Origin of the sequence: Paraburkholderia sp. Ac-20336, from assembly GCF_017105025.1 — a bacterium.
Lineage (GTDB): Bacteria > Pseudomonadota > Gammaproteobacteria > Burkholderiales > Burkholderiaceae > Paraburkholderia.
Window position 1 is genome coordinate 1 of record NZ_JAAGPS010000015.1, and the last position, 57,671, is coordinate 57,671.

The window sequence follows — 57,671 nt, forward strand, 5'->3', positions numbered from 1 at the left end:
TGCCCGCACGCCGGCGCGCCACGCGACGCCTTGCACTCCGCCGTTCATGACCTCACCTCCTGCAATGCCTGACGGGTCGCGCGCAACATCCAGATGACGTCGGCGGCCAGCGCGATGAAGCGGAACCCCGCCTCGCGATACTGCCGCGCGCTCGCCACATCCATCGCGAAAATGCCCGCGATGATGCCGGCCTTGTCCGCGGCGCTGACGATGCGCGTCATCGCCGCCAGCACGTCGGCGTGCTTCGCGTCGCCTAGATGGCCGAGGCTCGCGGCCAGATCGGCCGGCCCAACGAACACGCAGTCGACGCCCGGCGTCGCCGCGATCTTCTCGACTTCCCGCAGGCCGCGCGCCGACTCGATCTGCACGATCGTCGCGATCTGCGCGTTGGCCGTTTGCACGTAGTCGCGCCGCATGCCGTAGCCGGCCGCGCGCACGACGCCCGCGACGCCGCGCTCGCCGTCCAGCGCCCCGGCGGTCGGATATTGGGTGAGCCGCACGGCGCGTGCCGCATCGTCGGCGGATTCGATATTCGGGAACATCAGCGTGCGCGCGCCAGCGTCGAGCACGCGCTTGACGAGCCACGGCTCGCTGGCAGGCACGCGCACCACGGGCTCGCTCGGCAGGTGCGCCGCAGCGATCGCGCGCAATTGCGACTCGACGCCGCCGCTATCGTTCGGCGCATGCTCCATGTCGATCAGCAGCCAGTCGAAGCCGGCATGAGCGAGCGCCTCGGCCGCTGCATCGCTGCCAAGCGACAGCCACAGCCCGAACAGCGACGCGGGTTCCTTCAGACGTTGCTTGAGGGGATTGGTGAAGGTGCTCATCGGCTGGCCTCGCGCAGTTTCGTGACCGGAAGAGTGTCCGGAAGCGGAGTCAGATATGAGGTCAGGCAGAAACCGGGGCGCTGACGGCCCCGATGCCTGCTGCAACGCAATGCGATGACCGGCATGTCTCGCTCCGTGTGCTTGCCGGAACGATCATACCGTGACAATAACGCGAGGGTTCGCTCGCGCGGCGGGGGGAATGAGCAGCGGGGCTAGTCGCGCGCCTGGCCGCGGACCACGTCGGCCCAGCAGTTCGGCGTCTCGTACAGACGCACCTTGTGCAGACGCAGATTCACGCCGTAGTGCGCGTCATAGACGTTAGCGAGTATCTCGAACGCGATCGCGGCGAGGTTCTCGACGGTCGGAATGCGATCGAGCACGACGGTCTTGTGCCCCGCCATGGTTTCGAGAAAGCCGCGCACCTGCGTGTCGCCGGCATAGACCAGAAACGCGTGGTCCCACTTGTCGACCAGATGCTCGTTGGCGAGCGACTTCACGTCGGCGAAGTCCATCACCATGCCGCGATCGGGCGCGCCTTCGGTATCGACCAGGTCGCCTTGCAGCGTGATTTCGAGCACGTAGCGATGGCCGTGCAGATTACGGCACTGGCTGCGGTGATCGGGGATGCGGTGGCCCGCGTCGAATTCGAGTTTTCGGGTAATCGTCAGCACGGCAAATCAGGGAATGTTCAGATACTTGTGGGTCTGCATCGACAGGCGCCACTGCGGATGGCGCTTGCACCAGTCGATCGCGAGCTTCGTGTTGATGTCGCGCGAGGGGCCGTCCATCGGCTGGACGAGGAAATACTCGAAGTCGAGCTTCGCGTAGTCGGCAAGGCGCTGGTTGTCCTGCGGGATCACGACCTTCAGCTCGTTGCCTTTGGTCACGACGAGCGGCGCGTCGGCCTTCGGGCTCACGCAGATCCAGTCGATCGTTTCGAGCACGGGCAGCGAGCCGTTGGTCTCGATCGCGATCTCGAAGCCGGCCGCATGCAGCGCGTCGACGAGCGGCTGGTCCAGTTGCAGCATCGGCTCGCCGCCGGTGCAGACCACGAAACGCTCGCCCTCGCCTTGCGGCCATTGCGACGCGATCATCGCGACCAGTTCTTCAGGCGTGCGGTACTTGCCGCCGTTCTCGCCGTCGGTGCCGACGAAATCGGTATCGCAGAAACGGCACACGGCTTCCGCGCGATCCTCTTCGCGGCCCGACCACAGATTGCAGCCCGCGAAGCGGCAGAACACGGCCGGACGCCCGGCATTCGCGCCCTCGCCCTGCAACGTGTAGAAGATTTCCTTGACCGCGTAAGTCATACTGCTATCTGCCCTGTATTCCTGAAGATAATGGCGCGTGATTTGCGCCGCTCGCTGCCCGATGGATGTACCGCCTTGTCGGCGCTCAGACCGGCTCGGTGACTTTTTCACCCGCGAGGTAGGCCTCGTAACCGCGCTTGCGCAGGCGGCATGCCGGGCATTCGCCGCAGCCGAAGCCCCACGCATGCAATTCCGAGCGTTCGCCGACATAGCAGGTGTGCGTCTCGACGCGCACCAGTTCGACCAGTTCGTCGCCGCCGAGCTCGTGCGCGAGGCGCCATGTGTCGGCCTTGTCGAGCCACATGAGCGGCGTTTCGAGCGCAAAGCGCGTGTCCATGCCGAGATTGAGCGCGACCTGCAGCGCCTTCATCGTATCGTCGCGGCAATCGGGATAGCCCGAGAAGTCCGTTTCGCACATGCCGCCGACCAGCACCTGCAAGCCACGCCGATAAGCAATGGCCGCCGCGATCGTCATGAACATCAGATTGCGGCCCGGCACGAACGTGTTCGGCAAACCGTTGGCCGTGGCCTCGATTTCGATCTCGCGCGTCATCGCGGTGTCGCTGATCGCGCCGAGCAGCGACAGATCGATCATGTGGTCGTCGCCGAGACGATCGGCCCATGCCGGAAACGCGCGCGTGACGGCCTGACGGAACCCCTCGCGACATTCGAGTTCGACGCGATGCCGCTGACCATAATCGAAACCGAGCGTTTCCACCGTGTCGTAACGATCGAGCGCCCACGCGAGACAGGTGGCGGAATCCTGGCCGCCGGAAAACAACACGAGCGCGCTACGCTTAGCGTCTTTGCGGATCACCGTGAAACTCCGTGAATGAGAGTGCCAAGTCGCGCTGCGCGAGGTGCGTCATGCAAGCGACGCGGCGCGACATGTACCGGCACCGCTGCCGGCCAAAGCAGTATAGGTCGCGCGTTGCACGTGAACGTGACTGGGCGCTTATACCGTTGATCGCGTCGATCGTCGGGCGACGGGTTCGCCGCAGGTCGCGCCCGCGGGTCGTGCATAACGCACGGCACTCACGTGTTGCACTGATTCAGCCGCTGCACTGATGCGCGAGTGAAGCAACACGTTCGCATGCAAGTCCTTGAACTGGCGCGATTTTATCACGCGACGTTGAACGCTGCCCTCGACCTGACTCGCGAGCCAGCCGCAGAAACGCAAAGAAACGGATACCACCTGAAACGGAAAAGCCCCAGGAATCTTGCGATTTCCTGGGGCTAAATCCTGGTGGCCTGGGGCGGAATCGAACCACCGACACGCGGATTTTCAATCCGCTGCTCTACCAACTGAGCTACCGGGCCAACGAAGAACGAAACTATATCAAGCGATCCGTAGTTCAGCAAGCCCTTTCATAAAAAATTTTGTCGACCGGCCTTTGCGTGCAATACGTGGCACTCATTCGCCCTTGTTCTTGCCGAGATCGACGCCGAGTTGCTTGAGCTTGCGATAAAGATGCGTGCGTTCGAGGCCGGTCTTCTCCGCGACACGCGTCATGCTGCCGTTCTCGCGCGCGAGGTGATATTCGAAGTAAGCGCGCTCGAAGGCATCGCGTGCATCGCGCAGCGGAATGTCGAACGAGATCGATGCCGTTTGCGCAGTGAGCGCGCCGCCGCCGATGCCGTCGGCCGAGAGTATCGGCAAGGCGGCCGCCGATGCGACCGCCGACGCGCTCACCGGCATCGCCGGCTTCGCGGCCGCGCCTCCCTGCGCCGGCGCATTGCCGCGCGCGAGACCTTGCTCGACCGCCTTCAGCAGCTTCTGCAACGCAATCGGTTTCTCGAGAAAATTGAGCGCGCCGATCTTCGTCGCTTCGACCGCAGTATCGATAGTCGCGTGGCCGGACATCATGATGACCGGCATGGTCAACTGACCTTGCGCGGCCCATTCCTTGAGCAACGTCACGCCGTCGGTGTCGGGCATCCAGATGTCGAGCAGCACGAGGTCCGGCGCCTGACGCAAGCGGAACTCGCGCGCCTCCTGCGCATTTTCAGCGGCCTCCACGACGTGTCCCTCGTCGCTCAGGATCTCCGAGAGCAATTCCCGGATGCCCATTTCATCATCTACCACCAGGATGGTTGCCATTTACGCTGCCCTTGTCTGCACTGTTGCTTTTGTCGTTCCCTGCGACGTACCGCCATGCACCGGATGCGCGCCTGCGCCATGCGCACCGGGTGCCGCCGTGTCGTCCGCCAGTTGAAGGAAGAGGATCGAAATCTGCGCGCCTTCGATCACGTCGCCGGCCTTCATGCGATTGCGAATGTCGATGCGCGCGCCATGTTCGTCGACGATCTTCTTGACCATCGCAAGACCCAGGCCCGTGCCCTTGGCCTTGGTGGTCACGTAAGGCTCGAACGCGCGCGTGAGAATACGCGCGGGAAAGCCCGGTCCGTTATCCGACACTGTCAGACGTACCGCGACGCGTACTTTGCCTTCCGCATCGGGGTCTCCGTATTCTACTGTCCTCGTCTCGAGCAAAACACGCGGATGCTCGACCTCGGCGACCGCATCCTGCGCGTTCTGCAACAGGTTGTGAATCACCTGGCGCAACTGCGTCGCGTCGCCGCGAATCGCGGGCAACGCGGCGAGCTCGACCTGGATCGCGCCCTTGCCTTCCTCGATACCGTACAGCGTGAGCACTTCGCTGACGAGATCATTCAGTTGCAGATGCGCGAGCACGGCCGGTGGCGTGCGCGCGTAGTCGCGGAAATTGTCGACCATCTGCTTCATCGCGGCGACCTGATTGACGATCGTGGTCGCGCCGCGCTTCAACACGTCCGCATCGGATGGCGCGAGCTTGTCGGCGAGCTTCATCTGCAAGCGCTCGGCGGAAAGCTGGATCGGCGTGAGCGGGTTCTTGATCTCGTGCGCGAGACGCCGCGCGACTTCGCCCCAGGCAATCGAACGCTGCGCGGAGATCACGTCGGAGATGTCGTCGAACACGATCACGTAGCCCGAGGTCTGCATGTCGTCTGTATCGCGCTCGGTGGCCGAGACGAGACGCGCGCCGCGCACGAGCAGCGTGAGCGGTTCGGTTTCGCCCGGCACCTGCACCGAGAACTGCTGCTGCCAGTGTCCGCCGTCGTCGCGGCCGTCGCCGCTCGCCGCTTCGCGGTCGGCAAAGGCCTTGCGCACCATCGCGCCGAATTCGCTGAGCACACCGATCTGATCGAGCGACGAACCGAGCACGGTCTGGAACGGCTGACGGAAAATCCGCTCGGCACCGCGATTCGCGGTGGTGATCCTGAACTGCCGGTCGAACACGAACACGCCCGCGGTCAGATTCGCGAGAATGCTTTCGAGATACGCCTTCGAATGCTCGAGCGCGATGCGGTTGTTCTCGACCGCCGCCCGCGCTTCGGACAACTGCCGCGTCATCGCATTGAACGACTGCGTGAGGAAGCCGAGTTCGTCGCGTGACTTGATCTCGCGCTTCGGCGTGTAGTCGCCCTCGGTAATTTCCTTGGTGCCCTGTGCGAGCAGGAACAACGGCCGCGCGAGCTGATTGCCGAGCGCGAGCGCGAGCATCATCGCGATGAAGGTCGCGAGAAACAGCGACAGCGTCAGCGTGCCGATATACATCTTGCGCAGGCCAGTACGGCCGAGCGCCTTCTCCTGATACTCGCGATAGGCGCGCTGCACCGAATCGGCATTGCGCGCGAGCGTGGTCGAGACCGGCTGCGTCAGTTGCAGGAAGCGTTCGGCTGGCTGCAGGAGCGACGCGTTCGAATCGGGAATGCGCTGCACGACGCGCAAACGCAGCGCGCCCTTGCCGCCGTGCGCATGCGGATCGCCGTCCACTTCGCCTTCGATCGCCGCATAGCCGCGACCGCGCGCCTGGTCGATCATCAACGGGGTCGGCAGATCGCTCGGCAGCAGCATCGCGTAGTTGCCGGACGCCTGCGCGACCACGTGCATGTCCGGCGTCGCGCCCGACATGCTGCGGGTCGGCTCGACGATCGTCGCGTCCTGCACGCCGAACTGATCGCGCAAACGCAGCAACGTCAGCGTGGTGCCGGCGGCATCGGCGCTGGCCAGTTGCTCGGACATCAGACGCGCCTTCGTCTGCAGATCGGACAGCGACGCGTCGAGCATGCCGCGCCCGAGATTGAGGCCGGCCGAGAGCGCGGTTTCGACGTTCACGTCGAACCACGATTCGATGCTGCGCGAGACGAACTGATACGACACGATGTAGATGATGCCGCCCGGCACGACGCCGACCAGCGCCATGAAGAACGCCAGCTTCGCGAGCAGCCGCGTGCCGAATTTGCCCGTTCGCAATCGCACGATGATGATGACGACGAGCGCCGCCACCACCAGCAGAAAGATCATCGCGACCGCGACGTTGGCCGCGTAGAGCCACTGGTAGTAGCGGTCGAAGAATTCGGTATTCGCGCTCGCGGCGGCCAGCAGCACGAGCAGCAGCACGGCCGTGACCGCGACCGTCGACACCAGCACGCGCACGACGATGCTGCTGACACTGGTAGGAGATGAGCGCACTTTATTTAGCACGTTCTGTCGCCGTGAAAGTGAAACGCTTCCAGTCGGAGGCGAGGTTCCAGTCGCGGTTGTTCACCGCGTCGATCTGGAACGGCTTGGGCATCAGTGCGATGTCGAGCTGCATGCGCACCGACGCGGTATAGGTTTCGTCGGCATGCACCTGGTTGCGGTCGATCACGTGCCACGACGTGATGTGCTTGATGACCGCGAGCGCATCCTTGAGCGAGGAAAAGCCGAGCTGCAACCCGCCCGACGATACACTCGACACGCGATACTCGCGCGTGAGCGGCTGGAACGACAGGCGCAGGCTCTGCGATACGCTCACTGGCTGCTCGTCGAACCAGTACCAGCGCGGCCGGCTCAGTTCGAAATCGGTCGTGAAATAAAGCGGAATGCCCTTGTTGACCGCGTCTTCGAGATTGCTGTTCAGCTCGAAGTCGAAGTGCGCGTCGAGACTCCAGCCGCCATTGTCGGCCTGCAGCGACGCCCGCTGCACCGCGATCGAATCAGCGTGCGCCGCGCCCGGCGCTGCCAGCCATACGGCCAGCGCGATCCAGAACACGGCAGCGAGCCGAAGCGGGAAGAAGCGTTTGATGGTCACCGTTTCTGAAAGCGCGCGTAGAAAAATCCGTCGTGGTCTGAGTTCGCGCCGGCGCTGTCTTCAGCAGGCTGTCCGGCATGAGAACCGGCCGATGAGTCGGCGGGCGCGCGGGCCACTGAGGGTAAAAGCTGCCCCGGCGCGTCCAATCGTACCGCATCCTGATGCTGGTTTCCAAACCACTGTGCCTGCAACTCGCCTTCTTCGGGGAAGATCGAACACGTAACGTAGAGCAACTCGCCGCCTGGTTTCACGAGCGGCCAGAGCGCGCCGAGAATGCGGCGCTGCTCGGCGGCGAGCGCGGCGATGTCGGATTCGCGACGCAGCCAGCGGATGTCCGGATGACGCCGCACGATGCCCGAGGCCGAGCACGGCACGTCGGCGAGGATGCGGTCGAACGGCTGGTCGAGGTCGTCGTGCCATTGCGCGGGGTTGCCCGCGTCGCCGATGCGCACTTCTGCTTCGAGCTTCAGCCGCCGCAGGTTTTCGCCGATGCGGCGCGCGCGCGACGCGTCGCTTTCGAGCGCAACGAGTTGCAGCCTGGCGAGTTCGAGCAGATGGCCGGTCTTGCCGCCGGGCGCCGCGCAGGCGTCGAGCACGCGCATACCGTCGCGCGCGCCGAGCAGTTGCGCGGCGAGTTGCGCGCCGGCATCCTGCACCGACACGGTACCTTCGCCGAAGCCGGGAATGCGCTCGACGGGCATCGGCGTGTCGAGCCGAACTGCATGCTCGCCCACCTTGCGCGCGGCGATGTGATCACGCTGCAGCACTTGCAGGTACGCGTCGACGGTCGAATGGCGCGCGTTCACGCGCAACGTGAGCGGACCGTGCGTATTGCCGGCCGCCAGCACGGACTGCCATGCGCCGGGCCACGCGCGCTTCACGGCGTCGATCCACCAGGCCGGATAGTTCCAGCGCGCCACTTCGTCGGCTTGGATGGCGGCGAGAAACGTCTCGCGTTCGCGCAGGAAACTGCGCAGCACCGCGTTGACGAGCCCCTTCGCGAAGACGAATTCGCGACGCGCGCCGATCGCGCTCACCGCCTGGTCGACCACCGTGAACGGCGTGTAGGCGGCGCTCGCTTCGTCGTCGACGAGCAGCGCGAAAGCGCAGGCGAGTATATGGGCGACATGCGGCGCCGGCGCTTTCTTGACGAGCTTCGCGATCAGCCACTCGGCGCTCGCGAGGCGCCGCATCGTGCGGTAGGCGATGTCCTGCACCGCGCCGCGTGCCGCCGCGGCGCTGCCTTCAGGCACGGACACGAGAACGGCTTGCAGCGCCGCGGGCAGGGCCGCGCCGAGACGCACGGCACCGACAGCCTGAGCCGCGCAGTCGAGCGCGAATCCGAGCGATTCGGGCGACAGATGCAGCGCCGACAAACGGGATTCGCGCGAACGCGCCAGCGAAGAAGCAGAACGCGAAGAAGGCTTTGATGTCATGAAGGGAGCAAAGGCGAGCCGCACGGTGCGCGCGGCGCAGTCAGCGCACATTGTAGCGTGGCGCCAGGCGGGGACCGCCGTGGGGGCGGACGATGGCGGCCGGGCAATCGCACAATGGCGGGGAAGGGAGCAAAAAAAGCGGGCCTCGCGGGCCCGCTTTGCGGTATTTCACGCTTCACGCTTACGCGCCGACCAATCCCCCTGCGACTCAGTCGAAGCGCCCCGTGCGCGCCATTTCGGTCAAACGCGCGATGCGCTCTTCGGTAGCCGGGTGCGTGGAGAACAGATTCGCGATGCCGCCGCCCGACAGCGGGTTCATGATCATCATCTGTGCCGTGGCCGGATGGGCTTCGGCAGTCGGAAACGGAATGCCGCTCGCGTAGCGGTGAATCTTGTCGAGCGCCGAAGCAAGCGCCTGCGGGTCGCCCGAAATCTGCGCGCCGCCACGGTCGGCTTCGAATTCACGGGCACGCGAAATCGCCATCTGGATCAGCGCGCCGGCAATCGGCGCAAGCAGCGCAACCGCGATGCCAGCGATCGGGTTCGCGGGACGGCCGTTTTCATCGCGACCGCCGAAGAACATCGCGAAATTCGCCAATGCGGAAATCGCACCGGCCATCGTTGCCGAGACCGTCGAGATCAGGATGTCGCGGTGCTTCACGTGCGCGAGTTCGTGCGCCATCACGCCGCGCATTTCACGCTCCGACAGCACGCGCAGAATGCCCGTAGTGGCCGCGACCGCCGCGTTCTCCGGATTGCGGCCGGTGGCAAACGCGTTCGGCGCGTCTTCGTTGATCAGATACACGCGCGGCATCGGCAGGTTCGCGCGCGTGGCAAGCTCGCGCACCATGCGATAAAACTGCGGCGCGCTGTTTTCGTCGACTTCCTGCGCGTTGTACATGCGCAGGACCATCTTGTCCGAAAACCAGTACGAGAAGAAATTCATCCCGAGGGCGATCACGAGCGCGAGCATCATGCCGCGCGAACCGCCGATCATTCCGCCGATCACGATGAAAAGGGCCGTGATGGCGGCCATCAGCATCGCGGTTTTAACCCAATTGAACATGTCTGCAACTCCTTGCCCTAAGCGTGGGCTTCGTCTCCAGACCGCGCGATTGCGGCGCCGGATTGTAAGCTGAATGTTAGATATGGGCGGCGCAGGAAAATTCAATCATCGTGAGGTGGTCGCGAGCTTGATGCCAAGGCCGACGAACGCGCTGCCGACCCCACGATCGAGCCAGCGCTTCACCGCCGGCTTGCCGGAGAAGCGCTGCGTCACGCTGCCGGCGATCCACGCGACAAAGCTGTTCCAGATCATGCTCATGACGACGAACACCGCGCCGAGCGCGAGGAACGCGAACGTCTTGTGCTCGCTGCCCGTCGCCACGAATTGCGGGAAAAACGACACGAAGAACAGCACGACCTTCGGATTCAGCACGTTGGTCCAGAAGCCTTGCAGGAACAATTGGCGCAGCGACTTCGGCGCGGACGGCGAGCGCGTGTCGTTGACAGGCGCATCCGGCGCCGGTTTCGCGAAAATCAGGCGCGCACCGAGATAAATCAGGTAGATGGCGCCGATGAATTTGACGACGGTGAACGCCGTGGCCGACGCGGCAAGCAACGCGGTCAAGCCAAACGCGCACGCCAGCGAATGAATGCAGCAGCCGGCCGAAATGCCGAGCGCCGACATCAGACCCGCGCCGCGGCCCTGCGCGACGCTGCGCCCGACGATATAAGCCGTATCCGGCCCCGGCGTGACATTCAGAAGAAAAACCGCGACGACGAAAAACTCGAAATGGACGATGCCGAACATAGGAAACCTCGAAATTTTGCCTGCTGCATGGAGGATTCTAACGCGCGGCAGGCTCGCGGCGGCGCCCCTGAACATCCGCCGAACGGACGATGTTCAGGTCATGCGAAGGCAGCTATTCTGCCTGTGGAAGTTGAAAGCGCTGTCCCGTAGCGAGTGCCGAACCGGCCAGGAATTCGCGCACCGGCAGGCGCTTGCCGCCGGGTTTCTGCAATTGCGTGAGACGCAGCACGCCTTCGCCGCACGCGACCACCACGCCCTCGGGCGAGACGTCGACGATAACGCCCGGCGCCTTGCCGTTTTTGCCGCCCTCGGCCTCGGCCGGCTCGGCAACCGCGGCCCAGATCTTGACGACGCTGCCGTCTTCGAGCGTACCCGCGCCGCCGGGAAAGGGATCGAACGCGCGTACCTGGCGCGCGAGCGCTTGAGCCGGGCGGCGCCAGTCGAGCGCCGCTTCATGCTTGGCGATTTTTTCGGCATAGGTTACGCCGTCCGCCGGTTGCGGCGTCGAGGCGAGCTTGCCGCCGCGCTCGAGTTCGATCAGCGCTTTGACGATCAGCTTCGCGCCATCTTCCGCGAGACGGTCGTGCAGGGTGGCCGTGGTGTCGTCGGCGGTAATGGCTGTGCGCGTTTCGGAGATCATCGCGCCGGTGTCGAGGCCGACGTCCATCTGCATCAGCGTGATGCCGGTCTGTGCGTCGCCCGCTTCGATCGCGCGGTGAATCGGCGCCGCGCCGCGCCAGCGCGGCAACAGCGACGCGTGAATGTTGATGCAGCCGAAGCGCGGAATCTCGAGCACTTCCTGCGGCAGGATCAGACCGTACGCGGCGACCACCATCACGTCGTGCGGCGTGGCGCGCAACTGGTCGATCGCGGCGGCGGCTTCCTGCAGATATTTGCCGGCGCGGCGCAGCGAGGTGGGCTGCGCCACGGCCAGCCCGTGCTCCTGCGCGTAGCGCTTGACCGGGCTCGCCTGCAATTTCATGCCGCGTCCGGCAGGCCGGTCGGGCTGCGTCAGCACGAGCGGCACCGGAAACCCGGCGCGATGGATCGCGGCCAGCGCGGCCGCGGCGAATTCCGGCGTACCGGCAAAGATGACGCGCAACGAATGACTCATGGATGGACGTGGGCGAAGTGAAAGCGCGTTACATCGCGTGGGCGAGCTTCTTCATCTTGCTCTTGATGCGCGTCTGCTTCAGCGACGACAGGTATTCGACGAACACGCGGCCCATCAGGTGATCCATTTCATGCTGGATGCAAACGGCCAGCAGCCCCTCGCAATCGAGCTCGAAGGTCTCGCCCTTCTCGTTCAGCGCGCGCACGCGCACTTTCTCGGCGCGCTCGACGTTGTCGTAAATGCCCGGCACGGACAGGCAGCCCTCTTCCGAGAGCTTCCGCTCATCGCTCGACCAGACGATTTCCGGGTTGATGAACGCGAGCAGTTCGTCGTGCGTTTCCGAGACGTCGATCACGATCACGCGTTCGTGCACGTCCACCTGGGTGGCGGCGAGCCCGACGCCGGGTGCGGCATACATGGTTTCGGCCATGTCCGCGACGAGACGGCGAATGCGCTCGTTGACTTCCGCGACCGGCTTCGCAACCTTGTGCAGCCGTTTGTCCGGGTAATTGAGGATGTTCAGTAAAGCCATGATTTCGAGTGTGATTTCAGACGCCGCCAACCATTGGGACGCCCGCATTGGCCATTCGGCCAGGTTGTGAGCCCGTCGCAATACGCAGAGGATGATGGTGTCGAACCGGCTCGATTCAACACGCCCCGTGCGCCGGACGACGAACCCGCGCGGGTGGGCGCGGCGCCGCGATTATTCGCGGTTTATTTCGGATGATGAAAATTTTAGCATGGCGCCCGCCTACCCGCAGGCCCAGCGAAAGGAACGCCCCTGCATGCACACTTTGTCCGCCAGCCGTATGGAACTTGCCGCGTGGCTGCGGCTATCGCTCGCGCCGGGGTTGAAGCCCGACGCTTTGCGCCTCATGCTGGGCGCTTTCGGGCTGCCTGAAGCGATTTTCGCCCAGTCGCCGGAAGCGCTCGCCGAAGTCGCCGGTGAAGCCGCGGCGCGTGCCGTGCTGGCGCCGCCGGCACCGGCCTTCGAGGCGCAACTCGACGCACTGCTCGCATGGCGTGAGTCGCCCGGCAATCAGATCGTGACACTCGACGACCCCGCCTATCCGCCCGCGCTGCTGACGATGCCCGATCCGCCGCCGCTGCTATATATAAAGGGCCGGCTCGATCTGCTGCATACGAGAGCGGTGGCGCTGGTGGGTAGCCGCAGCGCGACGCCGCAGGGTGTCGAAGATGCGCAGCGGTTCGCGCGCGAACTCTCGGCGGCGGGCGTGACCGTCGTGTCGGGACTCGCGCTCGGCATCGATGGCGCCGCGCATCGGGGCGGCCTCGAAGGCATCGGCGGAACGGTCGCGGTGATCGGCACCGGAGCGGACCTCGTGTATCCGGCCGCACACCATGCGCTCGCGCGCCAGATTGCGGTGCAGGGCGTGATCGTTTCGGAATGGCCGCTCGGCACGCCGGCGCGCGCCGCTAACTTTCCGCAACGCAATCGCCTGATCGCGGGGCTCGTCAGCGGGGTCGTGATCGTCGAGGCGGCGATGCGCTCCGGTTCGTTGATCACCGCGCGGCTCGCCAATGAAATGGGACGCGACATCTTCGCGTTGCCCGGATCGATTCACGCGCCGCTGTCGCGCGGCTGTCACCGGATCATCAAGCAGGGCGCGAGGCTGGTCGAAACGCCGGACGAAGTGCTGGAGGAACTGGGGTTTGTCCGGCGCCCGGAAGTGCGGGCTGGCCGGCCAGCGAGGCAAACCGTTTCGCTCGACCGCGATGCCGGTTCGTGCGTTTCATCAGCGCCGGAGTCTGCTTACGCAGGCGAACGCGATAGTCGGCGCGCGCTCGCAACGACGCAAGGCCATGCGGCGGCGACGATATCCGCTGAGACAGCCTCTGCCGTCAAACTCCCGCTGGAATCCGTAACGGCCAAACCGGCGGGCACGACCGCATCCGCCACGGTCGCCTTTGCGAACCCGCTTGCGCCCGCTCCCTCGCCGAAGCCGCTCGCCCCCGAAGCCCAACGCCTGCTCGCCGCGCTCGGCCATGCGCCGACCACGCTTGAAATTCTTGCCGCCCGCACCGAGATGGGGGACGCCGCCTTGCAAACCACCCTGCTGCAACTCGAACTCGCCGGCGAGGTAACGCTGCTGCCCGGCGGCCGCTTCATGCGTGCCCATCGTGGCTGACCCGCAACAGGCCTTGCGCCGAGCGGCGCGGCCCACCCTTTGGGAGCGGCCATGCTACATTCGCGCCAAAGCACCCGATCTAACGCCAAGGAAACCACCTCATGCCCGCGCTGAACCTCGACACCGACCAGGACCGGATTGCCGAGCGCGTCAACGAACCCGACACGCTGTTCGTTGCCTGCCTCTGCGCGGAGTGGTGCGGAACGTGTCGCGAGTACCGGGACGCTTTCAACCAGTTGGCCGAGCGGCACCCGGAAGTCTGTTTCGCCTGGATCGACATCGAAACCCATGCGGATCGCTTCGACGATCTGGACGTCGAAAATTTTCCGACCATTCTGATCGAAGACTCGGTTACGACGCGCTTCTTCGGTACGGTTTTGCCGCAGGTATCGATCGTCGAGCGGATGCTGTCGGACCTGACGGCGCTGCCCGGCGTGACCGGCGCCCCCAAGCTGCGGCCCGCGCTGGCAGTCGCCTGAGCAGTTTTGCGCCGCGCGACAGGGCGGCGCAAAGGCCGCCAAAACCGATGGCGCGGGCGTTGCGCCGCGCCGCCGACGCGCCGCAGCCGCAGTGAACACCCGGCGTTCGCCGCGGCTTGCCCAATCGCAAGGCGCGCAATTATGATGGCGCGCTTTCATGGCACTTGACACGCCGGGTTCGCGCCTTGTGCTATAAAGCGGTCGTTAATGGGTCGCAAAAGGGCACAGACGAGCGTCGCGCGCTAATTTGGCGCGCTCAAGGCCACCAACCCGGATCTACCAACCTCACATCGAGTCATGTCCAAAGCACTGATCATCGCCGAAAAACCTTCTGTCGCGAACGACATCGCGCGCGCTTTGGGCGGCTTTACCAAGCATGACGAGTACTACGAAAGCGACGACTACGTCCTTTCCTCGGCAGTGGGCCACCTGCTGGAAATCGCCGCGCCCGACGAATACGAGGTCAAGCGCGGCAAGTGGAGTTTCGCCAATCTGCCCGTCATTCCCCCGCATTTCGATCTGAATCCGATCGCAAAAAGCGAATCGCGCCTGAAGGTGCTGACCAAGCTGATGAAGCGCAAGGACGTCGACCGTCTGATCAACGCATGCGACGCGGGGCGCGAGGGCGAGCTGATTTTCCGCCTGATCGCGCAACACGCGAAAGCCAGGCAGCCGGTGCAACGGCTGTGGCTGCAATCGATGACGGCCGGCTCGATTCGCGACGGCTTCGCGCGTCTGCGCAGCGACGAAGAGATGCAGCCGCTCGCCGACGCCGCGCGTTGCCGCTCGGAGGCGGACTGGCTCGTCGGCATCAACGGCACGCGCGCGATGACCGCGTTCAACAGCAAGGGCGGCGGCTTCTTCCTGACCACGGTCGGGCGCGTGCAGACGCCGACGCTGTCGATCGTGGTCGAGCGCGAAGAGAAGATTCGCCGCTTCGTGCCACGCGATTACTGGGAAGTGAAGGCGGAGTTCGTCTGCGCGGCCGGCTTCTACGAAGGCCGCTGGTTCGATCCGAAATTCAAGCGCGACGAATTCGACCCCGAAAAGCGCGATTCGCGCCTCTGGGCGCTACCCGCGGCCGAGACGATCGTCGCAGCCTGTCGCGGCCAGCTCGGCACGGTGACCGAGGAGTCGAAGCCGTCCACCCAGCTCTCGCCCGCCCTCTTCGACCTGACCAGCCTGCAGCGCGAAGCCAACGGCCGTTTCGGCTTTTCGGCAAAGAACACGCTGGGGCTCGCTCAGGCGCTGTACGAAAAGCACAAGGTGCTGACCTACCCGCGAACCGACGCGCGCGCGCTGCCGGAAGACTATCTGGATACGGTCAAGCAGACGCTCGGCATGCTCAAGGAGAGCAACAACTACCTGCCGTTCGCAAAACAGGTGCTCGACAAGGGCTGGGTGAAGCCGAACAAGCGCATCTTCGACAACTCGAAGATCAGCGATCACTTCGCCATCATCCCGACGCTGCAGGCACCGAAGAACCTGTCCGAACCGGAGCAGAAGCTCTACGACCTCGTCGTGAAGCGCTTCCTCTCCGTGTTCTTCCCGGCCGCCGAGTATCGGGTCACGACGCGTATCACCGAAGTGGTCGGTCATCATTTCAAGACCGAAGGCAAGGTGCTCGTCGAGCCGGGCTGGCTGCAAATCTACGGCCGTGAAACCAGCGGCGACGACGCGAACCTCGTGCCGGTGCAAAAGGACGAGAAGGTCAAGACCGACAAGATCGCCGCGCAGCAACTGGTCACGAAGCCGCCCGCGCGCTACAACGAAGCGACGCTGCTGTCTGCGATGGAAGGCGCGGGCAAGCTCGTCGAAGACGACGAACTGCGCGAAGCGATGGCGGCCAAGGGTCTCGGCACGCCGGCGACGCGCGCGGCGATCATCGAAGGTCTGCTGACCGAGAAATACCTGATCCGCGAAGGCCGCGATCTGATTCCGGCCGCCAAGGCCTTCCAGCTGATGACGCTGCTGCGTGGCCTCGGTGTGAAGGAACTGACCGCGCCGGAACTGACCGGCGAATGGGAATACAAGCTCTCGCAAATGGAGCGCGGCAACCTGCCGCGCGACGCGTTCATGCAGGAAATCGCGCGCATGACGCAAACTATCGTCAAGCGGGCGAAGGAATACGATTCCGACACGATCCCGGGTGATTACGCGACGTTGCAGACACCTTGCCCGAATTGCGGCGGCCTGGTGAAGGAAAACTACCGGCGTTTCGCGTGCTCGAAGTGCGAGTTCTCGATCTCGAAGATTCCGGGTGGGCGCCAGTTCGAAATCGCGGAAGTCGAGGAGTTGCTGCAGAACAAGACGATCGGGCCGCTGTCGGGTTTCCGCAGCAAGATGGGCCGGCCGTTCTCGGCAATCCTGAAACTGACGCTCGACGACGAGATCAAGAACTACAAGCTCGAATTCGACTTCGGCCAGGATGCGGCCGGCGAAGACGGCGAACCGCCTGACTTCTCCGATCAGCAGCCGGTGGGCGCGTGTCCGAAGTGCAGCGGGCGCGTGTTCGAACACGGTATGAGCTACGTCTGCGAGAACTCGGTCGCCAATCCGAAAACGTGCGATTTCCGCTCCGGCAAGGTCATCCTGCAACAGGAAATTGCCCGCGAGCAGATGGCCAAGCTCCTCGAAGAAGGTCGCACGGACCTGCTGACGAACTTCAAGTCGTCGCGTACGGGCCGTAACTTCAAGGCGTTCCTCGTCAAGCAGAGCGACGGCAAGATCGGCTTCGAATTCGAGAAGAAGGAACCGGCTGCAGGGAAAACCGCGGCGGCCAAGACCACGGCGGCCAGGTCGGCGGCGAAAGCGGCACCGGAAGCGGACGAAGGCGATACGGCCGTGGTCGTGAAGGCAGAGCCGGCGGCGAAGAAGGTGGCGGCCAGAAAGACTCCGGCCACCAGGACCGCGGCGGCAAAGAAAGCGCCGGCAAAGAAGGCCGCAGCGCGGAAAACCGGCTCGTAAGGCAGGCCCAGCCTGGCTGGCAGGTGTCATTCGCAGCAGGATGGCGCATCGCTTGCCAGCATCGGCTTCATCCGCCGCCGTCGATAAAAAAAGGCGCAGTCACGTAAAGTGACTGCGCCTTTTTAATGCGCGGCCCGCGTTGCCGCTAACTTCTGCTTACAGCGGCGACAATGCCGTCGGCCGGGCTCGGCTGGTCGTCTTCGTCAGCGTTTTTGCCACCGGCGACAACTCGCTATCGAGCAGCCGCGAAAGCGGCTCGGCACCATCAAATGCTTCCGGTGCGCGAGGCTCGGTGGAATCGAACATTGCCGATGTCGCAGGCTGCTCCTGGCCATCCTTGATCCACTGCTCGCCGAGCACGCTATTCGGCGTCTGGCTGAAATGCTCGACCAGATGGTCGATGAACGTACGCACCTTGGCCGGCAAATGGCGGCGGCTCGGATACGCAATGTTGATTTCGACCTGCGGCAGGCGGTAGTCGCCGAGCAGACGCACGAGCCTGCCGCGCGTCATGTCGCGGCCGATCAGATAGCTCGGCAGAATCGCGATGCCCATGCCGAGCAGCGCAAACTGCCGCAGCATTTCCGTGTTGTTCGCGACGATCACGTTGGACGGGCGCACGCGGACCTCACCGTCCGGTCCGGTAAACACGCGTTCGTCGCCCCAATATTCGGACGGCAAGCTCAGGCACGGATGCTCGAGCAGATGCTCGGGCCGCGTCGGCATGCCGTGCTTCTCCAGATAGGCCGGCGTCGCGCAGACGGTCATACAGCCCGTGGTGAGGCGCCGCGTGACGATGCTCGCGCTGCGCATCTGCCGCGCGATCACGACGCCGACGTCGAAGCCTTCTTCGACGAGATCGACCTGACGGTCGACCAGCGTGACATCGGGAATCACTTTCGGGTAGCGCTCCGCGTACGTTTGCAGCACGGGCGCGAGGTTATGCAGCCCGAACACGACCGGTGCGACGATGCGTAGCGTGCCAACGGGTTCGTGATTGCGCGCCACCACCATCTGTTCGACGTCTTCCAGTTCGTCGAGGATCTGACGGGCGCGCTCGAGATAGACCTGACCGGATTCGGTCAGCGACAAGCTGCGGGTTGTGCGATTGAGCAGCCGTGTACCGAGCCGGCCTTCGAGGTCGGCAACGTGACGGGTGGCGACCGCGTTGGAAATATCCATTGCGCTCGCAGCGCGGGCAAAACTGCCGAGATCCGCCACCTTGACGAAAACTCGCATCGACTGCAAATGGTCCATAAGACAACTCCTACCGTGTTACTGCTTCCTGACAATTAGTGAAAACCAGTGAAGCGAACTTGGAATTCTCCTACGACTCGCAAATTCGTGCAGAAGTTGCTGTCGGAACTCGAAATATTGTCAATTTTGGTACGACCATACCCTCTAAAGCAGGGCTCGGTCGCAAACTATTCTGAAAATTGAAACAATCTGCTGCGCCGCAGCTTGCACTGTCTTTTTTGTTCGAACAGACGCAAAGGTCATCCCGGCATTGCTGAATTCGAAAATATGGAGATAAGGGCGCCCCAAAAAAGAAAAGCCGCCCGAAGGCGGCCTTCCATGCGAAGTGAACACTCACATGATCAGGTGGTGAGCTTTTCTTCGAGTGCGCGCTTGGCTTCCGCCAGAGCCGGCGGCAGACCTTGCTGCAGCGTGTCAAAGAGCTCGGCGTGCAGTGCGAGTTCGTCGCGCCAGGCTGCGTCGTCGACGGAAATCACCTGTTCGAACTGTTCGCGGCTGAAGTTCAGACCGCTCCAGTCGATGTCCTCGTAGTGCGGCGACACGCCGAACGCGTGCTCCTCACCCTGCGCCGTGCCTTCGATGCGGCCGACCATCCAGCTCAGCACGCGCATGTTCTCGCCGAAGCCCGGCCAGACGAACTTGCCGTCCGCACCTTTGCGGAACCAGTTCACGCAGAAGATTTTCGGCAGCTTCGCGCTCAACTGCTGCAAACGCTCGCCGGTCTTCAGCCAGTGACCGAAATAGTCGCTCATGTTGTAGCCGCAGAACGGCAGCATCGCGAACGGATCGCGCCGCACCACGCCCTGCTGGCCGGCCGCGGCGGCGGTCGTTTCGGAGCCCATCGTCGCCGCCATGTAGACGCCCTCGACCCAGTTGCGCGCTTCGGTGACGAGCGGCACGGTGGTCGAACGGCGGCCGCCGAAGATGAACGCGTCGATCGCGACGCCGGCCGGGTTTTCCCAATCGGCATCGATCGACGGACACTGCGATGCCGGCGCCGTGAAGCGCGCGTTCGGATGCGCGGCCTTGCGGCCGGTTTCCTTCGCCTCGGCCGGCGTCCAGTCCTTGCCCTGCCAGTCGATCAGATGCGCGGGAGGCTCGTCGGTCATGCCTTCCCACCAGACGTCGCCGTCGTCGGTCAGCGCGACGTTCGTGAAGATCACGTTTTCCTTCAGCGTGGCGAGCGCGTTGTAGTTGGTCTTCTCGCTCGTGCCCGGCGCCACGCCGAAGTAGCCGGCTTCCGGGTTGATCGCGTAGAGACGGCCGTCCTTACCCGGCTTGATCCAGGCAATATCGTCGCCGATCGTGGAGATTTTCCAGCCGTTCAGGCCAGCCGGCGGAATCAGCATCGCGAAGTTGGTCTTGCCGCACGCCGACGGGAACGCCGCTGCGACGTGATGCTTGCGCCCTTCCGGCGACGTCACGCCGAGAATCAACATGTGTTCCGCGAGCCAGCCCTCGTCGCGGCCCATCGTCGACGCGATGCGCAGCGCGAAGCACTTCTTGCCGAGCAGCGCGTTGCCGCCGTAGCCCGAACCGAAACTCCAGATTTCGCGCGATTCGGGGAAATGCACGATGTACTTGGTCTTGTTGCACGGCCACGGCACGTCCTGCCCGCCCGTCGCGAGCGGCGCGCCGACCGAATGCACGCACGGCACGAACTCGCCGTCCTCGCCGAGCACGTCGTACACCTTGCGGCCCATACGCGTCATGATGCGCATGTTGGTCACGACATATGGGCTGTCGCTCAGTTCGACGCCGATGTGGGCGATCGGCGAGCCGAGCGGGCCCATCGAGAACGGCACTACGTACATCGTGCGGCCGCGCATCGAGCCGTCGAACAGGCCATCGAGCGTCGAGCGCATCTCGGCCGGGGCGATCCAGTTGTTGGTGGGGCCGGCGTCTTCGGCGCGCTGCGAGCAGATGAAGGTGCGATCCTCGACGCGCGCGACGTCGGACGGATCGGAGCACGCCAGATAGGAATTGGGACGTTTGGCGGGATTGAGCTTCCTGAGGGTGCCGGCTTCGACCATCTGCGCGCACAGCCGGTCATATTCTTCCTGCGAGCCATCGCACCAGACGATCTTCTCGGGCTTGGTCAGCGCGGCGATCCGCTGAACCCAGTCGATCAGCTTGCGGTGCTTGACCCATGTGGGTGCCTCGATAGTGGGCAGCCCTTCGAACGAGGGATGATTCATCGACCTGTCTCCGTTTTGAAAGCAATAGAAAAACGGTACAAGCCCGGCGACGCTGCATGCGAGAGGCATTTAATTCATCGTGCCGGTGTGTATCGATTGCACTCCCGGCGCAAGATTGCGCAGATCGTCCTGGGCCACACAGCTTGCCAGGCGGAGACACCTTGCCGACAAGGCTTCTGCAACCTTGTGTAAAGCGGCTTGCCTCAACACGCAACAAACTGTAAAAACGTTCTCAATTCGCCTTCGCGTAGCGTAGCCGTTCTTTTCGCGGCAATTTCTACGGTAAGGCATCCAGCCAGACCGGCATGTGACCTAACTCACACGCTGGGACAGTCAGCATAACACTCCATTCGCACCAACGAGGTGCGCAGCAAATTACATACCATGAAGATTGCCATCCTCGACGACTATCAGGACGCCGTCCGCAAGCTCGACTGCTTTCAATTGCTGGCCGATCACGAAGTCAAAGTTTTCAACAACACGGTACGCGGTCTCGGTCAGCTGGCGAGCCGGCTCACCGAAGTCGACGCGCTCGTCCTGATTCGCGAACGCACCCGCATCACCTCGCAACTGCTCGACAAATTGCCGCGTTTGCGCATGATCAGCCAAACCGGCAAGGTAGCGGGCCACATCGACCTCGCGGCCTGTACCGAGCGCGGCATCGCCGTACTCGAGGGCAGCGGCTCGCCGTACGCGCCGGCCGAACTGACGTGGGCACTCATCATGGCCGCCCAGCGCCGTATTCCGCAATACGTAGCAAACCTTAAGCAGGGCGCCTGGCAGCAGTCGGGGCTGAAGACGTCCGCGCTGCCGCCGAACTTCGGTCTCGGTCAGGTGCTGCGCGGGCAGACGCTCGGCATCTGGGGCTACGGCAAGATCGGCCGGCTGGTCGCCGGTTACGGCAAGGCATTCGGCATGAACGTGCTGGTCTGGGGCCGCGATCATTCGCGCGAAGCCGCGCGCGCCGACGGCTACGGCGTCGCCGAAAACCGCGAGGCGCTGTTCGAGAATAGCGACGTGCTGTCACTGCATCTGCGCCTGCACGACGACACGCGCGGCATCGTCAAGCAGGACGACCTGATGCGCATGAAGCCGACCGCGCTGCTCGTCAACACGAGCCGGGCCGAACTGCTCGAGGAAAACGCGCTCCTGAGCGCGCTGTCGCACAACCGTCCGGGCATGGTCGCGATCGACGTGTACGAAAGCGAGCCGATCCTGCAGGGCTACAGCCTGCTGCGCATGGAAAACGTGATCTGCACGCCGCACATCGGGTATGTGGAGCGCGAGAGCTACGAGCTGTATTTCGGCGCCGCGTTCAAGAACATTCTCGCGTTCGATTCCGGCGATACCGCGAACGTGGCGAATCCTGAAGCGCTGCAGGGCGGGCGTCGACGGTAAGCGAGGCAGGTAGCCGTATAAGTGCGGACGCCGGGCCACGGCTCGGCGTCCGGCTCATGCGCCGCGCGCGGCCGGAAGCGCGCGACTTGCGGGCGCGGCGCCCGCCTCGCTCAGCGCGCTTCGTGCGCCCCCGCTTCCATCAAGGCAGGCACGCGTTCGAGAAAGACCTCGCCATCGGCTCGCCCGAGGTTGTACGCGTGGACCATCTGCGAAGGACTCGTGTAATCCCAGCTCGAAATCGGCACCTTGCGCGACGGCTGCACATAGAGCCGCTGCTGCACGCCATGCGGCACGACGAACATCTGCGGCCGCGGATAAAGACGCGTGACCATCACGAGCACGTTGCCCGGCACATCGGCGTCGAGCGCGCCGACCGGCACGTTGTCGACCATGCCGCCGTCCAGCACCGGCCGGCCGTTGCGGCGCAGAACCGGCGTGAACGGCGGCGTACTCGATGATTGCAGGATCAGATCCGCGAGATCCTCGACGCTCGCGCAATCCTGCGCGCGCACGAATTCCGGATGAAAGCCGAGCGTCTGTCCCAACGTGGGATGCAAGGTCTTGCGCACGTATTTCTCGATGTTGTACGCGATCAGCCCCGCGGCGACCGCGCTCCTCGCGCCGAGCCAGCGCGGCAGATGCGACACGCCGATGCGAATCTCCGGCGCATGCGCGAGCTTCGAAAATTTTTCGCCGCAGATATCGAGCAGCGCCTGGCGGTAGATGCGGTAATGCGGAAACACCGACTCGCCGCGCAGCAGATTGCCCCAGTGCGCATTGCGCGTGTTGTGGCGCAGCGCCTCTTCGTAATAGCGCATGACCCACTCGGAATCGTCGCGCGTGTAAAGCATGCAGGCGGTGGCGGCGCCGGCCGAAATGCCGGCGATCACGCGCGGACGAATGTCGAACTGCGGCTGCACGACATCCCAGAAACCCGCCTGCCACCAGCAGCGGTTGCCGCCGCCGGCGAATACGACCTGATCGAACATCCTGCTTTTCCTTGCTGTTTCTGCTATTTCTGCTGCCCGTTTATGTATGGCGAGGAGTGACGCGCTTCGTCCGGGCTTTCAGTCGAGCAACGCGTAAGTCGTGGTCGCGTGGACGGCCATATTGCCGCTTTCGTCGAACAGCTCGACTTCGCCGAACACGAGATTGCGGCCCATGCGGAGCACGCGCGCCTCGACCAGCACGTCGCCTTTGCGAACCGCGCGCATGAAGCTGATGTTCAGCGACACCGTGGTCATCGGCCTGAAGCCGCCGAGCGCGGCGGTAATCGCGACGATCATCGCGGTATCGGCGGCTGCCATGAACACCTGGCCGCTGATAATGCCGCCCGAGTGGCGCCATTCACCGGAAAACGGCAGACGCAGCGTCGCACTTTCCTCGTCGGCCTTGACTGGCGTCAGCGTCAGCGCGCGGACCCACGGCGCGAGGACCCGGTCGAGCAGCTCGGCAATCTCTTTCTCATTCATGGCAATCCCCGGTCGAAAGCCGCACGACGCATCGCGCGGCGAGGTGTCCGCGACATGATACCGGGACGACCCGACGCCACGATGTTTTCAAGGCAGCGGCTTTGTCGAGGGAAGACTCCAGCCCACGCGATGTGATTTCTTAATAAATTTGCGAAAAGGGCTTGGCAATCTCAAAAAGTTACTGCATAATCTCGCTTCTGTTGGGGGCGTTAGCTCAGTTGGTAGAGCAGCGGACTCTTAATCCGTAGGTCGAGTGTTCGAGTCACTCACGCCCCACCAAGAATTACGAAGCCCGGTCAGCGAAAGCTGACCGGGCTTTTTCATTTCTTCATGGGTATTTGCCGCGAGATATTGTGGATTAGCGCAGACTGAATTTCGCCATCCGTCAGGCGTCCATCGCCCGCTCTCGCGCCACCCTCTCCTCCATCACCCCACCAACGTCCGCGAATGAACGCGACCTGCCAAGTCACGCGAAGCGCGGCTTCACGGAATCGACCTGCTCACGCGATGCGCCCGTCGGACGAACAGGCATCTCAGACTCAAACACTATCGAGATGCAACACCCAGGGCCGCCCTCGCGAACGCTGACGTGCGCGTTATGCAGCCGCGCAATCGCCGCAACGAGGCTCAGTCCGATCCCACTGCCGGCGGTTGTCGTACCGGTCTGGTGCTCAGCGCGATAGAACGGCTGGAACACCAGGTCTCGTTCGGCAACCGGAATGCCGGGGCCCGTATCCCTGACTTCGATGGTTACCTTGCCATCTCGCTGATGCAGCGCCACGGTGATAGCTCCGCCCGGCGGCGTGAATTTCAGCGCGTTCTCGACCAGGTTGCCGAATGCGCTAAACAGCAGGTCTGCCTCGCCGTTGACGATCACCGGCACGCACGGCAACAGCTCAAGCGTAATTGAAAGGTCCTCGGCGGGAGCTTCGTAGAAGTCGATGACATCATTCAGGACATCTTGCAAGTTCAGCGGGCCCTTCCTGGCAAGGCCCGCTGCTTCGCCTATCTGCGCCATTCGCAGGAGAGCGGAGAAGCGCGTCATGACAATGTCGGACTGCTGGAGTGCGGTGTCGATCACCTGCTCGTATTCGGTGACGCTCATGATGCGCCGGCGCGTGCTTTCGAGAGTGCCTCGCATGCGCGTCATCGGCGTGCGCACTTCGTGTGCGATACCGGCGCAGATGCCTTGTATGTCTCTAATCAGACGTTCGACTTCGTCGAGCATCGAATTCACCACGGCCGTAATCTTGTCGATGTCGTCCCCACTGCCCGACAACGGCAGGCGATGATCGAGCCGGCCCGACGCGATCCGCTGGGTCGCCCGGCGTACATCGCGCAAGCGGCGGGCTGCCACGGCGTTCAGAAGCGTACCGCTGACCATGCCGATGACGAGTGTAAAGACAAGACTGCCCCCCGCGATCAGCAGCAACACCTTGTCGAAGTGCCTCTCTCCATCAGTCGATCGTGCGGTGACAAAAATGCCGCCGGACGGCAAACGCACCACGACGCCGCGATAGTGGCGTTGCACCGCGCCGGCATGGTGCCCGAGGGTCGCAATGTAATCGAACGGCTTGCCGTCGACCTCGCCCGGCAACGTCTCGAAGGCGCCGACGAGATGCTCGCCGCCTGGGCCGAAATAGCCGAATGGCCGTCTGTTCTCAGGATCTTCCGACGTGTACATCGCAATACGCGCCGGGATCTCGTTCGTCGGCAAATGCTGGATTTGCTCCACTTTCAGAAAGAGATGCTCATCGATCTCCCCAATCGAATGCCGAATGGTGACCCAGCACAGGAGTGAAAAGAGGCCGATTGCAATCACGACCTGCAGGCAGAACAACAGCCAGGGCGACGGCTGGCGAAACAGCAAACGCAGCTTATACATGCAGAACCCACCCGGCGCCGTGCACGTTGTGAATCAGCTGCGGCAACTTTCCGTCGAGGCTGATCTTGCGACGCAAGCGCGTCAGATGGATGGCGATCACGTCGCTCTGTACATCCGCGTGATAATTCCAGCCCGCCTCGAACAGCATGTTGCGCGTGACGACGTTTCCTGCATTCCGGATCAGAAAGGCGAGCAGCTTGCTTTCACGCGGCTTGAGGTTGATGACGGTGCCGCGCCGCGTTGCGTGGCCCGTCAACGTGTCGAGCGTCAGGTCGCCGAACGTCAGGGTCGAGTCGTCGCGCCCGCCCGCCTGGCCGCGTAGCAGCACGTTGAGACGCGCCGTCAGTTCGTCGAAATAAAATGGCTTCACGAGATAATCGTCCGCGCCGGCATGCAGACCCTTCACGCGTGTGTCGACCGCGTCGAGTGCGCTCAACAGCAGGATCGGGACACGTTGGCCGAGGTTGCGCAAGGTCGACAACACGGAAAAACCATCGACTTCCGGCAGCATGATGTCGAGCACGATGGCATCGAAGCGCCGCGCGAGCGCCCGCGACAGACCTTGCCAGCCGGTCAGTGCCTGTTCGACCGAGAAGCCGTAGTCTTCGAGCGCGCGCGTAATCTGGTCGGAAGTCGGCTTGTCGTCTTCGATAACAAGTATGTGCGACGCGTGCACATGGGGGCCAGATAGGTTATTGGCAGCAGGATTCATGAAAGGCGTACCGTCGCGGATGCCCGCTTTCGTCACAATCGTGGGCAAATGTCCGGGTGATTCTAACGACCGAACAAGTCAATTTCACTGCGCGTCGTCCAGAGCGAACGTCACCCACAGTTGCTTCGACAGTGTCTTGCCGGCGAGCTCAGGTGCGGGTTTGGGGTACGCGGCGTCGTGTACCGCCGCGAGCGCGGCGCGGTCGAGCTGGCCGACGCCGCTCGATACGACGACCCGCACATCCGACACCGCTCCATCGCGATAGGTAAAAGCCACGCGCGTGCGGCCGCTCACGCCGGCCATGCGAGCAGACTCCGGGTAGCGCAACGCGGATTGGACCGCGGCCCGCAACGCGGCATCGAAGCTCGGATTCACCGCGCCCGCGGACGGTGCGGGCGGTGGTGGTGGCGGCGCTGGAGGAGCCGGATCGGTAGCCGGTTCGCTGGGCTGAGCAGTCGGCGGCGGGGCCGGCGGGGTAGCCGGAGTCGCCGGCTGCAACGGGGCAGCGTGATGCACGGGCACGGGCGAGTGCCGTGGAGGCGCAATCGGCTTCGCGACAGGCACGGGCTCGGGCGGCTTGGGTGCCGGCGCGGGCGGCGCCACCGGTGCCGCTACCGGCGCGAGCGCCAGCAACGTGACGGCGGGCAGCGGCGGCGGTGGTGGTGGAGCCTTTTTCGCAAGCAGTCCGAATGCGCCTGCCAGCACTAACGCCTCGACGAGGAGCGCGAGGGGGGCGGCGCGATGGAGGTCGAGGTGCGCACGAGGCGCCTTGCTCGACGTTACGCTCAGTTCGGGTACGGTCGCCATATCACTTCGACGCGGGTTGCGTGGCCATGGAAATCTGCGAGATGCCGGCCGCGCGGCAGGCATCCATCAACGAAACGAGCTGCTGAATCCGGGCACCCTTCGCACCGACGATCGTCACGGCCGTGTGCGCTGCATCGGGGCGTGCCTGCAGCATGGCGGTCAGTTCGCCCAGCGCCATCGTGCGGCCATCGACCGATAGCGTGCCGTCTTCGGCCAACGTCACCGTCACTTTCGCCGGCGGCAGTTCCTGCGTGCTCGAACTTGCGGGTAACTGCGTGCGCAGCCCTGCGTTCGGAATCATGTGCAGCGTAATCATGATGAAGAACACCAGTAGAAAGAACATGATGTCGATCATCGGGATGATCTCGATGCGCGCCTTGCGGGCTTCGAAGTACTTCATCATCACGTCCTTTGGGGTGCGAGTTTAACGACACCGGCATCCGGCACTTCGCGCACTTCCTTCTGCACCTCGCGCGGCACGCCTGTAAGCCGGTTAACCAGCGCGGCCTTCAGCGTTTCGAGTTGATGCATCAGCGTGCGCACGCGTTTCTCCAGACCATTGAAGAACACCAGGCCGATCATCGCCACGAACAGGCCCGAAGCCGTCGCCACCAACGCCTCGGCGACGCCGCCCGTGACCTGGGTCGGCGCATTGCCCGGGTTCGACAGCACCTGGAACGCGTTGAACATGCCGACGATGGTGCCGAACAGGCCGAGCAGCGGCGCCAGCGTGACGACGGTGTCGAGCACCCACAGGAAGCGGTCGACGCGCGGTGCTTCGCGCATGATCGTCTCTTCGAGTGACGCGTCGAGGTCTTCGCGCGACGCACGGTTCGCGAGGTGGGCCGCGGTGGTCAGCACGCGTTCGACCGGCAGACCGGAGAATTGCGCCGCGCAAGTCGTGAGCTTCGACGTATCGAGCGCGCCGAGGGTGTCGATGCGCTCGAGCGCCGCCCGGGTGCTGCCCATCGCGCGGTGCAGGAACGACAACCGCTCGATGATGACGGTCAGTGCAACGAACAACATGAAGACGATGACGTAAAGTACGCCGCCCGAATCGTTCGCGAAGTGAGTGAATTGAGTGATGTTCATGGATATGTTCGCCTGAAATTAGAAATCGACCTGAACCGTGCCGAACACCGAGCGTCCGGCCTGCGTCCAGTAGAGCGGGGTCTTGGCAGCGTCTGCGCCGAAACCGAAGAACCCGTTGATACCCGTGCGGTTAAAGAGGTTGTCGAGTTGCAGGCCCACGCGCACGTCGTGGACCATCGATGTGGCGGGCTTGAACGTGTAGCCCACGGAGAGATCGGTCTGGGCAAAGCCGCCGATCGGGATCTGGTTGCCCGTGGTGCCGTACTGCCGGCCGATGAACTTCGTGATCAACGAGCCGGTCAGCGGTCCGCGTTCATAGAGCAGGCCTGCTGCCGCTGTCTTGTTCGGCGTGAACGGCATCCAGGAGTTGTCGCTGTGCTGCTTCGCCGAGTTGAACGTCAGGTTTCCGTACAGGCTGAAGCCGAGCCCCGCGTAGTACGTCGCTTCCGTTTCGATGCCCTTGTAGGTCGCCGCGCCGGCATTCGAGTAGAACGTGTTGCCGCCGATGTTCACGCTCGTGATTTCATTGGCGAACTTGATGTAGTACAGGTCGACGGAAGCCGTCAGGCGGTCGGTCTTATAGGTGGTGCCGATCTGATAGTTGTCCGTTCGCTGGGGGTCAGGCTGGCTGTTGGCCGTCAGGTTAGGAATGTTGAACGTATTCAGATTGGGCGCGAGAAAGCCTTGTGCATACTGGGCGTAGGCGCTCCAGTTCGAATTGATCTTCTCGTGGATCTGCAGCGAGGGCAGCACCTTCGTCCAGGTCTGGCCGTAGTCGGCCGGCAGGCCCGAGCCCTGGTTCATGGCCGAATAGAGGTCGCGGCGGAACAGCGCGTATTTCACGCCGGGGGTGACCGTGAAGCCGTACGGCAGCTTCCAGGCGTACTGGATGTACGGCTGGAAAGTGGTCAGCGTGTTGGTCATCGAAAACATCGGCGCCACGAACGCGAAGTTCTGGGTGGCGTTGGCTTCGACCCGGTCGCGGAAGTTGGTCTGGTAAGCGAACCAGGCGCCGAACTCGAGCGAACCGGGGCCGATGTCTCTTTGCGCGCGCACCACGTCGCCCCAGGCCCGGTAGTCGCTTTCCTGCTCCTGGCCGGCAACGTTGCCGGCGGGGAGGTACGGGCCCTTCGTCGAAAATGCGTTGTACGGCAAGCTGCTGTTCGGCGACACACCCTGGAAGCCGGTGTGGTAGTACCCGTAGGTATAAAGCTTGTTGTCGATCGCCCACTGCGCGACCTTCGTCTGGACGCCGATGTACTCGAAGTCCGTATTGACCAGGTCGTAGTTATAGCCCGAATACGCCTGGCTCAGCGGGTTGCTGGAGAGGCCATAGTTAGGACCGAACTCCGCAATCTGGGCCGCGGAGGAGCCATACGGCGTGTTCTGATGAATCTTGTTATAGGTGCCGAACAGGGTGAGCACCGTCGAGTCGCCAAGCGGCTTCTCGAATTTGAAGTAGGCGTTCTCGCGACGCTGGGAGGCGCCGGTCAGATAACCGTCGCTGCTGCTTTGCGTGTAGCCGAACGTCGCGCGCGCGTCGCCCAGCTGCTGCAGATCGCCCGTGTTGAGCTCGGCGCCGGCGAGCCAGGTGTTGTAGCTGCCATACGTGCCGAGCAGAGCGGCCGACGGGGTCATCGACGGGATCAACGACTCCATCGCGATCGTGCCGCCGAACGTGGCGAAGCCGATTTGCGAAGCGTCGCCCGGGCCACGATCGACGGTGAGGCGGTTAATCGCCTGCGACGAGAAAAACGACGTCGAGTGATGCGTGAAGTTGTTCGCATCGCCAAACGGTATCCCGTCGAACGTCACGTTGTACTGCCCGTCCTGAAAACCGCGGATAGACATGGTGGGCGACTCCATCAAGCCGGGACCGTTCGGCGAGATGCTCGAGACGCTCGGCGCGATGTTCATGATGTCGCTGTAGTTCTCGGTCGGCGCGGTGCTGTTCTGGATGTAGTGATGGCTGATCGTCGACTGCGGCTCGGTGGCCGTGAGCGAGCCTTGCGTCGGCGCTTGCGCGGGCGCGGTCTGCACGTTTTTCGAGCCGGTCGGCGCATTGGCCGGAGACGACGATGTGGCGGTGCTCTGCACGGAGCCGAGATCGCCCGCCTCCTGCGCATGAGCGAACTGGATACCGGACATGCACAGTGCGGCCAGAACGCACTGCGTCAACGGTTTCATGCGGAACGGCGAAAGTAGCTGTTGCATCTTGTTATGCCCTTGCTTTCCAGTACTGAATCGGGGTCCGAAATTGATTGAGGGTGCCATGTTAAAAACCACGCATTATTCGCAGGTGACAGGTATTCGTATGAATTTAGCTATCCTGATCGGCGGGAGGAACTCCCCCCGCCTTCTGCCTCTTTGATGCACTGAGGCGTTACGGGAGATCAACCCTTGACTTTGTATATCTCGAGACCGGCCTCGGGAGCCGAGGTCCGGGTATGCGGAACATAAAGCTGATCCAGGCTCGGGACGAGAACCGAGGTCTTGCCGCCATGCGTATCGATCCGCGCAATTTCGTGGTAGTGGTCGGCGTCGTCCTGCTGATAGGCCGTCAGGCCCTGGGCCGCGCTCACATAGATGCGCTTCGTCCGTGCGTCGTACGTCATGTCGTCGCCCCCTTCCGCGCAGCCGTAGGTCGCGATCGTCGCGCCGGTGTCGGAGTTGAGAACGAACAGCTTGCCCGGCTTCTTGTCGGCCACGAACAACCGGTGGTTTTTGGCGTCGAATGCCATCGGCGTGTTCAGCGTGAGGCCCGGTACCGACCAGGTTTGCACGAGAGCATTCCTGTTCATATCGATGATGCCGATCGTGGACTTGTCGCGGATATTCACGAACATGCGGCGGGTAGCCTGGTCGATCGTCAGCGAATGGAGACTGCCCGACTCGATGGGGATCTCACCCTTGGTCTTGAGGTCTTCGGTCGAGATAATGTGAATCGTCGAATGAGTAGGGTGCTCGTCCGGCTCGCTGGCAACGAGATAGAAATCCCGGGTCTTCGGGTCATAGCCGGCGGAATCCGGTGTGCCGTCGATATCGATCCGCTTGATCAGGTGCAGATCCGACCCGTCGAGAACCTTGACCGCCTTGTCACCGCCGTCGGCCACGAACAGCTCGTTTTTCTCGACGTTAAGAGCGAGCGAATGAGGCGTGGTGACCGGGCCGCCGCTCATCAGATGCTCACCGGTCTTGAGGTTGAACACGTCGATCGAATGGTGGTTTTCCACCGAGACGTAGAGGCGGTTGCGCTTGAGGTCGACGGCAAAATGGTCGAAATCGCCGTCGTTGATGTCGGGCAGCGGAATAGTCTTGATCAGCTTGACCGGCTCGTCGGGCGTCGCGGCATGGACTGCCGGTCCCAACAAGAAGGTAAGCGCGACTGCTGTGCCACTGAGAGCCTGATTGAGTTTCAATTTACTAATCTCGCAACGTATCTGTCTGCCGCACAACGGGCGACAGAATCGTCGACTGCCGCGGCGCAATGTTTTACGGATCCCGACGTGGCATGCCCTGTCGCGGTATCCGCATCCCGATTGAAAATGTGCCCGTCGTAAAGTGCTCTGGATCGGCCTCAAGTACCGATGAGGCGTTCGGCAGCGCAACGCAATCGCCAGGAGCCGACTTCCGTCCGTTCACATAACCGTGGCAGATCATGAGCTTTGCATGTGAATCTGTCGGGACTCGAAAATTACAAGTTCGACGGAACTCTTTTGCAAAGACCGGGGCAAGGGTGCCGTGCCCCGACGCCGGATGACGGCGGCCGCCGGTCATCGCGCCACACTTCAGGCGCGGTGGCTCGCATGGGGATCCGGAACCAAAAAGAGGAAATTTCAGGCTAACTAATTAATCAGAAGCCCTATGTGGTTAAGATCAGACACATCGCTTTCTTCAGCGCTTTCTTCAGCGCTTTCTTCATACTAACCAGATCGTTCACTGCTCCCCTGTTCCAGAAGAACGGCTCTGTCAATCTTGTAATTTTCGAGTCCCGACAGATTCACATCCCAGGCTCACTATCTGTTGCCGCTCACATGAGCGCACGAAAGCTCGCCCCTGCCATTCGAGTTGAGCCTTGATCGCAGCGTAGTCAATCCACTGCGTGCTCATATTCGCCATCACATCGCTGGCGCCGCGGCTATTTTTATCATTGCGCAAAAGACCAGCCAGAACCGGCTCACTCCGCGCGCGACATTCAGTTAGCAGAAGACGCATCGATATGTCCGAGCAACACCCCGTTGTGCCCATTGGTGGTACCCATCGCCGCTCCCTTCCGGGATGGATTCGTGCGTCTTCCGCCTATGCCTTGGCGCCGCTGTTGCTGGGTTTGCTGACGGCTTGCACGCTCGTGCCGACCTATCGGCGTCCCGACACGCCGATGGCGCAAAGCTGGGACGGCGCGGCCCGGTCATCGCTTGCCGATGCGGTCACGGTCAGGAGCGCATGGTGGCGAAACTATCAGGACCCGCAACTCAACGAGTTGGTCGAACGCAGCCTGCAGAACAATTTTTCGCTCGCCTCGGCCGTGGCGAGCGTGAACCTGGCCCGCGCCAACGCCGAGAGGGCCGGTGCGCCGCTCTACCCGACCCTCTCGGCAGGCGGCACGTTCGCTCGTACTCACCAGCGCACCAACGCCTCCGGCCCCACCAGTCCGAATTCGTCGAACAATGGCCAGAGCCTGTTTGCCGAAGCCAGCTACGAGATCGACTTCTGGGGACTCAATTCGGCCAATGCCGACGCCGCACGGCTGCTCGCGCGGGCCTCCGAATTTGATCGCGACACCGTGGCATTGACGTTGACCGCGTCGGTTACCGATACCTATTTCCAGATCCAGAGCTTGCGGCAGCGGCTGAGCCTGGCGCATGCCATCGAGAGTAATGCCAGGCATATTCTCGACTTGCTGCTGGCCCAACAGCAGGCCGGCGTCGCAACGCAACTTCAGGTCGAGCAGCAGCGCAATGCGCTGGCGACGTTCCAGGCCGCGATACCCGCGCTGCTGCAGCAACTCGAGCAAAGCATGCATCTGCTTGCCACGCTGGAAGGCGTGGCACCCGAGCAGTTCATGCTCGGCGCGGCACAGATCGACGATATTCCGATTCCGCAGCCGCTCCCGAATTTGCCGGCGACCTTGCTCGAAACGCGCCCGGATATCCGCTCGAAGGAAGCCCAGTTGCAGTCGCAAAACTACAGCGTGGGCGCGGCGCGCGCGGCCTTCCTGCCGAATCTGGTGCTGACCGCGGACGGTGGCCTGAGCAGCAATACGCTCACGCGTTTTCTCTCGAGCCCGTTCAGCAGTCTCGCGGCAACGCTCGCTGCACCGCTTCTGGATGGCGGCGCATTGCGCGGGCAGTTGCACGCGAATCAGGCCGGGTTCGCGAAAGCGACCGCCGACTATCGTCAGACCGTCGTCTCCGCCTTGCAGGATGTCGAGGATTCTCTGACGGCGCAGCAGCAGGGCGCCTTGGCGGAAACGGCGGAGCGCGCCGCCGCCGACGCGGCGACCCACGCCGCGGCACTCGCCGAGGCGCAATTCCAGGGCGGCACGATCGACTTCCTGAGCGTGCTCGATGCACAACGGACCCGTTATCAAGCCCAGGACGCGCTCGCGCAGGCACGCCTGCAACGTTTGCAGGCATCGGTGAGCGTATTTCGGGCCTTCGGCGGCGGTGCCGGAATGACCACCGATACGCCCACGCCTGTGGCTGCAATTTCATCCTCCATCTCTCATTGAATTTCGAACCCCTAATGAACCTCCGGGAAGATTTCTTGGCGTCGCCGCAGCGGCGCACGCGCCGCCCTTTGTTCGCCTGGACCGGTGGCGTCGCGCTGGCGCTGGTACTGGCCTGGTGGGTGTGGCCGAAACACGCGGCCAGTGCCGCGGCTGCGGCGGTGCCCGTCGATGCCGGCCATGCGGTGCTGATGGATTTCCCGATCAGGGTCGCATCGGTCGGTACGGTCGAGGCGCTCAACACGGTCGATGTCAAGGTCCGTGTCGACGGGCAGGTGCAGCGCATTGCCTTTAACGAAGGCCAGGACGTCCGCGCTGGCCAGCTTCTCGCACAACTCGACCAGGGGCCGCTGACGGCGCAACTCCACCAGGCCGAAGCGGCGCAGCGCAAAGACCAGGCGAGCCTGAACAATGCGCGGCTCGACCTCGAACGCTACAGCAAGCTTGTCGGCATGGGTGCGGCGACCTCGCAAGGCGTCGATACCGCGCGTGCCCAGGTCGAATCGCTCGCCGCGACGGTCGCGGCCGACGCGGCGCTGGTGCAAAGCGACCAGCTGCAGCTCGGTTTCACGACGCTGCGCGCACCGTTCGCGGGGCGTGTCGGTGTGCGCGAAGCCGACATCGGCCAGGTGGTCCATCCGACCGATGCCAACGGCATTGCGACGGTCACCCAGATGGAACCGATCACGGTGGCGTTCTCGGTCCCGCAGGACGTGCTTCCCGAGCTGCTCGCGAAACAGGCCGGCAGCGCGTTGCCGGTCAACGTCACGCCGCGTACCGGCGACGCCGTTCTGGCGCAAGGCTCGCTGGTCTTCATCGACAGCCACGTCGATCCGACGACGGGCCAGATCAGGCTGAAGGCATCGTTCACCAACCAGGACCGCAAGCTGTGGCCCGGCGAACTGGTGAATGCACAGATCCTGTTGCACACCGACCGCCAGCGTGTTGCGGTACCGGACCGCGCGATCGTCAACAGTCAGTCCGGCACGCAGCTTTATGTCCTCGATAAGAACGGCCGGGCGCAACTGAGACCGGTGAAAACCGGCAACAGCGTCGACGGCATGACCGAGATCGACGCCGGTATCGACACCGCCGATCTGATCGTGTTCGACGGACAAAGCCGGCTCGATCCCGGCACGCAGGCGGCTGCCAACATCGTCGCGACGACTGCGCAGCCCGCAGCTGTCCCCTCTGTCACCTCCATTCAATAAGACAGCGCCTCATGAGCCTGCTCGAATTTTTCATCCAACGGCGCATCGCCACCGGCTTCCTAGCGCTCGGCGTGCTGCTGGCGGGCGTCGTCGCCTATTGGCTGCTGCCTGTCGCGTCACTGCCCCAGATCGATTTTCCGACGATCCAGATTTCCGCCCAACTGCCCGGCGCGAGCGCGGAGACCATGGCGAGTTCGGTCGCCTCGCCGCTCGAATGGCAATTGTCGAATATTGCGGGCATCACCGAAATGACCTCGTCCAGTTCGCTCGGGACGACGTCGATCACGGTCCAGTTCGACCTGTCACGCAATATCGACGGTGCCGCGCAGGACGTGCAAACCGCCATCAATGCAGCGGGCGGCGTACTGCCCAAGAACCTGCCCAACCCGCCGACTTACGAGAAGGTCAATCCCGCCAATTTCACGCTGCTCTCGCTGGCGGTGACCTCGCCGTCGCTCCCGCTCACCGAACTCGACCGCTACGCGGAAGACTTTCTTGCCCAGCAAATCTCGCAGATGCCGGGTGTCGGTCTCGTCGATTTCAACGGACAACAACGCCCCGCGGTGCGCATCCGTGTCGATCCCGACAAGCTCGCCGCACGCGGCCTGACGCTCGAGGACGTGCGCTCGATTGTCGGCGTGCAAACCGTCAACGCGCCCAAAGGCAGCCTGAACGGCCCGGACCGCTCGGTCGTGTTCAACGCCACCGATCAGCTCACGACGGCGGCCGAGTATCGCGGCCTCGTCGTCGCCTACAAGAACGGCGCGCCCGTGCGCCTCGAGGACCTCGGCACCGTGATCGACGCCTCCGAGGACACGCACCAGGCCGCGTGGTTGCAGCACGAGCGCGCCATCATCATCGATATCCATAAGCAGCCCGGCTACAACGTCGTCGACACCATCCGCAACATCGAGTCTCATTTGCCGGCGCTGGAAGCCTCGCTCCCCACGGCGGCCCATGTCCATGTCGTCGGGGACCGCACGCAGACGATCACGACCTCGCTGCACGACGTGCAATTCACGCTGATGTTGACGGTCGCCCTGGTCGTCATGGTGATTTTCGCGTTCGTGCGCAATCTGTGGGCGACCGTGATTCCGAGCCTGACGATTCCGCTGTCGCTGGTTGCCACCTTTGCCTTGATGTATCTGCTGGGCTTTAGCCTGAACAACCTGTCGCTGATGGGGCTCACGATTGCCGTGGGCTTTGTGGTCGACGATGCGATCGTGGTGATCGAGAACGTGATGCGGCATATCGAAGCCGGCGTGCCGCGCATGCGTGCCGCGCTGCTCGGTGTGCGCGAGGTGCGCTTTACCGTCATCTCGATGACCATTTCGCTGATTGCGGTATTCATCCCGATTCTGCTGATGGGCGGCATCGTCGGGCGTCTGTTCCGCGAATTCGCGATTACGGTCAGTGCCGCGGTCGTCATGTCGTGCTTCGTATCGCTCACCGTCACCCCCATGTTGTGCGGCTGGCTGATTCGCAAGCCCAACGGCGATCGGCTTCGCGAGAGCCGGCTCGTGCGGGGGCTGGAAATCGCCTTCGTCGCGATGGAGCGGCGCTATGAGCGCGGACTCGACTGGGTCTTGCGGCACCAGAAAACGATGCTCGGCGTGACGATTGCGACCGTGATCGCGACCGGGGCGTTGTTCGTGCTGATCCCGAAGGGGTTCTTTCCCGAGGAAGATTCGGGCCTGATCCAGGCGACACCGGAAGCCGCGACGGACATCTCGCCGCAGGCGATGGCCGTCAAGATCCAGCAACTCGGCCATATCATCGAAGCCGACCCGGCGGTCGATAACGTCTACTACTGGATCTCGGCGGATCCTACGGTGAGCGAAGGCCACATGATGATCAACCTGAAACCCGTCAATCAGCGCACGGTCACCGCCGCCCAGGTGCTGCGCCGGCTCAAGCCCAAACTCGCGACGGTGATCGGTGTTTCGGTCACGATGCGGGTTCGGCAAGACATTCAGGTTGGCGCCCGCGCAAGCGCGGCACAATATCAGTACACCTTGCAATGTCCCGACGTCAATGAATTGAACCACTGGTCGCAGGTGCTGACCCAGCGCCTCTCCACCCTGCCGGAACTGGCCGACGTCACGTCCGATCAACAGGCTTCGGCCACCAGCGCCACGCTGGTCATCGATCGTGACACGGCCTCGCGTTTCGGCATTACCGCGCAGGCCATCGACGATACGCTGTACGACGCGTTCGGCCAGCGCCAGATTGCGACGCTCTATACGCAATCGGACCAGTATCACGTCATCGAGGAAGTCGACCCGAAATTCCAGTTGACGACGGAAGCGCTGGCCCACCTTTACGTGCGCTCGCCCCTGACCAGCCAACTGGTGCCGTTGAACACACTGGTGACGCTCGCCAACGGCGTATCGCCTGTTTCCGTGAACCATCAAGGCTTGTCCCCGGCAGTGACCATTTCGTTCAATCTGGCGCCCGGGCAGGCTCTGGGTGCCGCCATCACGGCCATCCGCCGCGCCGAGGTTGCCGTGCACAAGCCCGATGCCGTTATCGGAACCTTCCAGGGGACGGCCCAGGCTTTCCAGGCATCGCTGCATAGCGAGCCGTATCTGATCCTGGGGGCGCTGGTCGTCGTCTATCTGGTGCTGGGCATACTTTACGAAAGCGCGATCCACCCCTTGACCATCATCTCGACGCTACCGTCCGCCGGCGTGGGGGCGCTGTGTACGCTGATGTTGTGCGGCCAGGATCTCTCGATCATGGCGATGGTGGGCATCGTTTTGCTGATCGGCATCGTCAAGAAGAACGCGATCATGATGATCGACTTTGCACTGGTGGCCGAGCGGGAACAAGGCCTGCCGCCCACGGCCGCGATCCGCCAGGCCTGCGTGCAGCGCTTTCGCCCGATCATGATGACGACGCTGGCGGCCCTGTTCGGCGCCTTGCCGCTGGCGCTGGGACAGGGTGCAGGCGCCGAATTGCGCGTCCCCCTGGGGATTGCGATCGTCGGCGGCCTGGTATTCTCGCAAATGCTGACGCTCTTCACCACGCCGGTCGTCCACCTCTGGTTCGACAGGCTGGCAAACTGGATCGACAGGAAACCGGAGGGCGCGAAGTCAAAGGTGGTTGCGGAAAATCAGACGGTTGGGTAGGCGGATCGGTCGGGTGCGGAAAACGACGGCGGTTCGCACCCCTGACCGCCATCTCCGGCCTGCCATATCGTAGAGCCGAACGCGCCCTCCACCTAGAATCGATGAATAATCGCCACACGCGCAGCTAATTGCCGGTTCGTAGTCGACATATTGCCGACCACGCCCTGATAAAGGTCCGCGCCCTTCGCATCGCCGCTCGCCAGCTGCAATGCGACGACCCCGTACACTTCCGTGCGCTTCGACAAACTGTAGTCCGCACCGACAATGACGCGATGGTACTTCGGAACCGCGCCCGAATAATCCACGTGCCCGATCGTGTAGAGATACCCCGCGCCCAGCTTCAACGCGGGCCTGACGAAGTACGTATACGACACGTTGTAAAACTCGAAGCTCACATCGCTTTTGGTGCCGTTTGCCTGGCTAAACAGGATACGCGTATAGAGCGCCCCGATGACACCATTACCCACCTGGTAGGTCGCACCGGCCCCATACGTTTGCACGTCTTTCGGATGTCCCACGTAGCTCCATGGGCCGGTAGCACCGATGGCCGAACCCGTCGTGTTGGCAACGTAATGCCCATCGGCGAACTGGTCCGCCGGATCTTTTGCATGGAAGTAGGCCACGCCGAGTTTGAGCGGACCATAAATGTAGTTCACGCCCGCGCTCAAAACGCCTGTCGTGCCGACCTGGTCATATGCGGTGGGCGAACTGAATCCGTACACGCCGCCGAACCTGAATCCATAAACGTCACCGCTCGCGTATTTGATGCTGTTATTCGTTCGTACCGTGTTGCCGATATTGTCCATGTCGCCGCTACCGTGCGTCGCCATTCCGCCCCACTGGTTTCCGTCGCCGGCGAACTGCAGGTAATCGACGATCGAATCATACTGTCGCCCGAGCGTGACGGTGCCAAAGCGATTGCTGGTGATCCCGACATAGGCGGTTCGGCCAAAAGCAAGGCCGCCCTGCCCCAAGGTTCCGTTGGTAACGTTGAATCCGCTTTCCAGCTTGAAGATCGTCTTCAGGCCACCGCCCAGATCCTCGCTGCCGATCAGCCCCCACCGGCTTCCGGAAATCCCCGTCGACACGCCGTCGCGCATGGCGACGAGAGATTTGCCACCACTGTTGTTCACATAATCGATGCCGGTTTCGATAAGGCCATACAGCGTGACGGTACTTTGTGCGTAAGCATGCTGCGAGAGCAGGCATGCGAGCGCGGTTCCGAACATGATTTTCTTCATCTTCCCCTCATCGTTGTAGTTCGACCGAATTTCATCCAGCCAAATCATTTAGTAATACGATTTAATGAGCGCAAATAAATAGACGCATGAATGCAATGCCGAGCCGAATCAGGTACTGCGACCGTTCCCGGCGATGCAGGCCGATTCCACGAAAAGCCCGCGGCTGACGAAGTGCCGGTAAGGCGACGGCGTGGCGGCATCGCCGGGCTTCAACTCAAGCCAGGCCCGATAGGCCGACTCCGTTTCCCAGCCCGTCACCGTCGTGATCGCCGACGCATCTTTCGGGTCCGATGTCCGGTAGCGGAACAGGAATCCATCGACCTGCGCCATCAACTTGCCGTTGCGCTCGATGCGCTCGACGGCATCGGCCTCGCGGCCCGGATGACAGAAATGATCGACAATGACAAGAAAGGCCATGCTCATCCCCAAGGTTCATGTGCGTACGGCCATCGCCCTTTACAGAGCGATGCGGAAAAGGCGGAAATCCATCGGTCTCCTAGGCAAGCCATACTTCTTCGCACAGTCGCAACCCGGCGGCTTCCGAAAAAGGATGGGGAACGACGCCTTGCACGTTCGCGGCGCGTCCGTCGAGAAAATCCACGAATACCGGAATGGTTCTGCCGTCCGCGTCCCACAGAATCTTCTGCACCTGCGCATACAGTTCGGCCCGTTTGGGTCCATCCGGCGTGCGCCGTGCCTCCAGCGCCAGGGCATCCAGTTTCGGATTCCGGTAGCCGGTCTCCGGCTGCGGCGAATTCGACAGGCTGACACTGCGTAGTTCCAGATCCAGCGTTGCACGCGGAAACCAGTTGGTCACGTTAAACGCCTTCTTTCCGCTGACCTGTGCGTAATAGCCTTCCGCCGGCAAGCGCGTGAGGTTGATCGGTATCCCGACCCGGCCCGCGGTTTCCTGCAGTTCCAGCGCAAAATCCGTCGCGGGCGCGCCGTAATTGACGTCCGACGTGAACAGGTTGAGCTGCCCGCTAAATCCCGACTTTCTGTAGTAGAACCGGGCCTTGTCCAGATCGAACTCGCGTTGCGGCAGATCATGGTCGTAATATCGGTCCCTGGGTCCGATCGGAAGATCATTGGCAACCTGCCCGTATCCGTTCAGTACGCGCTTGACCATCTCCGCGCGATCGACCGCATACTTGATCGCGGTGCGCAGATTGATATCGCTGAACGGCGCGCCATTGGCCATCGTGTTGATGCAGAGCTTTCGCGATGCCTTGGAATCGACCAGCTTTGCGCGAGGGTTCCGGTCGAGCAACGTGGCGGTACGTGCGTCAACCCGGTTGATGTAATGCGCGTCCCCCGAAATCAGCGCGTCCATGCGGGCGCCGGTATCCGAAATGCCGAACGTTTCGACCTCGTCCACATAAACGGTATCGGCCTTGTAGTGATTGGCAAACCGGCGCGCCACCATGCCGATACCGGGTCTGAACTCGACGAGTTCGAACGGGCCGGTGCCGACCGGACGATCCCAGTTGGCAAATCCCTCGGGAACGATGACCGTATGCGGATCACCGAGCAGCACGGGAAAGTCGGCGTTAGGCGCCTTCAGCGTCACGACGACCCGATCCACTCCGTCCTTGCGGATATCGGTGACGTCCGAGAAATACGAGCGCACCATCGACACGGAACCCGGCTGCCGATGAAGATTGAGCGAATAGACCACGTCCTCCGGAACCAGCGGCTTGCCGTTCTGGAACACCACGCCTTGTCTCAACCGGAACGACCAGACCGACATGTCGGCATTCGGGTTCCACTCGACGGCAAGATCGGGCGATGCCTGGAACTGCCTGTCCCACTTCACGAGCGGACTCATCAGCGAATAGACGCGCAGAAAGTCGAGGTTCTGGTTCATCCTCAAGGGATTGAGGGTGTCGTTGATGCTCTGCTGCGACCACGCGATGCGCAGACGGCCGCCACGCCGCGGCACGGAAGCCGCTGCCGCATCGGCATAGGTCAGCCCACCGCCGAGCGCCACGGCAACACCGGCCGCCGCCGCCCCCAGGAAACCGCGCCGCGACATTTTTCCATCGTGAGCCCATTCGCCGTTCATGCGTCTTCTGTTCTCCGTTCGAGATAGTGGCCGGGACGGCTCGCGTTCGTCCGTCATGCCGCCAGACCCGGCATGCGCTCTTTCAGCCAGTCGGTCCTGAGTTCCGGTATCGCGTTAAATAGCGCCTGCGTGTACGGATGCTGCGGATGCGCAACCACCTCCGGCGACTGACCGGACTCCACCACCTGTCCCTGATGCATCACGTAGATCTGGTCGGCGAGTTTCGAGGCTTTCGAAACATCGTGAGTAATGAAAATGCAGGCCGTGCCGAGTTGCCTCCGCAGAGTCGACAACAACGCCAGGATGCGCGAACTGACGATCGAATCGAGCGCAGCCGTCACTTCGTCACAAACCAGCAGATCAGGCTCGGCCGCCAGCGCGCGCGCCAGGTTGGCGCGCTGTTTCTGCCCGCCGGACAATTGCGAAGGCAGGCGCTGCGCCATCTCCTCGGGCAGTTCGACGAGCCGCAGCAATTCGGCAACCCGCTTCTCGCGAGCCGCGCCCTTCAACCCGAAATACCGTTCCAGCGGCCGCCCGATTGCAGCCCCAACGGTAATGCGCGGATTCAATGCAAGGTCCGGATGCTGCAGCACCAGTTGCACGCCTCGCAGTTCCTCCATGCCGCGCCGCCGAAGCGACGGGGCAAGCGGCTTGCCATTCAGCAGCAACTCGCCGCTCGCGATAGGCAGCAACCCGGTCGCCACTCTCGCGAGCGTACTTTTGCCGGACCCCGATTCACCGACGATCGCAACGAATTCACCCCGGCGAACGGTCAGCGACACATCGTTCAGCGTCGGCTTGCCGCGGCCATACCTCGCGACTGCGTGGCGGATTTCGAGTACGGGCGCGCCGGGCACACCGGGCACACCGGGCACACCGGGCGCATCAGGCTCACTGGAAGCCACCGGCGCCTCGGCTGTCCTGTTCGACAGCCCCGCACTCGCCGCCGCAATCAGCTCGCGCGTATAGTCGCACTGCGGTGACGTCAGCAGTTGCCGCGCCTCGCCTTCCTCGACCTTCCCGCCATGACGCAGCACGACGATCCGGTCTGCCATCTGGGCAACGACCGCCAGATCGTGGCTGATATACAGGCACGCCACCTTTTCCTGCCGGATGATGCGTTTGAGCGAAGCGAGCACCCCCAACTGCGTGGTCACGTCGATCGCCGTCGTCGGCTCGTCCAGAACCAGCAACTCCGGCCGGCACATCAGCGCCATGACGGTCATCAGGCGCTGCAACTGACCACCGCTCAGTTCATGGGGAAACCGGCGCATCATCTCGTCCGCCGCGCCGAGCCCCATGCTTCTCGCGAGTTCCAACGCTCGCCCGTACGCGACCCTGCGATTGCCCTTGCCGTGAACGGCGGTGGCCTCCATGATCTGGTCGACGATCCGGATAGCCGGATTGAAGGCGGTGGCCGCGCTCTGCGCGATATACGCCACCTTGGCGCCGCGCACGAGACGTGCCCCGCGTTGTCCTATCCGTGCAAGATCGCTGCCGCGGAACATGATCCGTCCGCCGGCAAGACGGCATCCCGCGCGGGCATAGCCCAGCGCCGCGAGACCAATAGTCGACTTCCCGGCGCCCGATTCGCCGATCAGCGCCACCACCTCGCCCTGTTGTACCGACAGGCTGAAGTCATTCACGAGCGTACCCGACGACACCGATACGTTCAGGTTTTCGAAACGCATCAATTCGCTCATGCCAGGAACTCCGTGGAAATATCGCGCTGCGAGCGCCGCAGAAACCAGTCCACCAGTTTGTTGGCCGAAAACGTGACCGAGAAAATCGCGAGTGCGGGAAACACCGCCGCAATCGACCCCAGGCGCAATCCGGCCAGGTTCTCGCGCACCATCATTCCCCAGTCCGCGGCTGGCGGCTGTACCCCCAATCCCAGGAAGCTGACGGCACTCAACAACATGACCGTCGCGGCGAAGCGCACGCCGAAGTCGGTCAGCAGCGGCGGGTAGGCATTCGGGAGTGCCTCGCGGAACAGAATCCAGAAGACGCTTTCTCCGCGCAAATGCGCGAGATCGACGTAGTCGCGTGCCAGGTTGTCCAACCCCACGGCCCGGGCCACGCGATACACGCGTACGGATTCGATCAGGCCGACGGTGCAGACCAGCACCATTTCAGACGACCCGAGCGCGGAGACGCAAACCAGCGCAAACATGATCGTCGGCAGTGCCATCAGCCCGTCCATCACACGCCCGATGGCCTCGTCGATCCAGCCCTTCGCATAGGCCGAAAAAAAGCCGATCGTGATACCGACGCCGGAAGCGATCAGGTTCGCGGCAACCGCGAGCACGATGGTCGTGCGCGAACCGAAGATGATCCGCGAAAGCATGTCGCGGCCGAAATAGTCCATCCCGAGGATCGCCCCATGCTGCGGCACACCGTAAGGATCCCCGATGATCTCGCGCTGCGACCACGGTGCGATCCATGGCGCGGCGAGGGCAACCAGTATCCAGAGCACGATCACGATCAGCGGCAGTTTCGGCACGCTCCCCGTCCGTCCGCCATGGAAAATGCGCGCGATATTCATGTCCTGCTCCGCAGTCTCGGACTGCCCGCCAGTGCCAGCAGATCCGTCGCCATGTTCAGGCCGACGTAGATCGTCCCGAACACCATCGCACAGCCCTGTACCAAAGGAAGATCCCGCACCGCCACGCTGTCGATCATCAGCTTGCCCATGCCCGCATAGGAGAAGATCACCTCCACCACCACGACCCCGCTGACGAGGTAGCCGAGACTGATACCGATCACGTTGGCGATCGGCCCGATCGCGTTCGGCAACGCGTGGCGCACGAGAATCCTCGAACGGGGCACGCCCTTGAGCAACGCCATCTCCACATACGGCGAGCCGAGCACGTTGAGGATGGAGCTGCGCGTCATGCGCGTCGTCGGCGCAAAGACCGAAATGACCAGCGTCATCACCGGCAGCGCGAGGCGCCGCAGATGCGAACCCAGCGTCACCTCGCCGAACATGTAGGAGGTCGCGGGCAACCAGCCCAACTGCACCGAGAACACGAGAATCAGAAACGCGGCGAACATGAACTCCGGTCCCGACGCGGTAATCAGGCTGGTGTTCGTAATCAGCCGGTCGGGCCAGGTTCCGGCTCGCGCCGCTGCGTAAAGACCCAGCGCCACCGCCAAAGGCAGGGCCACGAGAGCCGTCAGGCCACCGAGCAGCAACGTGGCCGGCAAGCGCGACGCAATGAGCGCCGACACGCTGCGGCCGCTTGCATAGGACTTGCCGAGATTGCCGTGCAGCGCGCCCGACACCCACGTCAGATATTGCGTGTAGAGCGGCCTGTCGAGGCCCGCGTCATGGCGAAACGCCGTGAGCGTCTGCGGCGTGGCGTCCTGCCCGAGCACCACCTCCGCCACGTCTCCCGGCAACAGATGCGTACCCGCGAAGATGAGCAGCGAGACGAACACGAGCGTGCCGATCCCGAACGCGACCCGTCGCAGCAGGACACGCATTACGCGCCAGCCGACTGCTCCGAACCGCCATGAGCGCCGCCGAACGTCCGGCGCATGGCCTGGATCTGGTCTCGCATCGACAATGTCGGCCAACTTTTGCATGCGCTTGCCCTGTCTATGTTAAGTGCGATGAAATTCGGTCCTTCGGCCTCGATCAGCGTGGCGATGCGCGCGCGCAGATCGTCGACGTCGTCGATGCGCGTGCTGTTCCTGAAGCCCGAGGCCTGCGCGAGCGCAACGAAATCGGCCGTGGCGGCACCGGGAATCGGCTGGTTGCCGGACGTTTCGTAAAGGCCGTTGTTCATCACGATCAGCGTGTAATTGCGCGCACGCGCTTCGCCGATCGTCACCAGCGTGGCCAGTTGCATCGTCACGCAACCGTCGCCGTCGACGGTCACGACACGTTTGTCCGGCGCACCGAGCGCCATGCCGAGACCCAGCGACGAGGCGCTGCCCATGCAGCCGAGCATGTCGATATGCAACGGTGCCTCGGGATCGAGCGCATGCCATACGGGCGTGGCCTGCATGGTGGCAACCGACAGATACTGGTTCTTGCGGCACACGTCCGCCAGAATCCGGATAACTTCCTCTCGCAACATATGCTCAGACTCCGGTAGGAATGGGGACAACGAGTGCCCAGGGGGACTGCTGCTGCAATGCCTGCTCGTACACGTCGGGAATCTTCCCGAGATCGGCGTCATGCCACAGCCGCAGCGACGGCACGCCCCACATGTCGAGCGTCGGTTCGAGCAGCCGCACCATGCGCTGCGGGTGCTGCTCCATCGGCGTCGCCGCCTTGTTGCCGTACTGGCCGATCAGCATGACGGTCGGCACGCCGGCGTCGAGCGAGATGCCGCGAATCGTGTTGAGGCACGCATAGAAGCCGTTGTTCTGAATCGTCAGCAGCGGCCTGTGGCCCATCGCATACAGCCCGGCATTGATGCCGATCGCTTCGTCCTCGCTGCATGCATAGACGGTCTTCAGGTCGGGCGCGGCTTCGATCGCCGCGATGAAGGTTTCCTGATACGTGTCGGGTACGATGACCACGTGCGAAATACGCGCCTGTCGCAGAACCTCGACAAGCCGTGCCGCGCTCAAGGGTGTGGGAATCTCGTGTTGATCTGTCATGTCAGCCTGCCTGCCTCGATAGTTCGCTTTCGGTGGTCATCTCGCAGTCCGCGTTACGTCTCGCGGTATCGCTGAGAATCTGGTGCGCGGCGTTGTGCCCCGGAATGCCCGAGACGAATCCGGCCGGCCAGGTGCCGGTGCCGCAGAAGTAGAGTCCGTCGACCGGCGCGCGGTAATCCGACATGCCGGCCATCGGCCGCAACGAGAACATCTGCCCGGCCAGGTTGTCGCCCTGGATCACGTTGCCTTCCAGCAGCCCGTACTCGTTCTCGAGATCGAGCGGGCTCATGTAGCGGTGATCGACGATGCTGTCCTTGATGCCCGGCATGTATTCGTCGAGCACCTTGATGCACCGGTCGCCGAACGCGTCGCGAGTGGCGGCATCCCATACGCCGTCCTTCAGTGCATAGGGCGCGTGCCAAACGTTGATACTGAGCAGATGGCGCCCCGGGGGCGCGAGGTCGGGATCGATCATCGACGGACAGAGTCCCCACATGAGCGGCCGCTCGGACGGCACGCCATGCTTCGCCTGGTCGAAGGCGCGGTCCATGTATTCGACGCTGGGCGCAATCCGGAACTGGCAACTGGCGATCTGGCGGGTTTCCTCGTCCGTCGCGCCATCGGCGACATGCGGCGGTCGATCGAGCGACAGCGCGATCTTGAACGCGGACCCTTTCATCGGAATCCGGCGCACGCGCTCCAGCGTGTTGGCGCGAATCGCACCGGCGGGCAGCAGATCGAGCAGCGTGGTCTTGGGATTGGCATTCGAGACGACGACGGGAGCCCGGAAGCACTCGCCACTCGCCGTTTCCACGCCAACGGCCGCGCCGTTCTCGACGAGAATCCGCCGCACCGCGACGTCGGTCCGGATCTCCCCGCCGGCCTCGACGACCGCGCGAGCCATCGCCGCGATGATCGCGCCCATGCCGCCCTTCGGAAAACCGGTCGAACCCCGCAGCGGCATCAGCCGTGGATCGTCGGGCGAGGTCGGCTTACGTGCCGCGAGCGAAAGCGGGCGGATCAGCATGGGGACCGCGGTGCCCGGCGTGCTTGGCCCCGCCTGAACGGCCACGCAGCCGCGGATCGCGATCAGTGCCCTCGCCTCTTCCGACTGCAGCCACTCTTCCGCGAGGTCCCGGATACTGCCGAAGAAAAACTTGCCGAACGCGTCCTCCAGTTCCGGCGAATCGATCTTTGCCAGCATGTCGCGCAACGAAGGCGGCGGCTCGAACGGCGAGACGCCGAGTGCCTGGGCGAACCGGTCGACGTACGCCAGCAGACCGAAGAAGCGCTCCTCGTCTCCTTTCGCAAAGCTGGCAAGCTGCTCCCGCACGCGGTTCTGATCGCGCCAGCCGACAAAGTAACGTCCCGTGTCGAACCGCGTGAACAACGTGGGGTCGGTGGAAATGAAGCGGAGCCCATGACGCTCCAGCTGCATGTCGGCGGCAATCGTCTGTTCGAGCGAGCCCGTCGAATTGGTAATCGAAGAACGATGCCCCGGAAAGTACTCGACCGTGCCGCACGGGCCGCCGAGCGCGCGACGACGCTCCAGAACCAGCACGCGCCGCCCCGCGCGCGCCAGATAGAAAGCGCTGACGAGGCCGTTATGGCCGCCGCCGATCACGATGGCGTCATAGGTAGGATGTTTGGTTGATCTTGGGGACATTATCGACATGGATTGCAGGACCTGGATTGGTTGATTCCCTGTTGATTCCTACGACGAACAAAGCCCGCGCATCCGTCGGCTCGTTCCGTACACTTCCACTGCTCACTGCGAGATTGCGGGTGCCGCGACCGGACTCATCGGCTGCAGCGTGTTCTACAGGCACCGTTGCGGCACGCAATGCACCACGCTCCTGTGCGAGGGATATCCCTGGCCGGCTCCGGCCACGCGGCCCTCTCCATCCCCAGCGTTCCCATACAGAGAAATTGGGATGATCGTAAGGTGCGGAGTAGAATAAAAAAAGTTTAATTTTTTAATCTTTCGATTTACTTTACTTATATGGCCGAGCAACTTCCCGATGTCAAGATGACGCAGATCCGGCACTTCGTCTCGGTCGTGGAGCATGGCGGATTCAAGGCCGCCGCCGCCGCGGTATTTCGCAGCCAGCCGGCGCTCTCGCTTTCGATCCGCGAGCTCGAAACCACCTTGGGCGCCCGGCTGCTCGAACGCGGCAACCGGGTGATGCTCACCGCGTTCGGCACGCTGTTCTATCGGGAAGCGAAATCGCTCGTCGAACACTACGACCGGGCCATCCAGGCGGCGATCGACGTTGCCCAGGTTCGCCTCGGGCGGGTCAAGATCGCCGCCGTGCCGTCCATTGCGCACGAAATCCTGCCCCGCGCCATCAGCCGCTTCGTACGCTCGTATCCGACCGTCAATCTGCATGTCGAAGACGGCTCGACGATCTACGTGCATGAGCGGGTGAAATCGGGAACGGTCGACTTCGGCATCGCGAGCGAACCGGACAGCAGCTCCGGCCTCAGGTTTTCGCCGCTCCTCGCGGATGCACTCTGCGCGGTCGTCCCGGCGGGTCACCCGCTGTTCAAAAGAAAAAAGCTGAAGTGGCCACAACTGGCCGCCAGCCGGATCATCGGCAACGGCATCATGCAGGCGCTGTCGCCCGATGTCCGGGCGGCGATCGGCCAGCCGGAATCGCTGTTCATCCCCAATACCACGACGCTGCTCGCCGCGGTGGAGAACGGCGTCGGCGTCACGGTCCTGCCCTTCCTCTCGAACCAGCACAACGGCGAGTCGCTCAGGTTCATCCCGCTCGAATCTCCACGCGTGGAGCGACTGGTCGGCATCGTGGAACCCGAGGACAAGTCGCCCAGCCCGGCCGCGCTAGCGCTGCGCAACGGCATTGTCGAAGAAGTACAGGCGCTCGCTCCATGCCCCGAGGTCAGGCGTCTGCGCAGCGGCTCGGCCTGAAAAGCGTGAGCCGGGGCACTGCCTCGGTCCTTCCGTCCCGGCACTGCAAACGCCCGCGAGTAGTGCACGGCCTCTCCCTGCGAGAACCCATCCGGGTTCCCGCATTCCTTCCTCTTCGCCTGATGAGCGCTGCGCCACGGCAACCGCACGAAGCGTGTGGTCATCCATTTACCAGACTGATGAGTTCAATATATACTGCGCCCAAGTCAACCACCGAGGCACGGCATGCCCTCATTTATCGCTCTGGTTCTGGAAAGTCCGATTACGCTGGTGTTCGGCCGGATACTGCTGACGACGCTCTTCTGGAGCGCGGGTATCTTCGGACTGTTTAACTTTTCCGTGATCGTCTCGGAGATGAAGGCGGTCAACCTGCCGGCGCCCGTGGGCTTCGCGGTGGCGACCATCGCCATTCAGCTGATGGGCTCCGTGCTGCTGATCGGGAATTTCAACGGCCTGGGATGGTTGGGCGCGGGCGCGCTCGGCCTGTTCACGCTACTCACGATTCCCTACGGGCACGCGTTCTGGACTTTCCCCGAACCGCGTCGAACGGAAGAACTTCACATTGCGCTGGAGCATATTTCGGTCGCGGGAGGTATGCTGATGGCCGCGATTTTGACCCTGAGATGATCGTATTTCACATGACCTCACTTCCACGTGGCCGGCCCAAGGACCTGGTGAAGCAGCAAGCGCTTCTCGATGCCGCACGCGACCTGCTTCTGGAGCACGGTGCGGACGTGACGACCAGCGCCATCGCCGCACGCGCGGGCGTGGCGAAAGCGACCCTGTTTGCGCATTTCAGCGACAAGGACGAATTGATCGATGCGGTGATACGCCGCGAATCCGACCGCACGGCGACGGACGCCGAGCTCGCCGAAGGCCTGGCGATGGATATCGTGCCGGCGCTTCGCAAGTTCGGCATTCGCTTTACACGGTTCATCAACGAGCGCGAGTTGGCCGGATGGGATCGGCTCATCGCGACAGCGGCGAAAAGAAGCCCGGAGCTTCCGAAGCGGTTTTTCTCGAGTGGCCCCGGACGCGGGCAAGCGATTCTCGCCTCGTTGATTCAGGCGGCAATAGAAAAGGGAACGTTGAGGGATTGCGACGCGACCCAGGCGGCCGATGACCTCGCCGGACTCTGGATCGGCTTCTCCAATCTTGAAGTGAAACTGGGTGCCCGCACGCCGTTCAGCGAGGCTCAACTGCGCAAAAAAGTCGATCACGGAATCGACGTCTTTATGCGGTTCTACGGGACTGAGGATAAGCGTCGGCGGCCTGAATGACGGGACATGGCTGACGCCGCTCCGGCGATAAAGCCATCCAATCCTCAAGCTTCGCGACTCCATGCCGATACAACGGATATTGCCATCCGTTACTGGAGCAGAAGCATGGATCTCTCTATCGCGCCGACAACCGCGGCGACCGTACCCGTACAAGCTTCCGATTCGAATCTCAATTCCGTGGCATTGACCCAGCGTTCCGCGACCGCGGATGCCGCGGCTTCCGCGGTGACCTCGATAACGGCCGTCGACCCACAGGTCACCAGCGCCCGGGTCGCCAAATATCTGGACGCCATGAGCATCAATTTCAGAACGGGCAAAGATGCCGAAGGCGTAGCCAATGCCCTCGTTTCATCGATGCAGGCATTGATCCTGCAACGCCCCGATATCGCCAACGCCCAATTCGATTTCCAGTCCGACGACGGTTCGATCAAGGTCACGTCCGACAGCCTGAGCGACAGCGACAAGAGCTGGCTCCAGAACCTGCTCAATAGCAACAGTGCGCTGGTGCAGGCCGTCAACACCTTTCACAGCGATGCGGTAGGCGGCTACGCGGCCTGGGCGGCAGCGGACGGCACGCCGCTGACCGATGCGCAATCTCAGGCCGTCAGCAAAAAAGCGGACGGCATGGTGAGCTTCATGCAGCTATTCCATCAGCTCGGCACCGCAGGCGCGAAAGGGATGTTCAATGATGGCGCCTACTACGCCCCGAACGGCGCAAAAATCGACCTGACGCAGAACACCGGCAACGCCGTCGGCTTCCTGAGCTTCATGCAAAGCGCGCGGGCGATGTCGAACGGCACCGACGAATACGTCGGTCCGGCCGGCCACACGCTTTACGGCGCGGCAAAATTCGACGTGTTCAACGCGAGCATGATGCCGGATTTCTACCCCTCGCTCGTTACCTCGCTCGGCGTCCACGAGGTGGCGTGATTCCTGGTTCGCTAGCGGGAGCCGCAAAGGGAATCGCTCGATTGCGGCCCCGGAGCCGATACCGTCACTCGCCGTCCATCAACCGGACCCTCACCTTGCGCCCCTTCAGCTTGCCCGCGCTGAGCCGGCGCACCGCCTCGCGCGCGATGCTGCGCTCCACCGCGACATAGGTCGACATATCGGTCACGTTGATCTTGCCGATCTGCGAGCCTTCGAAACCGGCCTCGCCGGTCAGCGCGCCGAGCACGTCGCCGGGACGAATCTTTTCCTTGCGGCCGCCGAGAATCTGCAGCGTTTCCATCGGCGGCAGCAGCGGCCCGTCGCCAGCCGGCTTCAGGTCCGCCAGCTTGTGCCATTCGACGTCGCGTTTCTGCGCCTGCTCGATACCGCCGACGCGCCCCATCTCGTCCATGCTCGCGAGACTCAACGCCCAGCCGTCCTGATCGGCGCGGCCCGTGCGGCCGATGCGGTGCGTGTGCACTTCAGGGTCCGGCGTCACGTCGACGTTGATCACCGCTTCGAGCTGCGCGATGTCGAGCCCGCGCGCGGCGACGTCGGTTGCGACCAGCACCGAGCAGCTACGGTTCGCGAACTGGATCAGCACCTGATCGCGCTCGCGCTGATCGAGCTCGCCATGCAGCGCGAGCGCATGAAAGCCCTGTGCGCGCAGCACGTCGAGCAGATCGCGGCACTGCTGCTTGGTGTTGCAGAACGCGATCGTGCTGACCGGGCGATAGTGGTTCAGGAGCAGCCCGACCGAGTGCAGACGCTCGTCCTCGGTCACTTCATAGAAGCGCTGACGGATCTTGCTGTCGTCGTGCCGCTCGGCGAGCTTGACTTCCTTCGGATTGCGCAGGAATTGCTGGCTCAGCTTCGCGATGCCCTCGGGGTACGTCGCCGAAAACAGCAGCGTTTGACGCTCTTTCGGGCATTGTCTGGCGACCTTCGCGATGTCGTCGAAGAAGCCCATGTCGAGCATGCGGTCGGCCTCGTCGAGCACGAGCGTGTTGAGCGACTGCAACGCGAGGCTGCCGCGTTCGAGGTGATCCATGATGCGGCCCGGCGTGCCGACCACGATGTGCGCACCGTGTTCGAGGCTCGCCGTCTGCGGACGCATCGGCGTGCCGCCGCACAAGGTCAGCACCTTGATGTTTTCTTCCGCGCGCGCGAGGCGGCGGATTTCCTGCGTGACCTGATCGGCAAGTTCGCGGGTCGGGCAGAGCACCATCGCCTGCGTGTCGAACTGGCGCGCGTCGAGCCGCGCGAGCAGCGCGAGCGAAAACGCCGCGGTCTTGCCGCTGCCGGTTTTGGCCTGGGCGATCAGATCGTGGCCGGCGAGCGCGATCGGCAGGCTCGCGGCCTGGATCGGCGTCATCTCGACGTAGCCGAGTTGCGTGAGGTTCGCGAGCGTCGCGTGCGGCAGCGGCAATTCGCTGAATGCGGCACCGGCGGGAGTGGGACGGTTCATAAGGTCCTGGATTGGGCTGAAGCTGGGGCTGACGCTAACGACAGGGCGAACGACGCGCGATTACTCGGCCATCGGCCCCGGATCGGGACGGCCCGGTAGTTGTTCATACAGCACTTTGCCGTCGTCGCCGTCGAAGCACTCGACGTAATTGCGCGCGCCGCACAGCGGGCAGCGGAACAGCAGCCCCTGCCCTTCGTTCTTGATGACGACGTCGGACTGCTCCCACTGCGCGCCGCAGGACTGGTTTCTACAGGTAAACACGTTGATTCTCCAACTGGATTCGATGTTTCGATGATCGGTCGGCCAGGCCGCGCGAACGGCCTGGCCTTGCATGGGATTGCTTGCCACGGCAATGCGCCGGCACGCGACGTGCCGGCCGGTGCACTTCAGTTCAGATTCAGCACGTCAGCCCAGATGCGTATGCCGCGTGCGCGGCACGCTCACGTCCATTTCGGTCAGGCCATGCACGATGCCGCAGTCCTCGACCGGATGCTCGCCATGGCACTGCTCGCGCAGCGTGGCCAATTGCGCCTTCAACTGCTGTAGCTCTTCGATACGGGTGTCGACGTGCGCGACGTGCTCGTCGATCAGCGTATGCATGCTGCCGCAGCCGCCGGCCGGCGCGTCGGTCAGACGCAGCAAGGCGCGGATTTCGTCATGGGTCATGTCGAGCGCGCGGCAGTTGCGGATGAAACGCAGACGCTCGACGTGCTTCGCCGTGTAACTGCGGTAATTGGCTTCGGTGCGCTCCGCCTCGGGCAGCAGGCGCTCCTTTTCGTAGAAACGGATCGTTTCCGTCGTGCAATGGGCGATTTTCGCCAGTTCGCCGATTTTCATGGGCCCTCCTGCTACGCGGCCTTGACCTTGTAGTGGCTTCAAGGTGTTTACTAGACCACAAATCGCACGAGGAAGCCACTATGCCTGAAATCAGCCGTTTTGCCGCCGATCGTCCTGAAACGGACGAGGCCTGTGCGCATGGGCGCCACGGGCAGGCGGACACGCAGCAGTACGGCCACGCTCATGGTCATGAAAGCGGTCACGAAAGCGGCGCGGGCGGCGGCTGTGGGCATGATGCTCATGGACATGGCCACGCGCATGCGCACGCCCAGCACCCGCATGGAAACCGCGCTGAACGGCATGAGGGGCACATTCATCGCGACGGCCATGAGCATGGCCACGATCACGCGGACGGGCACGACCGCAAGCGCGGCCAGGCCTCGGCTCACTCCCACGATCACGCCGACGGCGCCTGCTGCGCCCCCGCCGCGCTCGCGCCGACGCCACTGCGCCTGCCGCGTTCCGAAGCTGTCGGCGACGACCTGCGCACCGCCATCCGCATCATGCAGATGGACTGCCCGACCGAGGAAGCGCTGATCCGCAAGAAACTCGGCCGTCTGCCGGCCGTTCGCAGCATGGACTTCAACCTGATCCAGCGCGTGCTGACGGTCGTCCACGCGCCGGATGCACTCGAACCGATCCTCGCCGCGCTGCGCTCGCTCGATTTCACCCCCGAACTCGCGGGCGACAACCCCAACGCAACCCCCACGGCCCCCGGCAGCGCTACGCCGAAGCCCTGGTGGCCGCTGGCACTCGCCGGAGTCGTCGCGGCCGGCTCAGAGGCCGCTGGCTGGCTTGGCGCGCCCGTCTGGATGGTGGCGGGCCTCGCGCTCGTCGCGATCGTCTCCTGCGGGCTCACGACGTATCGCAAGGGCTGGCTCGCGCTGCGCAACGGCAATCTGAACATCAACGCGCTGATGAGCATCGCCGTGACCGGCGCGGCACTGCTCGGTCAATGGCCCGAGGCCGCGATGGTGATGGTGCTGTTCACGATCGCCGAGCTGATCGAGGCACGCTCGCTCGACCGCGCGCGCAATGCGATCGAAGGACTCATGCGGCTCGCGCCCGAAGAAGCCAGCGTGCAGCAGCCCGACGGCGCGTGGCAGCCCATGCGCGTCGACGCGATCGCGCCCGGCGCGCTGGTGCGCGTGAAGCCGGGCGAACGGATCGCGCTCGACGGCGAGATCGTCGCGGGCCGCTCGAGCGTCGATCAGGCGCCGATCACCGGCGAGAGCCTGCCGGTCGACAAGACCACCGGCGACGCCGTATTCGCCGGCACGATCAACCAGGCGGGCTCGTTCGACTATCGCGTGACGGCGGCGGCCGGCAACACGACGCTCGCGCGCATCATCCATGCGGTCGAAGAAGCACAGGGCACGAAGGCGCCGACGCAGCGTTTCGTCGATCAATTCGCGCGCGTCTATACGCCGATCGTGTTCGCGATCGCGCTCGCCGTGGCGGTCGTGCCGCCGTTGCTGTTCGGCGGGGCCTGGCATGCGTGGACCTACAAGGCACTGGTGCTGCTCGTGATCGCGTGTCCGTGCGCGCTCGTGATCTCGACGCCGGTGACGATCGTCAGCGGGCTCGCGGCCGCGGCGCGCAAGGGGATTCTCATCAAGGGCGGGGTGTATCTCGAACAGGGGCGCAAGCTGAGCCGGCTGGCGCTGGACAAGACCGGGACGCTGACCCATGGCAAACCGGTGTTGACGGGGTTCGAGGTGGTGGGGGATGACGTTGATGTTGGCGCGGGTGTTGGCGATGTGGGCGCCGGTGACGCTCATGCCGATGCCCGCGCGACTCAATACCAATACCGCACGCTCGCGGCCAGCCTCGCGGGCCGCTCCGATCATCCCGTGTCGATGGCCATTGCCAGGGCCGCGCACGACGACGGCATCGCCCACCTGCCCGTCGATACCTTCGAAGCGCTCGCCGGACGCGGCGTGCGCGGCGAGATCGATGGTGCAACGTACTGGCTCGGCAATCATCGCCTGATCGAAGCGTTGGGCCGCTGCTCGCCGCCACTCGAAGCGCGCCTCGAAGCACTCGAAGCGCAAGGCCAAACCGTCGTGATGCTCGCCGACGCCCAACGCGTGCTCGCGCTGTTCGCGGTCGCGGACACGGTGAAGGACACGAGCCGCGCCGCCGTCGCCGAATTGCGGCGGCTCGGCGTCGGCACCGCGATGCTGACCGGCGACAACCGCCACACGGCCGCGGCGATCGCGCAGCAGGTCGGCGTCGACGAAGCGCGCGGCGACCAGTTGCCCGAAGACAAGCTCGACGCGGTCGCGCAATGGTCGGCCGCGGGTGCGACGGTCGGCATGGTCGGCGACGGCATCAACGATGCGCCCGCGCTCGCGCGCGCCGACATCGGCTTCGCGATGGGCGCAATGGGCACCGACACCGCGATCGAAACCGCCGACGTCGCGCTGATGGACGACGACCTGCGCAAGATTCCGGCGTTTATCCGGCTGTCGAAGGCAACACATGCGGTGCTGGTACAGAACATCGCGCTCGCGCTGGGCATCAAGAGCGTGTTTCTCGTGCTGACGCTGATGGGCCTCGGCACGATGTGGATGGCAGTGTTCGCCGATGTCGGCGCGAGCTTGCTGGTGGTGGGGAATGGGTTGAGGTTGTTGCGGAAGTAAACGCGCTCGGCGGACTGGCTGGGAGCGGTGTATACGGCGGGTATCGGGAGCAGTGTGGTGTCCGGTCGCCTGCGCGCTGATGTTTTGCCGCGTGTCGGCTATGCGATTCGCGTTGACCACGCGGTTCAGCTTGAGATTGAGGTTGACCCCGAACCCGAACCCGAATCGCGGCTCACGGCTCCGGGCGTTGCGGGCACGCTCGCCGGCAACGCCTCGCTCTCGTCTTTCAAACCGACGCCCGTCAGCCCGAGCTTCCTCGCCTGCGTGAGCAGATAGTGCAGCTTGTGCGCCGCTTGCGGATAGTCGAGCCCTTCGGGGCGCACGTTCGAAATGCAGTTGCGTTGCGCGTCGGTGCAGCCCGTTTGCGGCGCGTACGTGATGTAGATGCCGAGACTATCCGGCGAACTCAAACCGGGCCGCTCGCCGATCAACATCACGACGATCTTCGCGCCGAGCAATGCGCCGATCTCGTCGCCAAGCGCGACGCGCGCCTGACGCGCGATCACCACAGGGCCGATGCGCCAGTCCGCGAATTTGGGGCGCACGGCTTGCAGCAGCGGCACAGCCTGCTTCGACGCGGCAAATGCCGATAGACCATCGCCGATCACGAACAGCACATCGCTCGTTTGTGCCGGTCGTTGCGCAAGCGCCGCGCGGCTCTCGTCCGACAGACGCCGCCCGAGATCGGGACGCCGCAAATAATGCTCGCGATCCGGCGCGGCGCTATGCACGTCCAGCGTGTCGAATCCTAGCGCTTGTAGTGCTTCGTGCAGCGCGTTGACGTCGAGCGGATGATGCACGGCATCGCGCGCCTGCGCATGCGCGAGATTGAACGCGAGCAGCGGCGCGGTCGGCACGCCGTTGCCCGCGCGGCCTAACGCGATGCGTGCCTGCGTAAACTGGCGCAGTACGCTCCACGGGTCCCTGTCGAGTGCGTCGCTTTCGTTCCCGCTCCCGTTCTCGCTCATGTGATCCCCATCCAGTCGCGCGCGCCTTCGAGCAGCGGCTGCCGCGCCGATGCGCCGAGCAATGCGCCGTGTGCGTCGATAATCTGCATCGACTCCAGCCATGCCTCGAATTCAGGCGCGCGCCGCAAACCGAGCACGTCGCGCACGTACAGCGCATCGTGGAAAGACGTGCTCTGATAGTTGAGCATCACGTCGTCCGCGCCCGGCACACCCATGATGAAATTGACGCCCGCGACGCCGAGCAGCGTCAGCAGATTGTCCATGTCGTCCTGATCCGCTTCGGCGTGATTCGTGTAGCAGATGTCGCAACCCATCGGCACGCCGAGCAGCTTGCCGCAGAAGTGATCTTCGAGACCCGCGCGCGTGATCTGCTTGCCGTCGTACAGATACTCCGGGCCGATGAAGCCGACCACCGTGTTCACCAGAAACGGCTCGAACTTGCACGCCACCGCATACGCGCGCGCCTCGCAGGTCTGCTGATCGACGCCGAAATGCGCATCCGCCGACAACGCGCTGCCCTGCCCCGTTTCGAAGTACATCAAATTGCTACCGACCGTGCCGCGTTTGAGCGACAACCCCGCCTCGTA

50 protein-coding genes and 2 tRNA genes (1 of these 52 running past the window's edge) are annotated in these 57,671 nt (G+C 63.5%); 13 read left to right on the forward strand and 39 right to left on the reverse strand.

Annotation, left to right across the window (positions count from 1 at the left end):
• Positions 1-44: 44 nt before the first annotated feature.
• The 13 genes from GXB81_RS08140 to def form a co-directional block, all read right to left on the reverse strand.
• Positions 45-827 (reverse strand): aldolase/citrate lyase family protein, encoded by a 783-nt coding sequence (locus GXB81_RS08140; protein ID WP_167042127.1) that lies wholly within the window; start codon positions 825-827, stop codon positions 45-47.
• A gap of 212 nt (positions 828-1,039) precedes the next feature.
• Positions 1,040-1,498 (reverse strand): 6-carboxytetrahydropterin synthase QueD, encoded by a 459-nt coding sequence (queD, locus tag GXB81_RS08145; RefSeq protein WP_167042125.1) that lies wholly within the window; start codon positions 1,496-1,498, stop codon positions 1,040-1,042.
• A gap of 6 nt (positions 1,499-1,504) precedes the next feature.
• Positions 1,505-2,137 carry a 7-carboxy-7-deazaguanine synthase gene (gene queE / locus GXB81_RS08150; protein ID WP_167042124.1) on the reverse strand — a complete coding sequence of 211 codons (633 nt, stop codon included), beginning with the start codon at positions 2,135-2,137 and terminating at the stop codon, positions 1,505-1,507.
• 85 nt (positions 2,138-2,222) lie between these two features.
• Positions 2,223-2,954: a 7-cyano-7-deazaguanine synthase QueC gene (gene queC, locus GXB81_RS08155; RefSeq protein ID WP_167042122.1), complete on the reverse strand. Its 732-nt coding sequence runs from the start codon at positions 2,952-2,954 to the stop codon at positions 2,223-2,225.
• 427 nt (positions 2,955-3,381) lie between these two features.
• Positions 3,382-3,457: transfer RNA gene (locus GXB81_RS08160), tRNA-Phe, on the reverse strand.
• A gap of 94 nt (positions 3,458-3,551) precedes the next feature.
• Positions 3,552-4,238 carry a response regulator transcription factor EsaR gene (gene esaR / locus GXB81_RS08165; RefSeq protein WP_167042120.1) on the reverse strand — a complete coding sequence of 229 codons (687 nt, stop codon included), beginning with the start codon at positions 4,236-4,238 and terminating at the stop codon, positions 3,552-3,554.
• Positions 4,239-6,665, reverse strand: a complete 2,427-nt coding sequence (locus GXB81_RS08170; protein WP_167042118.1) for a PAS domain-containing sensor histidine kinase — start codon at positions 6,663-6,665, stop codon at positions 4,239-4,241.
• The gene (locus GXB81_RS08175; RefSeq protein ID WP_167042116.1) at positions 6,655-7,254 is read right to left on the reverse strand and encodes a DUF4390 domain-containing protein; all 600 of its coding nucleotides are present in this window, start codon (positions 7,252-7,254) and stop codon (positions 6,655-6,657) included. Before GXB81_RS08175 ends, GXB81_RS08170 begins: the two co-directional genes overlap by 11 nt.
• The gene (gene rsmB, locus GXB81_RS08180; RefSeq protein ID WP_205988806.1) at positions 7,251-8,690 is read right to left on the reverse strand and encodes a 16S rRNA (cytosine(967)-C(5))-methyltransferase RsmB; all 1,440 of its coding nucleotides are present in this window, start codon (positions 8,688-8,690) and stop codon (positions 7,251-7,253) included. The genes GXB81_RS08175 and rsmB overlap by 4 nt, the downstream gene beginning before the upstream one ends.
• 208 nt (positions 8,691-8,898) lie before the next feature.
• Complete coding sequence (gene htpX, locus GXB81_RS08185; RefSeq protein WP_167042112.1) at positions 8,899-9,756, reverse strand: zinc metalloprotease HtpX; 858 nt, start codon at positions 9,754-9,756, stop codon at positions 8,899-8,901.
• Between the two features lie 105 nt (positions 9,757-9,861).
• On the reverse strand, positions 9,862-10,503 hold the full coding sequence (locus tag GXB81_RS08190; protein ID WP_167284507.1) for a LysE family translocator: 642 nt from the start codon (positions 10,501-10,503) through the stop codon (positions 9,862-9,864).
• A 112-nt stretch (positions 10,504-10,615) separates the two neighbouring features.
• On the reverse strand, positions 10,616-11,617 hold the full coding sequence (gene fmt, locus GXB81_RS08195; RefSeq protein ID WP_205988807.1) for a methionyl-tRNA formyltransferase: 1,002 nt from the start codon (positions 11,615-11,617) through the stop codon (positions 10,616-10,618).
• 28 nt (positions 11,618-11,645) lie between these two features.
• On the reverse strand, positions 11,646-12,149 hold the full coding sequence (gene def / locus GXB81_RS08200; RefSeq protein WP_167042106.1) for a peptide deformylase: 504 nt from the start codon (positions 12,147-12,149) through the stop codon (positions 11,646-11,648).
• 253 nt (positions 12,150-12,402) lie between these two features.
• Between def and dprA the strand changes: the two genes are divergently transcribed.
• From dprA to GXB81_RS08215, 3 genes are all read left to right on the forward strand, one after another.
• Positions 12,403-13,767, forward strand: a complete 1,365-nt coding sequence (gene dprA / locus GXB81_RS08205) for a DNA-processing protein DprA (protein WP_205988808.1) — start codon at positions 12,403-12,405, stop codon at positions 13,765-13,767.
• Between the two features lie 101 nt (positions 13,768-13,868).
• Entirely contained in the window at positions 13,869-14,246 is a 378-nt protein-coding gene (locus tag GXB81_RS08210; protein WP_167042102.1) for a thioredoxin family protein, read from the forward strand.
• 297 nt (positions 14,247-14,543) lie between these two features.
• Positions 14,544-17,213, forward strand: a complete 2,670-nt coding sequence (locus tag GXB81_RS08215; RefSeq protein ID WP_205988810.1) for a DNA topoisomerase III — start codon at positions 14,544-14,546, stop codon at positions 17,211-17,213.
• A 156-nt stretch (positions 17,214-17,369) separates the two neighbouring features.
• On the opposite strand, the gene GXB81_RS08220 is transcribed toward GXB81_RS08215, so the two are convergent.
• Positions 17,370-18,470 (reverse strand): LysR family transcriptional regulator, encoded by a 1,101-nt coding sequence (locus tag GXB81_RS08220; RefSeq protein WP_167042098.1) that lies wholly within the window; start codon positions 18,468-18,470, stop codon positions 17,370-17,372.
• 341 nt (positions 18,471-18,811) lie between these two features.
• Positions 18,812-20,668, reverse strand: a complete 1,857-nt coding sequence (locus GXB81_RS08225) for a phosphoenolpyruvate carboxykinase (GTP) (protein ID WP_167284503.1) — start codon at positions 20,666-20,668, stop codon at positions 18,812-18,814.
• 384 nt (positions 20,669-21,052) lie between these two features.
• Between GXB81_RS08225 and GXB81_RS08230 the strand changes: the two genes are divergently transcribed.
• Positions 21,053-22,066 carry a D-2-hydroxyacid dehydrogenase family protein gene (locus GXB81_RS08230; protein WP_167284502.1) on the forward strand — a complete coding sequence of 338 codons (1,014 nt, stop codon included), beginning with the start codon at positions 21,053-21,055 and terminating at the stop codon, positions 22,064-22,066.
• Between the two features lie 110 nt (positions 22,067-22,176).
• Here the strand turns inward: GXB81_RS08230 and GXB81_RS08235 are convergent, their stop codons facing one another.
• Complete coding sequence (locus GXB81_RS08235; protein ID WP_205988812.1) at positions 22,177-23,055, reverse strand: patatin-like phospholipase family protein; 879 nt, start codon at positions 23,053-23,055, stop codon at positions 22,177-22,179.
• Between the two features lie 78 nt (positions 23,056-23,133).
• Positions 23,134-23,538, reverse strand: a complete 405-nt coding sequence (locus GXB81_RS08240) for a PaaI family thioesterase (RefSeq protein WP_205988813.1) — start codon at positions 23,536-23,538, stop codon at positions 23,134-23,136.
• A gap of 203 nt (positions 23,539-23,741) precedes the next feature.
• Between GXB81_RS08240 and GXB81_RS08245 the strand changes: the two genes are divergently transcribed.
• A tRNA-Lys gene (locus tag GXB81_RS08245) sits at positions 23,742-23,817 on the forward strand.
• Between the two features lie 187 nt (positions 23,818-24,004).
• On the opposite strand, the gene GXB81_RS08250 is transcribed toward GXB81_RS08245, so the two are convergent.
• The 7 genes from GXB81_RS08250 to GXB81_RS08280 all read right to left on the reverse strand — a co-directional run bounded on the left by GXB81_RS08250 (position 24,005) and on the right by GXB81_RS08280 (position 31,453).
• Positions 24,005-25,423: a HAMP domain-containing sensor histidine kinase gene (locus tag GXB81_RS08250; protein ID WP_205988815.1), complete on the reverse strand. Its 1,419-nt coding sequence runs from the start codon at positions 25,421-25,423 to the stop codon at positions 24,005-24,007.
• Positions 25,416-26,099 (reverse strand): response regulator transcription factor, encoded by a 684-nt coding sequence (locus GXB81_RS08255; protein ID WP_346777789.1) that lies wholly within the window; start codon positions 26,097-26,099, stop codon positions 25,416-25,418. The genes GXB81_RS08250 and GXB81_RS08255 overlap by 8 nt, the downstream gene beginning before the upstream one ends.
• 120 nt (positions 26,100-26,219) lie before the next feature.
• A complete protein-coding gene (locus GXB81_RS31880; protein WP_167284498.1) occupies positions 26,220-26,510 on the reverse strand; it encodes a TonB family protein in 291 nt (96 codons plus the stop codon).
• A 433-nt stretch (positions 26,511-26,943) separates the two neighbouring features.
• The gene (locus tag GXB81_RS08265) at positions 26,944-27,345 is read right to left on the reverse strand and encodes a biopolymer transporter ExbD (RefSeq protein ID WP_240158933.1); all 402 of its coding nucleotides are present in this window, start codon (positions 27,343-27,345) and stop codon (positions 26,944-26,946) included.
• Positions 27,345-28,034: a MotA/TolQ/ExbB proton channel family protein gene (locus tag GXB81_RS08270; RefSeq protein ID WP_167042079.1), complete on the reverse strand. Its 690-nt coding sequence runs from the start codon at positions 28,032-28,034 to the stop codon at positions 27,345-27,347. The genes GXB81_RS08265 and GXB81_RS08270 overlap by 1 nt, the downstream gene beginning before the upstream one ends.
• 18 nt (positions 28,035-28,052) lie before the next feature.
• Positions 28,053-30,248, reverse strand: a complete 2,196-nt coding sequence (locus GXB81_RS08275; protein WP_167042077.1) for a TonB-dependent receptor — start codon at positions 30,246-30,248, stop codon at positions 28,053-28,055.
• Between the two features lie 179 nt (positions 30,249-30,427).
• A complete protein-coding gene (locus GXB81_RS08280) occupies positions 30,428-31,453 on the reverse strand; it encodes a hypothetical protein (protein WP_205988817.1) in 1,026 nt (341 codons plus the stop codon).
• 887 nt (positions 31,454-32,340) lie between these two features.
• On the opposite strand from GXB81_RS08280, the gene GXB81_RS08285 reads away from it, so the two are divergent.
• Genes GXB81_RS08285 through GXB81_RS08295 form a run of 3 tightly spaced genes read left to right on the forward strand, consistent with a single transcriptional unit; the run spans position 32,341 to position 38,104 of the window.
• Positions 32,341-33,765 carry an efflux transporter outer membrane subunit gene (locus GXB81_RS08285; RefSeq protein WP_205988819.1) on the forward strand — a complete coding sequence of 475 codons (1,425 nt, stop codon included), beginning with the start codon at positions 32,341-32,343 and terminating at the stop codon, positions 33,763-33,765.
• Positions 33,762-34,973 carry an efflux RND transporter periplasmic adaptor subunit gene (locus GXB81_RS08290; protein WP_167284495.1) on the forward strand — a complete coding sequence of 404 codons (1,212 nt, stop codon included), beginning with the start codon at positions 33,762-33,764 and terminating at the stop codon, positions 34,971-34,973. The genes GXB81_RS08285 and GXB81_RS08290 overlap by 4 nt, the downstream gene beginning before the upstream one ends.
• An 11-nt stretch (positions 34,974-34,984) precedes the next feature.
• Positions 34,985-38,104 carry an efflux RND transporter permease subunit gene (locus tag GXB81_RS08295; protein ID WP_205988825.1) on the forward strand — a complete coding sequence of 1,040 codons (3,120 nt, stop codon included), beginning with the start codon at positions 34,985-34,987 and terminating at the stop codon, positions 38,102-38,104.
• Between the two features lie 92 nt (positions 38,105-38,196).
• On the opposite strand, the gene GXB81_RS08300 is transcribed toward GXB81_RS08295, so the two are convergent.
• The 9 genes from GXB81_RS08300 to GXB81_RS08340 all read right to left on the reverse strand — a co-directional run bounded on the left by GXB81_RS08300 (position 38,197) and on the right by GXB81_RS08340 (position 47,690).
• A complete protein-coding gene (locus GXB81_RS08300; RefSeq protein ID WP_167042067.1) occupies positions 38,197-39,345 on the reverse strand; it encodes a porin in 1,149 nt (382 codons plus the stop codon).
• Positions 39,346-39,453: 108 nt separating this feature from the next.
• Positions 39,454-39,762: an antibiotic biosynthesis monooxygenase gene (locus GXB81_RS08305; protein ID WP_167042065.1), complete on the reverse strand. Its 309-nt coding sequence runs from the start codon at positions 39,760-39,762 to the stop codon at positions 39,454-39,456.
• Between the two features lie 79 nt (positions 39,763-39,841).
• Positions 39,842-41,410 (reverse strand): ABC transporter substrate-binding protein, encoded by a 1,569-nt coding sequence (locus tag GXB81_RS08310; RefSeq protein WP_205988827.1) that lies wholly within the window; start codon positions 41,408-41,410, stop codon positions 39,842-39,844.
• A gap of 53 nt (positions 41,411-41,463) precedes the next feature.
• Complete coding sequence (locus tag GXB81_RS08315) at positions 41,464-43,113, reverse strand: ABC transporter ATP-binding protein (protein WP_205988829.1); 1,650 nt, start codon at positions 43,111-43,113, stop codon at positions 41,464-41,466.
• On the reverse strand, positions 43,110-43,955 hold the full coding sequence (locus GXB81_RS08320; RefSeq protein ID WP_167042059.1) for an ABC transporter permease: 846 nt from the start codon (positions 43,953-43,955) through the stop codon (positions 43,110-43,112). The genes GXB81_RS08315 and GXB81_RS08320 overlap by 4 nt, the downstream gene beginning before the upstream one ends.
• The gene (locus tag GXB81_RS08325; RefSeq protein WP_167042057.1) at positions 43,952-44,896 is read right to left on the reverse strand and encodes an ABC transporter permease; all 945 of its coding nucleotides are present in this window, start codon (positions 44,894-44,896) and stop codon (positions 43,952-43,954) included. The genes GXB81_RS08320 and GXB81_RS08325 overlap by 4 nt, the downstream gene beginning before the upstream one ends.
• Entirely contained in the window at positions 44,896-45,495 is a 600-nt protein-coding gene (locus tag GXB81_RS08330; protein WP_167042055.1) for a thiamine pyrophosphate-dependent enzyme, read from the reverse strand. Before GXB81_RS08330 ends, GXB81_RS08325 begins: the two co-directional genes overlap by 1 nt.
• 4 nt (positions 45,496-45,499) lie before the next feature.
• Positions 45,500-46,024: a thiamine pyrophosphate-binding protein gene (locus tag GXB81_RS08335; protein WP_205988831.1), complete on the reverse strand. Its 525-nt coding sequence runs from the start codon at positions 46,022-46,024 to the stop codon at positions 45,500-45,502.
• 1 nt (position 46,025) lies between these two features.
• On the reverse strand, positions 46,026-47,690 hold the full coding sequence (locus tag GXB81_RS08340; RefSeq protein WP_167284490.1) for an NAD(P)/FAD-dependent oxidoreductase: 1,665 nt from the start codon (positions 47,688-47,690) through the stop codon (positions 46,026-46,028).
• Between the two features lie 363 nt (positions 47,691-48,053).
• Here GXB81_RS08340 and GXB81_RS08345 point away from each other — a divergent pair, with 363 nt between their 5' ends.
• The 4 genes from GXB81_RS08345 to GXB81_RS08360 all read left to right on the forward strand — a co-directional run bounded on the left by GXB81_RS08345 (position 48,054) and on the right by GXB81_RS08360 (position 51,166).
• The gene (locus tag GXB81_RS08345; RefSeq protein WP_205988838.1) at positions 48,054-48,956 is read left to right on the forward strand and encodes a LysR substrate-binding domain-containing protein; all 903 of its coding nucleotides are present in this window, start codon (positions 48,054-48,056) and stop codon (positions 48,954-48,956) included.
• A 225-nt stretch (positions 48,957-49,181) separates the two neighbouring features.
• Positions 49,182-49,583 (forward strand): DoxX family protein, encoded by a 402-nt coding sequence (locus GXB81_RS08350; protein ID WP_167042050.1) that lies wholly within the window; start codon positions 49,182-49,184, stop codon positions 49,581-49,583.
• Positions 49,580-50,236: a TetR/AcrR family transcriptional regulator gene (locus GXB81_RS08355; protein WP_240158932.1), complete on the forward strand. Its 657-nt coding sequence runs from the start codon at positions 49,580-49,582 to the stop codon at positions 50,234-50,236. The genes GXB81_RS08350 and GXB81_RS08355 overlap by 4 nt, the downstream gene beginning before the upstream one ends.
• A gap of 6 nt (positions 50,237-50,242) precedes the next feature.
• The gene (locus tag GXB81_RS08360; protein ID WP_205988840.1) at positions 50,243-51,166 is read left to right on the forward strand and encodes a hypothetical protein; all 924 of its coding nucleotides are present in this window, start codon (positions 50,243-50,245) and stop codon (positions 51,164-51,166) included.
• Positions 51,167-51,230: 64 nt separating this feature from the next.
• On the opposite strand, the gene dbpA is transcribed toward GXB81_RS08360, so the two are convergent.
• The 4 genes from dbpA to GXB81_RS31365 form a co-directional block, all read right to left on the reverse strand.
• Positions 51,231-52,634 (reverse strand): ATP-dependent RNA helicase DbpA, encoded by a 1,404-nt coding sequence (gene dbpA, locus GXB81_RS08365; RefSeq protein ID WP_205988842.1) that lies wholly within the window; start codon positions 52,632-52,634, stop codon positions 51,231-51,233.
• 60 nt (positions 52,635-52,694) lie between these two features.
• Entirely contained in the window at positions 52,695-52,895 is a 201-nt protein-coding gene (locus GXB81_RS08370) for a hypothetical protein (RefSeq protein ID WP_205988844.1), read from the reverse strand.
• Positions 52,896-53,039: 144 nt separating this feature from the next.
• Positions 53,040-53,471: a Cd(II)/Pb(II)-responsive transcriptional regulator gene (cadR, locus tag GXB81_RS08375; RefSeq protein WP_167042042.1), complete on the reverse strand. Its 432-nt coding sequence runs from the start codon at positions 53,469-53,471 to the stop codon at positions 53,040-53,042.
• A gap of 50 nt (positions 53,472-53,521) precedes the next feature.
• The gene (locus tag GXB81_RS31365) at positions 53,522-54,088 is read right to left on the reverse strand and encodes a hypothetical protein (protein WP_241016287.1); all 567 of its coding nucleotides are present in this window, start codon (positions 54,086-54,088) and stop codon (positions 53,522-53,524) included.
• Between GXB81_RS31365 and GXB81_RS08380 the strand changes: the two genes are divergently transcribed.
• Positions 53,981-56,116, forward strand: coding sequence for a heavy metal translocating P-type ATPase (locus GXB81_RS08380; RefSeq protein ID WP_241016285.1), 2,136 nt, complete (start codon positions 53,981-53,983; stop codon positions 56,114-56,116). The two genes, GXB81_RS31365 and GXB81_RS08380, sit on opposite strands and share 108 nt — an antisense overlap.
• Before the next feature lie 125 nt (positions 56,117-56,241).
• Here the strand turns inward: GXB81_RS08380 and eutC are convergent, their stop codons facing one another.
• Positions 56,242-57,084, reverse strand: coding sequence for an ethanolamine ammonia-lyase subunit EutC (eutC, locus tag GXB81_RS08385; protein ID WP_167042038.1), 843 nt, complete (start codon positions 57,082-57,084; stop codon positions 56,242-56,244).
• Positions 57,081-57,671, reverse strand: the 3' end of a protein-coding gene (locus GXB81_RS08390) for an ethanolamine ammonia-lyase subunit EutB (protein ID WP_205988848.1). It continues 804 nt past the right edge of the window; the window shows 591 of its 1,395 coding nt (coding positions 805-1,395); its start codon lies beyond the right edge, outside the window; it ends in the stop codon at positions 57,081-57,083. Before GXB81_RS08390 ends, eutC begins: the two co-directional genes overlap by 4 nt.

Bases quoted from the DNA above. Each gene is read 5' to 3' on its own strand.
- GXB81_RS08140 (WP_167042127.1), bottom strand. From the start codon at position 827: ATGAGCACCTTCACCAATCCCCTCAAGCAACGTCTGAAGGAACCCGCG.
- queE (WP_167042124.1), bottom strand. From the start codon at position 2,137: ATGACTTACGCGGTCAAGGAAATCTTCTACACGTTGCAGGGCGAGGGC.
- esaR (WP_167042120.1), bottom strand. From the start codon at position 4,238: ATGGCAACCATCCTGGTGGTAGATGATGAAATGGGCATCCGGGAATTG.
- rsmB (WP_205988806.1), bottom strand. From the start codon at position 8,690: ATGACATCAAAGCCTTCTTCGCGTTCTGCTTCTTCGCTGGCGCGTTCG.
- htpX (WP_167042112.1), bottom strand. From the start codon at position 9,756: ATGTTCAATTGGGTTAAAACCGCGATGCTGATGGCCGCCATCACGGCC.
- GXB81_RS08190 (WP_167284507.1), bottom strand. From the start codon at position 10,503: ATGTTCGGCATCGTCCATTTCGAGTTTTTCGTCGTCGCGGTTTTTCTT.
- fmt (WP_205988807.1), bottom strand. From the start codon at position 11,617: ATGAGTCATTCGTTGCGCGTCATCTTTGCCGGTACGCCGGAATTCGCC.
- def (WP_167042106.1), bottom strand. From the start codon at position 12,149: ATGGCTTTACTGAACATCCTCAATTACCCGGACAAACGGCTGCACAAG.
- dprA (WP_205988808.1), top strand. From the start codon at position 12,403: ATGCACACTTTGTCCGCCAGCCGTATGGAACTTGCCGCGTGGCTGCGG.
- GXB81_RS08210 (WP_167042102.1), top strand. From the start codon at position 13,869: ATGCCCGCGCTGAACCTCGACACCGACCAGGACCGGATTGCCGAGCGC.
- GXB81_RS08215 (WP_205988810.1), top strand. From the start codon at position 14,544: ATGTCCAAAGCACTGATCATCGCCGAAAAACCTTCTGTCGCGAACGAC.
- GXB81_RS08220 (WP_167042098.1), bottom strand. From the start codon at position 18,470: ATGGACCATTTGCAGTCGATGCGAGTTTTCGTCAAGGTGGCGGATCTC.
- GXB81_RS08225 (WP_167284503.1), bottom strand. From the start codon at position 20,668: ATGAATCATCCCTCGTTCGAAGGGCTGCCCACTATCGAGGCACCCACA.
- GXB81_RS08230 (WP_167284502.1), top strand. From the start codon at position 21,053: ATGAAGATTGCCATCCTCGACGACTATCAGGACGCCGTCCGCAAGCTC.
- GXB81_RS08235 (WP_205988812.1), bottom strand. From the start codon at position 23,055: ATGTTCGATCAGGTCGTATTCGCCGGCGGCGGCAACCGCTGCTGGTGG.
- GXB81_RS08240 (WP_205988813.1), bottom strand. From the start codon at position 23,538: ATGAATGAGAAAGAGATTGCCGAGCTGCTCGACCGGGTCCTCGCGCCG.
- GXB81_RS08250 (WP_205988815.1), bottom strand. From the start codon at position 25,423: ATGTATAAGCTGCGTTTGCTGTTTCGCCAGCCGTCGCCCTGGCTGTTG.
- GXB81_RS08265 (WP_240158933.1), bottom strand. From the start codon at position 27,345: ATGATGAAGTACTTCGAAGCCCGCAAGGCGCGCATCGAGATCATCCCG.
- GXB81_RS08270 (WP_167042079.1), bottom strand. From the start codon at position 28,034: ATGAACATCACTCAATTCACTCACTTCGCGAACGATTCGGGCGGCGTA.
- GXB81_RS08275 (WP_167042077.1), bottom strand. From the start codon at position 30,248: ATGCAACAGCTACTTTCGCCGTTCCGCATGAAACCGTTGACGCAGTGC.
- GXB81_RS08295 (WP_205988825.1), top strand. From the start codon at position 34,985: ATGAGCCTGCTCGAATTTTTCATCCAACGGCGCATCGCCACCGGCTTC.
- GXB81_RS08300 (WP_167042067.1), bottom strand. From the start codon at position 39,345: ATGAAGAAAATCATGTTCGGAACCGCGCTCGCATGCCTGCTCTCGCAG.
- GXB81_RS08305 (WP_167042065.1), bottom strand. From the start codon at position 39,762: ATGGCCTTTCTTGTCATTGTCGATCATTTCTGTCATCCGGGCCGCGAG.
- GXB81_RS08310 (WP_205988827.1), bottom strand. From the start codon at position 41,410: ATGAACGGCGAATGGGCTCACGATGGAAAAATGTCGCGGCGCGGTTTC.
- GXB81_RS08315 (WP_205988829.1), bottom strand. From the start codon at position 43,113: ATGAGCGAATTGATGCGTTTCGAAAACCTGAACGTATCGGTGTCGTCG.
- GXB81_RS08320 (WP_167042059.1), bottom strand. From the start codon at position 43,955: ATGAATATCGCGCGCATTTTCCATGGCGGACGGACGGGGAGCGTGCCG.
- GXB81_RS08325 (WP_167042057.1), bottom strand. From the start codon at position 44,896: ATGCGTGTCCTGCTGCGACGGGTCGCGTTCGGGATCGGCACGCTCGTG.
- GXB81_RS08330 (WP_167042055.1), bottom strand. From the start codon at position 45,495: ATGTTGCGAGAGGAAGTTATCCGGATTCTGGCGGACGTGTGCCGCAAG.
- GXB81_RS08335 (WP_205988831.1), bottom strand. From the start codon at position 46,024: ATGACAGATCAACACGAGATTCCCACACCCTTGAGCGCGGCACGGCTT.
- GXB81_RS08340 (WP_167284490.1), bottom strand. From the start codon at position 47,690: ATGTCCCCAAGATCAACCAAACATCCTACCTATGACGCCATCGTGATC.
- GXB81_RS08345 (WP_205988838.1), top strand. From the start codon at position 48,054: ATGACGCAGATCCGGCACTTCGTCTCGGTCGTGGAGCATGGCGGATTC.
- GXB81_RS08350 (WP_167042050.1), top strand. From the start codon at position 49,182: ATGCCCTCATTTATCGCTCTGGTTCTGGAAAGTCCGATTACGCTGGTG.
- GXB81_RS08355 (WP_240158932.1), top strand. From the start codon at position 49,580: ATGATCGTATTTCACATGACCTCACTTCCACGTGGCCGGCCCAAGGAC.
- GXB81_RS08360 (WP_205988840.1), top strand. From the start codon at position 50,243: ATGGCTGACGCCGCTCCGGCGATAAAGCCATCCAATCCTCAAGCTTCG.
- dbpA (WP_205988842.1), bottom strand. From the start codon at position 52,634: ATGAACCGTCCCACTCCCGCCGGTGCCGCATTCAGCGAATTGCCGCTG.
- cadR (WP_167042042.1), bottom strand. From the start codon at position 53,471: ATGAAAATCGGCGAACTGGCGAAAATCGCCCATTGCACGACGGAAACG.
- GXB81_RS08380 (WP_241016285.1), top strand. From the start codon at position 53,981: ATGGACTGCCCGACCGAGGAAGCGCTGATCCGCAAGAAACTCGGCCGT.
- eutC (WP_167042038.1), bottom strand. From the start codon at position 57,084: ATGAGCGAGAACGGGAGCGGGAACGAAAGCGACGCACTCGACAGGGAC.